Annotated in this window: 57 protein-coding genes (1 of these 57 running past the window's edge); 40 read left to right on the top strand and 17 right to left on the bottom strand. The window is 74.5% G+C overall.

Annotated features, from left to right (window positions below; genetic code table 11):
* Positions 1–713: the 5' portion of an ankyrin repeat domain-containing protein gene (locus QSK00_RS18350; protein WP_285592675.1), read on the bottom strand. Its footprint begins 640 nt before the window's first position; only the first 713 of its 1,353 coding nucleotides appear in the window; its start codon is at positions 711–713; the stop codon falls past the left edge of the window.
* A 131-nt stretch (positions 714–844) separates the two neighbouring features.
* A complete protein-coding gene (locus tag QSK00_RS18345) occupies positions 845–1,336 on the bottom strand; it encodes an inorganic diphosphatase (protein ID WP_285592672.1) in 492 nt (163 codons plus the stop codon).
* A gap of 114 nt (positions 1,337–1,450) precedes the next feature.
* On the opposite strand from QSK00_RS18345, the gene dacB reads away from it, so the two are divergent.
* The 8 genes from dacB to QSK00_RS18305 all read left to right on the top strand — a co-directional run bounded on the left by dacB (position 1,451) and on the right by QSK00_RS18305 (position 10,016).
* The gene (dacB, locus tag QSK00_RS18340) at positions 1,451–2,962 is read left to right on the top strand and encodes a D-alanyl-D-alanine carboxypeptidase/D-alanyl-D-alanine endopeptidase (RefSeq protein WP_285592670.1); all 1,512 of its coding nucleotides are present in this window, start codon (positions 1,451–1,453) and stop codon (positions 2,960–2,962) included.
* A gap of 107 nt (positions 2,963–3,069) precedes the next feature.
* Complete coding sequence (locus QSK00_RS18335) at positions 3,070–4,143, top strand: Rv3626c family coenzyme F420 biosynthesis-associated protein (RefSeq protein WP_285592668.1); 1,074 nt, start codon at positions 3,070–3,072, stop codon at positions 4,141–4,143.
* Positions 4,143–5,105 carry a tRNA lysidine(34) synthetase TilS gene (gene tilS, locus QSK00_RS18330; protein WP_285592666.1) on the top strand — a complete coding sequence of 321 codons (963 nt, stop codon included), beginning with the start codon at positions 4,143–4,145 and terminating at the stop codon, positions 5,103–5,105. Before QSK00_RS18335 ends, tilS begins: the two co-directional genes overlap by 1 nt.
* A gap of 21 nt (positions 5,106–5,126) precedes the next feature.
* Positions 5,127–5,681 (top strand): hypoxanthine phosphoribosyltransferase, encoded by a 555-nt coding sequence (gene hpt / locus QSK00_RS18325; protein ID WP_285592664.1) that lies wholly within the window; start codon positions 5,127–5,129, stop codon positions 5,679–5,681.
* A 126-nt stretch (positions 5,682–5,807) separates the two neighbouring features.
* Entirely contained in the window at positions 5,808–7,490 is a 1,683-nt protein-coding gene (locus QSK00_RS18320; RefSeq protein ID WP_285592662.1) for an efflux RND transporter periplasmic adaptor subunit, read from the top strand.
* A complete protein-coding gene (locus QSK00_RS18315) occupies positions 7,487–8,203 on the top strand; it encodes an ABC transporter ATP-binding protein (protein ID WP_285592660.1) in 717 nt (238 codons plus the stop codon). The genes QSK00_RS18320 and QSK00_RS18315 overlap by 4 nt, the downstream gene beginning before the upstream one ends.
* Positions 8,200–9,423, top strand: a complete 1,224-nt coding sequence (locus QSK00_RS18310; protein WP_285592658.1) for an ABC transporter permease — start codon at positions 8,200–8,202, stop codon at positions 9,421–9,423. Before QSK00_RS18315 ends, QSK00_RS18310 begins: the two co-directional genes overlap by 4 nt.
* Before the next feature lie 11 nt (positions 9,424–9,434).
* A complete protein-coding gene (locus tag QSK00_RS18305; RefSeq protein ID WP_285592656.1) occupies positions 9,435–10,016 on the top strand; it encodes a hypothetical protein in 582 nt (193 codons plus the stop codon).
* 23 nt (positions 10,017–10,039) lie between these two features.
* Here the strand turns inward: QSK00_RS18305 and QSK00_RS30505 are convergent, their stop codons facing one another.
* Positions 10,040–11,047, bottom strand: a complete 1,008-nt coding sequence (locus QSK00_RS30505) for a Clp protease N-terminal domain-containing protein (RefSeq protein ID WP_502872053.1) — start codon at positions 11,045–11,047, stop codon at positions 10,040–10,042.
* On the opposite strand from QSK00_RS30505, the gene QSK00_RS18295 reads away from it, so the two are divergent.
* The 13 genes from QSK00_RS18295 to QSK00_RS18235 all read left to right on the top strand — a co-directional run bounded on the left by QSK00_RS18295 (position 10,929) and on the right by QSK00_RS18235 (position 23,584).
* Complete coding sequence (locus QSK00_RS18295) at positions 10,929–12,497, top strand: helicase HerA-like domain-containing protein (protein WP_285592652.1); 1,569 nt, start codon at positions 10,929–10,931, stop codon at positions 12,495–12,497. The genes QSK00_RS30505 and QSK00_RS18295 overlap by 119 nt on opposite strands.
* A gap of 135 nt (positions 12,498–12,632) precedes the next feature.
* Entirely contained in the window at positions 12,633–15,185 is a 2,553-nt protein-coding gene (gene ftsH / locus QSK00_RS18290; RefSeq protein WP_285592650.1) for an ATP-dependent zinc metalloprotease FtsH, read from the top strand.
* A gap of 73 nt (positions 15,186–15,258) precedes the next feature.
* Positions 15,259–15,918 (top strand): GTP cyclohydrolase I FolE, encoded by a 660-nt coding sequence (gene folE, locus QSK00_RS18285; protein WP_285592648.1) that lies wholly within the window; start codon positions 15,259–15,261, stop codon positions 15,916–15,918.
* Positions 15,919–15,931: 13 nt separating this feature from the next.
* Positions 15,932–16,795, top strand: a complete 864-nt coding sequence (folP, locus tag QSK00_RS18280) for a dihydropteroate synthase (protein ID WP_502872052.1) — start codon at positions 15,932–15,934, stop codon at positions 16,793–16,795.
* Positions 16,792–17,202 (top strand): dihydroneopterin aldolase, encoded by a 411-nt coding sequence (gene folB, locus QSK00_RS18275; protein ID WP_285592646.1) that lies wholly within the window; start codon positions 16,792–16,794, stop codon positions 17,200–17,202. Before folP ends, folB begins: the two co-directional genes overlap by 4 nt.
* Positions 17,199–17,720 (top strand): 2-amino-4-hydroxy-6-hydroxymethyldihydropteridine diphosphokinase, encoded by a 522-nt coding sequence (gene folK, locus QSK00_RS18270; RefSeq protein WP_285592644.1) that lies wholly within the window; start codon positions 17,199–17,201, stop codon positions 17,718–17,720. Before folB ends, folK begins: the two co-directional genes overlap by 4 nt.
* Positions 17,720–18,190: a DUF3180 domain-containing protein gene (locus tag QSK00_RS18265; protein WP_285592642.1), complete on the top strand. Its 471-nt coding sequence runs from the start codon at positions 17,720–17,722 to the stop codon at positions 18,188–18,190. The genes folK and QSK00_RS18265 overlap by 1 nt, the downstream gene beginning before the upstream one ends.
* 58 nt (positions 18,191–18,248) lie before the next feature.
* Positions 18,249–18,908 carry a DUF6779 domain-containing protein gene (locus QSK00_RS18260; RefSeq protein WP_285592640.1) on the top strand — a complete coding sequence of 220 codons (660 nt, stop codon included), beginning with the start codon at positions 18,249–18,251 and terminating at the stop codon, positions 18,906–18,908.
* A gap of 39 nt (positions 18,909–18,947) precedes the next feature.
* Positions 18,948–20,228 carry a PrsW family intramembrane metalloprotease gene (locus tag QSK00_RS18255; protein ID WP_285592638.1) on the top strand — a complete coding sequence of 427 codons (1,281 nt, stop codon included), beginning with the start codon at positions 18,948–18,950 and terminating at the stop codon, positions 20,226–20,228.
* Positions 20,229–20,408: 180 nt separating this feature from the next.
* Positions 20,409–21,353 carry a Rossmann-like and DUF2520 domain-containing protein gene (locus tag QSK00_RS18250; RefSeq protein WP_285592636.1) on the top strand — a complete coding sequence of 315 codons (945 nt, stop codon included), beginning with the start codon at positions 20,409–20,411 and terminating at the stop codon, positions 21,351–21,353.
* Positions 21,350–22,267, top strand: a complete 918-nt coding sequence (panC, locus tag QSK00_RS18245; protein ID WP_502872051.1) for a pantoate--beta-alanine ligase — start codon at positions 21,350–21,352, stop codon at positions 22,265–22,267. Before QSK00_RS18250 ends, panC begins: the two co-directional genes overlap by 4 nt.
* Positions 22,267–22,701 carry an aspartate 1-decarboxylase gene (panD, locus tag QSK00_RS18240; RefSeq protein ID WP_285592634.1) on the top strand — a complete coding sequence of 145 codons (435 nt, stop codon included), beginning with the start codon at positions 22,267–22,269 and terminating at the stop codon, positions 22,699–22,701. The genes panC and panD overlap by 1 nt, the downstream gene beginning before the upstream one ends.
* Before the next feature lie 10 nt (positions 22,702–22,711).
* On the top strand, positions 22,712–23,584 hold the full coding sequence (locus QSK00_RS18235) for a type III pantothenate kinase (RefSeq protein WP_285592632.1): 873 nt from the start codon (positions 22,712–22,714) through the stop codon (positions 23,582–23,584).
* A 118-nt stretch (positions 23,585–23,702) separates the two neighbouring features.
* Here QSK00_RS18235 and QSK00_RS18230 read toward each other — a convergent pair whose 3' ends face one another.
* Positions 23,703–24,671: a GlxA family transcriptional regulator gene (locus QSK00_RS18230; RefSeq protein WP_285592630.1), complete on the bottom strand. Its 969-nt coding sequence runs from the start codon at positions 24,669–24,671 to the stop codon at positions 23,703–23,705.
* 72 nt (positions 24,672–24,743) lie between these two features.
* Here QSK00_RS18230 and QSK00_RS18225 point away from each other — a divergent pair, with 72 nt between their 5' ends.
* Positions 24,744–26,048, top strand: coding sequence for an MFS transporter (locus QSK00_RS18225; protein WP_502872050.1), 1,305 nt, complete (start codon positions 24,744–24,746; stop codon positions 26,046–26,048).
* 175 nt (positions 26,049–26,223) lie between these two features.
* Here the strand turns inward: QSK00_RS18225 and QSK00_RS18220 are convergent, their stop codons facing one another.
* Positions 26,224–27,708 (bottom strand): helix-turn-helix domain-containing protein, encoded by a 1,485-nt coding sequence (locus QSK00_RS18220; RefSeq protein WP_285592628.1) that lies wholly within the window; start codon positions 27,706–27,708, stop codon positions 26,224–26,226.
* Between the two features lie 247 nt (positions 27,709–27,955).
* On the opposite strand from QSK00_RS18220, the gene exaC reads away from it, so the two are divergent.
* The 6 genes from exaC (at position 27,956) to QSK00_RS18190 (ending at position 33,491) form a co-directional block, all read left to right on the top strand.
* Complete coding sequence (gene exaC / locus QSK00_RS18215) at positions 27,956–29,479, top strand: acetaldehyde dehydrogenase ExaC (RefSeq protein ID WP_285592626.1); 1,524 nt, start codon at positions 27,956–27,958, stop codon at positions 29,477–29,479.
* Positions 29,480–29,513: 34 nt separating this feature from the next.
* Positions 29,514–29,954: a DUF779 domain-containing protein gene (locus tag QSK00_RS18210; protein WP_285592625.1), complete on the top strand. Its 441-nt coding sequence runs from the start codon at positions 29,514–29,516 to the stop codon at positions 29,952–29,954.
* Between the two features lie 90 nt (positions 29,955–30,044).
* Positions 30,045–30,644: a cysteine hydrolase family protein gene (locus tag QSK00_RS18205; RefSeq protein WP_285592623.1), complete on the top strand. Its 600-nt coding sequence runs from the start codon at positions 30,045–30,047 to the stop codon at positions 30,642–30,644.
* A gap of 165 nt (positions 30,645–30,809) precedes the next feature.
* The gene (locus QSK00_RS18200; protein ID WP_285592621.1) at positions 30,810–31,181 is read left to right on the top strand and encodes a histone-like nucleoid-structuring protein Lsr2; all 372 of its coding nucleotides are present in this window, start codon (positions 30,810–30,812) and stop codon (positions 31,179–31,181) included.
* A gap of 96 nt (positions 31,182–31,277) precedes the next feature.
* A complete protein-coding gene (locus QSK00_RS18195; protein WP_285592618.1) occupies positions 31,278–31,703 on the top strand; it encodes a MarR family winged helix-turn-helix transcriptional regulator in 426 nt (141 codons plus the stop codon).
* 3 nt (positions 31,704–31,706) lie between these two features.
* Entirely contained in the window at positions 31,707–33,491 is a 1,785-nt protein-coding gene (locus QSK00_RS18190; protein WP_285592617.1) for a glycosyltransferase family 39 protein, read from the top strand.
* Position 33,492: 1 nt separating this feature from the next.
* On the opposite strand, the gene QSK00_RS18185 is transcribed toward QSK00_RS18190, so the two are convergent.
* Positions 33,493–34,095, bottom strand: coding sequence for a type 1 glutamine amidotransferase (locus tag QSK00_RS18185; protein ID WP_285592616.1), 603 nt, complete (start codon positions 34,093–34,095; stop codon positions 33,493–33,495).
* On the bottom strand, positions 34,092–34,553 hold the full coding sequence (locus QSK00_RS18180) for a MarR family winged helix-turn-helix transcriptional regulator (RefSeq protein WP_285592614.1): 462 nt from the start codon (positions 34,551–34,553) through the stop codon (positions 34,092–34,094). Before QSK00_RS18180 ends, QSK00_RS18185 begins: the two co-directional genes overlap by 4 nt.
* 81 nt (positions 34,554–34,634) lie before the next feature.
* On the opposite strand from QSK00_RS18180, the gene QSK00_RS18175 reads away from it, so the two are divergent.
* From QSK00_RS18175 to QSK00_RS18165, 3 genes are all read left to right on the top strand, one after another.
* Entirely contained in the window at positions 34,635–35,309 is a 675-nt protein-coding gene (locus QSK00_RS18175) for a DUF4386 domain-containing protein (protein ID WP_285592612.1), read from the top strand.
* 367 nt (positions 35,310–35,676) lie between these two features.
* Positions 35,677–38,217 carry an ATP-dependent Clp protease ATP-binding subunit gene (locus QSK00_RS18170; RefSeq protein WP_026204656.1) on the top strand — a complete coding sequence of 847 codons (2,541 nt, stop codon included), beginning with the start codon at positions 35,677–35,679 and terminating at the stop codon, positions 38,215–38,217.
* Between the two features lie 83 nt (positions 38,218–38,300).
* The gene (locus QSK00_RS18165) at positions 38,301–38,732 is read left to right on the top strand and encodes a limonene-1,2-epoxide hydrolase family protein (RefSeq protein ID WP_285592610.1); all 432 of its coding nucleotides are present in this window, start codon (positions 38,301–38,303) and stop codon (positions 38,730–38,732) included.
* A 7-nt stretch (positions 38,733–38,739) separates the two neighbouring features.
* Here QSK00_RS18165 and QSK00_RS18160 read toward each other — a convergent pair whose 3' ends face one another.
* The 3 genes from QSK00_RS18160 to QSK00_RS18150 form a co-directional block, all read right to left on the bottom strand.
* On the bottom strand, positions 38,740–39,579 hold the full coding sequence (locus tag QSK00_RS18160; protein WP_285592608.1) for a DedA family protein: 840 nt from the start codon (positions 39,577–39,579) through the stop codon (positions 38,740–38,742).
* Between the two features lie 270 nt (positions 39,580–39,849).
* Positions 39,850–40,827: a helix-turn-helix transcriptional regulator gene (locus QSK00_RS18155; protein WP_285592606.1), complete on the bottom strand. Its 978-nt coding sequence runs from the start codon at positions 40,825–40,827 to the stop codon at positions 39,850–39,852.
* Between the two features lie 34 nt (positions 40,828–40,861).
* Positions 40,862–41,887 (bottom strand): YihY/virulence factor BrkB family protein, encoded by a 1,026-nt coding sequence (locus QSK00_RS18150; RefSeq protein WP_285592604.1) that lies wholly within the window; start codon positions 41,885–41,887, stop codon positions 40,862–40,864.
* Between the two features lie 59 nt (positions 41,888–41,946).
* On the opposite strand from QSK00_RS18150, the gene QSK00_RS18145 reads away from it, so the two are divergent.
* Positions 41,947–43,020, top strand: coding sequence for a DNA glycosylase AlkZ-like family protein (locus QSK00_RS18145; protein WP_285592602.1), 1,074 nt, complete (start codon positions 41,947–41,949; stop codon positions 43,018–43,020).
* A 43-nt stretch (positions 43,021–43,063) separates the two neighbouring features.
* Here QSK00_RS18145 and QSK00_RS18140 read toward each other — a convergent pair whose 3' ends face one another.
* The 3 genes from QSK00_RS18140 to QSK00_RS18130 form a co-directional block, all read right to left on the bottom strand.
* Complete coding sequence (locus QSK00_RS18140; protein WP_285592600.1) at positions 43,064–43,816, bottom strand: SIR2 family NAD-dependent protein deacylase; 753 nt, start codon at positions 43,814–43,816, stop codon at positions 43,064–43,066.
* 74 nt (positions 43,817–43,890) lie between these two features.
* Entirely contained in the window at positions 43,891–44,211 is a 321-nt protein-coding gene (locus tag QSK00_RS18135; RefSeq protein WP_285592598.1) for an antibiotic biosynthesis monooxygenase family protein, read from the bottom strand.
* 9 nt (positions 44,212–44,220) lie between these two features.
* Positions 44,221–45,108, bottom strand: coding sequence for an HhH-GPD family protein (locus tag QSK00_RS18130; protein WP_285592597.1), 888 nt, complete (start codon positions 45,106–45,108; stop codon positions 44,221–44,223).
* 110 nt (positions 45,109–45,218) lie between these two features.
* Between QSK00_RS18130 and QSK00_RS18125 the strand changes: the two genes are divergently transcribed.
* Positions 45,219–46,019, top strand: a complete 801-nt coding sequence (locus tag QSK00_RS18125; RefSeq protein ID WP_285592595.1) for a hypothetical protein — start codon at positions 45,219–45,221, stop codon at positions 46,017–46,019.
* Here QSK00_RS18125 and radA read toward each other — a convergent pair.
* Both radA and QSK00_RS18115 read right to left on the bottom strand, forming a co-directional pair.
* A complete protein-coding gene (gene radA, locus QSK00_RS18120) occupies positions 46,003–47,406 on the bottom strand; it encodes a DNA repair protein RadA (protein WP_285592593.1) in 1,404 nt (467 codons plus the stop codon). The two genes, QSK00_RS18125 and radA, sit on opposite strands and share 17 nt — an antisense overlap.
* Positions 47,407–47,490: 84 nt before the next feature.
* A complete protein-coding gene (locus tag QSK00_RS18115) occupies positions 47,491–48,039 on the bottom strand; it encodes a copper chaperone PCu(A)C domain-containing protein (protein ID WP_285592591.1) in 549 nt (182 codons plus the stop codon).
* Between the two features lie 261 nt (positions 48,040–48,300).
* Between QSK00_RS18115 and QSK00_RS18110 the strand changes: the two genes are divergently transcribed.
* From QSK00_RS18110 to rlmB, 7 genes are all read left to right on the top strand, one after another.
* A complete protein-coding gene (locus QSK00_RS18110; protein WP_116707106.1) occupies positions 48,301–48,783 on the top strand; it encodes a CarD family transcriptional regulator in 483 nt (160 codons plus the stop codon).
* 1 nt (position 48,784) lies between these two features.
* Positions 48,785–49,441, top strand: a complete 657-nt coding sequence (gene ispD / locus QSK00_RS18105) for a 2-C-methyl-D-erythritol 4-phosphate cytidylyltransferase (RefSeq protein WP_285592585.1) — start codon at positions 48,785–48,787, stop codon at positions 49,439–49,441.
* 72 nt (positions 49,442–49,513) lie between these two features.
* Complete coding sequence (ispF, locus tag QSK00_RS18100; protein WP_285592583.1) at positions 49,514–49,978, top strand: 2-C-methyl-D-erythritol 2,4-cyclodiphosphate synthase; 465 nt, start codon at positions 49,514–49,516, stop codon at positions 49,976–49,978.
* Positions 49,979–50,052: 74 nt separating this feature from the next.
* On the top strand, positions 50,053–51,474 hold the full coding sequence (locus QSK00_RS18095; RefSeq protein WP_285592581.1) for a hypothetical protein: 1,422 nt from the start codon (positions 50,053–50,055) through the stop codon (positions 51,472–51,474).
* On the top strand, positions 51,471–52,247 hold the full coding sequence (locus tag QSK00_RS18090) for an ESX secretion-associated protein EspG (RefSeq protein WP_285592579.1): 777 nt from the start codon (positions 51,471–51,473) through the stop codon (positions 52,245–52,247). The genes QSK00_RS18095 and QSK00_RS18090 overlap by 4 nt, the downstream gene beginning before the upstream one ends.
* Before the next feature lie 10 nt (positions 52,248–52,257).
* Positions 52,258–53,676: a cysteine--tRNA ligase gene (cysS, locus tag QSK00_RS18085; protein WP_285592577.1), complete on the top strand. Its 1,419-nt coding sequence runs from the start codon at positions 52,258–52,260 to the stop codon at positions 53,674–53,676.
* Between the two features lie 2 nt (positions 53,677–53,678).
* Complete coding sequence (gene rlmB, locus QSK00_RS18080; protein ID WP_285592575.1) at positions 53,679–54,740, top strand: 23S rRNA (guanosine(2251)-2'-O)-methyltransferase RlmB; 1,062 nt, start codon at positions 53,679–53,681, stop codon at positions 54,738–54,740.
* A gap of 66 nt (positions 54,741–54,806) precedes the next feature.
* On the opposite strand, the gene QSK00_RS18075 is transcribed toward rlmB, so the two are convergent.
* Positions 54,807–55,694 carry an alpha/beta fold hydrolase gene (locus QSK00_RS18075; RefSeq protein WP_285592573.1) on the bottom strand — a complete coding sequence of 296 codons (888 nt, stop codon included), beginning with the start codon at positions 55,692–55,694 and terminating at the stop codon, positions 54,807–54,809.
* Positions 55,695–55,990: 296 nt separating this feature from the next.
* On the bottom strand, positions 55,991–56,660 hold a 670-nt coding region (locus tag QSK00_RS18070), incomplete at its 5' end, for an adenylate/guanylate cyclase domain-containing protein (protein WP_285592571.1).

The raw sequence follows: 56,660 nt of genomic DNA, 5'->3' as shown, positions 1-56,660 counted from the left end.
AGGGGCTCGTCGTCGGGCTCGAACTGCCCGTCGTACAGGCCCTGGGCGTCGTTCGGGTCGGCGCCCCGCTCGAGGAGCACCGTCGCGAGCGGCCGCCACGACGGGTGCCGCGGCTGGTCGACCGGTCCGCGCTCGCCGTGACCGAGCACCCCGGTGAGCACGGTGAACGGCGTCGCGAGCCCGTGCCAGCAGCGGCCGGCAGCCGGATCGGCCCCCGCGTCGAGCAGGAGCCGGGCGCAGGCGAGCACGTCGTCGTCGTGCTGCGGGACGACCGTGCCGAGCCGCCCGTAGGCCAGCGACATCAGCGGCGCCCAGGCGTCCGGGCCGCCGTCGGCGGACGGGTCGGCGCCCTCGGCGAGCAGCCTCGCCACGAGGTCGGGACGGCCGCAGACGACCGCGGTGTGCAGGTCCTGCGCGGCCAGCCCCGGGTCCCGGTCCAGCAGGGCGGCGGCGCGGTCACGCCGCGCCGGGGAGTCGTCGGACGAGTAGCGCAGGCAGGCCAGGCCGACCAACCCGTCGTCGGGACGGGAGGACCACCGGAGATCCTCGAGGACCCCGACGTGTCGGACCAGGGCCGGCCAGCTGGGGAACCCGTGGTCCCGCGCGACGTCGCGGAGGGCGAGCGCATGGGTGGTCCCGCCGGCCCGACGCCGGTCGCGGGCCTGCCGACGGAGCTGGTCGAGGTCGGGGTTCTCGGGCAGGGGGCGGGGCATCACGGTCCTCCTCGTGAGCCCGTGGTCCGCGTGACGGGCAGGAGCGACCGGAGGACGACGTCCGACGCCGGCTCAGGTGGGCTCTGCCCTGCCCGCGGACCCGGGGGCGCCCTGCACGCCCACCGGAGAGGCTAGTGCGCGCCGTGCTCCTCGGCGCGCTTGTAGGAGTCGCGGATCTCCTGCTCGGCGTCCGACCGCCCGACCCACGCGGCGCCCTCGACGCTCTTGCCGGGCTCGAGGTCCTTGTAGACCTCGAAGAAGTGCTGGATCTCGAGGCGGTCGTACTCCGAGAGGTGGTGGATGTCGCGCAGGTGCTCCTGGCGCGGGTCGCCCGCCGGCACGCAGAGCAGCTTGTCGTCGCCGCCCTTCTCGTCGGTCATGCGGAACATGCCGATGGTGCGGGCGAGGATCAGGCAGCCCGGGAAGGTCGGCTCCTGGACGAGGACCAGCGCGTCGAGCGGGTCGCCGTCGAGGCCGAGGGTGTTCTCGACGTACCCGTAGTCGGCCGGGTACTGCGTGGCGGTGAAGAGGGTGCGGTCGAGGCGCAGCCGCCCGGACTCGTGGTCCATCTCGTACTTGTTCCGGTTCCCCTTGGGGATCTCGATCAGAACGTCGAACTCCACTACAGCGTCCTCACTGCGGTCGTCGGGGGGCCGTCACCCGACCGGGGTCGGTGAACCCTTCGTCGGTCCGCTCTAGTGTGTCGTACCGGCAGCGACGCGCGACCACGGACGGACGTGGGGCAGGTCGCACCGGCATCGACGGGGGAGGCGTTCCTGACGGCCAGCGAGGTCGATCACCGCTCCGAGGGACGGGCCGACGAGCGACCCACCAGCCACCGCGCGGAGGTCCCGCGGTCGCGCCGCATCCTCACGCGGGCGCTCGTCGTCCTGGTGGTCCTCGCGCTGCTGGGTGGTCTCGGCACCGCCGCGGTGCTCACCGCACCGGGTCTCGCGCGGACGCTGGGCCTGCCGGTGTCGGCGTCCGTCGATCCCCCGGAGCCGGTCGTCTTCCGCCCGGAGCTCGCCGCGCTGCCCGCCTCCGCCCCGACCCCCACGCCGGAGGGGGTCGCCGCCGCCCTCGGGGGCCGGACCGCCGGCCTGGGCGACCTCACCGGGGTGGTGCTCGACCCGGCGTCGCCGCAGACCCCGCTGTGGAGCCGCAACCCCGCGGAGCCCCAGGTCCCGGCGTCGTCGACGAAGCTGCTGACGATGGCGGCCGCCCTGCTCTCCCTCGACCCCGAGACCCGGCTGCCGACGACCGTGACGGCGGGTCCGACGCCCGACTCGGTGGTGCTCGTCGGCGGCGGCGACGTGTCGCTGTCCTCGCTGCCCGACGGCCGCGAGTCGGTCTATCCCGGTGCCGCCCACCTCGACGACCTGGTCGCCCAGGTCCGCGCCGCTCGCGGCGGGCAGCCGCTGCGCACGGTCTACGTCGACACCTCCCGCTACAGCGGGCCGCTGCTCGCGCCCGGCTGGGACCCGGTCGACATCGCCGGTGGCAACCTCGCCCCGATGGTCCCGACGATGCTCGACGGGGCCCGGCTCGACCCCACGGCCCTCGACGGCGCCCGGTCCGGGACCCCCGCGCAGGACGTCGGGACCGCGCTCGGGAAGCGCCTCGGCGCGGACGTCACGGTGCGCGACGGGACCGCTCCCGCCGGGGCGGCGGTCCTCGGTCGGGTGGAGTCCCCGCCGCTCACCGAGCTCGTGCACACCGCGATGACGAACTCGGACAACCTGCTCGCCGAGGCGCTGGGCCGCGAGGTGGCGATCCGGGAGAACGCCCCCGCGTCCTTCGCCGGTGCCACCGGCGCGATCCGGAAGGTCCTGGGCGAGAACGGCGTCGACACCACCGGCGTGACGACCTCCGACGCCTCGGGGCTCTCCACCGAGAACCGCATCCCCGCCGCCGTGCTCGCGTCCGTCCTCACGCCGGCCGCCGCCCCGACCGGCACCGACCCGCGCACCGCCATCCTGCGCCCGCTGCTCGACGGGCTCCCCGTGGCGGCCGGGACCGGCACCCTGGTCGACCGCTACACCGCGGACTCCACCAACGCCGCCGGCCGGGGCTGGGTCCGCGCCAAGACCGGCACCCTCACCGGCACCAACGCGCTCGCCGGGGTGGTGTCCGACGTCGACGGGCGCCTGCTGGTGTTCGCCTTCATGTCCAACGGGCCCGATCCCGTCGGTGCACGCCCCCGTCTCGACGCGCTCGCGACGGCGCTGCGGGGCTGCGGCTGCCGGTAGGCCGGGTCCCCGGTGGCCCTCGGGTGGCAGGAAAGCGTCGTTGCTGCCACCCGGTGACAGCAACGACGCTTTCCTGCCACCGGCCGGGGATCCGTACGGTGGAGGACGTGACCGCCACCAGCGAACGTCCCGCGACCGGCCTGCCCGTGCGCTGGGACCTCGCCGTCGCCACCGGCTCGCGACTCGTGCCGCCCGGACCCGCCGTGGGCCGCGAGGAGGCGGCCGCGGAGGTCGCCCGGCTCGCGCGCGGCGCCCGGGTCGGCGAGGGACACGTCCGGGAGCTGACCGGCCTCGGGGCCGGGTACGACATCCCCGACGCCGCCGTGGTCGACCGCCCGGGCTGGATCGCCTCGGGCGTCGAGGGCATCCGCACGCTCACCTCCGGGGTCCGTCTGCCCACCGCCGCACGCACCCCCTCGCCGGGGCTGCTCGCCCGGGCCGCCTCGGGCGTCACGGCGGGCGTGGCCGGCGCGCAGATGGGCACGCTGCTGGCGTTCCTGTCGACGAAGGTGCTCGGCCAGTACGACCCGTTCGCCGGCCCGCAGAACGGCGGCCACCTCCTGCTGGTCGCCCCGAACGTCACGGCCGCGCGGCAGGCGCTCGAGGTCGACGCCGAGGACTTCGCGCTCTGGGTGTGCGTGCACGAGGCCACGCACCGGCTGCAGTTCACCGCCGTGCCCTGGCTCCGTGACCACTTCCGCGACGAGGTCACCGCCTTCGCCTCGGGCATGGAGAGCGGCGTCTCGGCGGCGCTCGACCGCCTGCCCGAGATCACCCGGGCGATCCGGTCGCGCAGCGACACCTCGATGCTCGAGCTCCTCCAGGGCCCGGAGCAGGGCGCGATCCTCGACCGCCTGCTCGCCCTGACGACGCTGCTCGAGGGCCACGCCGAGCACGTGATGGACGAGGTCGGGCCCGCCGTCATCCCGTCGGTCGCGACGATCCGCGGCCGCTTCTCGGCCCGTCGGCGCGGCGGCGGCCCGATCGACCGGCTGCTGCGGGTCCTGCTCGGCGTGCAGGCGAAGGTCAAGCAGTACGAGCAGGGCCGCGTGTTCGTCGACGAGGTCGTCGGCACGATCGGCATGGAGGGCTTCAACGCCGTCTGGACCTCGCCCGACACCCTGCCCCGCCGCTCGGAGATCACCGATCCGTCGGCCTGGATGGACCGCGTCCACGGCTGATGGGGGTTCCCGTCGCGGTCGCCGAGGTCCGGCGCGCGCTGCGGTCCTCTCTTCCCGACGCCGGGTCGGGGCCGGTTCTCGTGGCCTGCTCCGGCGGGGCCGACTCGCTGGCGCTTGCCGCGGCGGCCACCGTGGTGTGCGGCGACGTGCACGCCGTGGTGGTCGACCACGGGCTGCAGGCCGGGTCGGACGCGGTCGCCGAGCGCGCCCGGGCGCAGCTGGTCGGTCTGGGGGCGACCGCGACCGTGCGGGCCGTCGTGGTCGGGAACGGACCCGACGGGCCCGAGGGGGAGGCGCGCCGGGCCCGGTACGCGGCGCTGCGGGCGGCGTCCGACGCGCTCGGCGGCGCGCCGGTCCTGCTGGGACACACCCTCGACGACCAGGCCGAGACGGTGCTGCTCGGACTCGGACGGGGCTCGGGGGCGCGCTCGCTCGCCGGGATGCGGACCTGGGACCCGCCGTGGTGCCGGCCGCTGCTCGGGGTCCGGCGCTCGACGACCCGGCAGGCGTGTGCGGAGCTCGGGCTGGAGCCGTGGGAGGACCCGCACAACGACGACCCCCGCTACACCCGGGTGCGGTTGCGCCACGAGGTCCTGCCGCTGCTCGAGGAGGTGCTCGCCGGCGGCGTCGCACCCGCCCTGGCGCGCACGGCCGCCCAGCTCGCCGACGACGACGCGGCCCTCACCGCGCTCGCCGAGGACGTCCGGCGGGCGGCGGAGGACGACGACGGCGGCCTCGCCACGGCCGTCGTCGGGAAGGAGCCGGCAGCGGTGCGACGACGCGTGCTGCGGTCGTGGCTCGCGGCCCGGGGCGCGGTGGGATGGGACGAGGCGCAGCTGCGGGCCGTGGACGCGCTGGTGGCCCGCTGGCGCGGACAGGGGCCGCCGTCACTCCCCGGCGGCTTGGAGGTCATCCGGACGCGTGGCAGGCTGACGGTGCGCTCGGCGCGGCCGGGGACGTAGCGACGAAGGAGTCTGCTCGAGGTGTACGACGGCGACATCGCGTCCGTGCTCATCAGCTCCGAGGAGATTCAGGGAAAGATCGGGGAGCTGGCCGACAGCATCGCCGCCGACTACGGCTCACCCGGCCCGGGAGAGCCGGATCTGCTGCTGGTCGGCGTGCTCAAGGGTGCGGTCATGTTCATGACCGACCTCGCGCGGCGGCTCCCGGTGCCCACCCAGCTCGAGTTCATGGCGGTCAGCTCGTACGGGTCGGCGACCTCGTCGTCGGGCGTCGTGCGGATCCTCAAGGACCTCGACCGGGACATCTCCGGGCGCCACGTGCTCATCGTCGAGGACATCATCGACTCGGGGCTGACCCTGTCGTGGCTGCGCAAGAACCTCGAGTCGCGGGGCCCGGCCTCGCTGCACGTGGTCACGCTGCTGCGCAAGCCCGAGGCGGCGAAGCTCGACGTCGACGTCAGCTACGTGGGCTTCGACATCCCGAACGAGTTCGTGGTCGGGTTCGGGCTGGACTACGCCGAGCGGTACCGCGACCTCCCCTACATCGGCACCCTCGAGCCCTCGGTGTACGCCTGAGCGTCACCCCCGGGTCACACAGCCGGGAGTGTGCTGCCGGATCGTCACCCCCCGGGCGCAACGGGCGATGCGGCTGGTCCTAGTCTCCGGCCCATGCCGGCTGGGAGTTCACGTCGACTCTGGATCGTGAACGGGGCGGTCGTCGTCCTGGTGCTGCTCGCGATCGGCGGGACCGTCGCCGGCCTCACCCTGACCTCGAACAGCTCGAACTCCGCCCTGCGCACGACGCCGGTGGGGCGCGGCACCGTGGCCGAGACCGTGACGGCCGCCGCCACCGTCACGAGCGCGACCAGCGCGACCCTGAACTTCTCCAGCAGCGGGCGCATCGACGAGGTCCGGGTGAAGCTGGGCGACCGGGTCACCAAGGGCCAGACGGTGGCGCGCCTGGACGGCGAGTACGCCCAGGCCAGCCTCGCGTCGGCCGACGCCCAGGTCGCGGCGGCCGAGCAGCAGCTCGACGACGCCCACTACCAGCAGGACCACCCGCAGTCCACGCAGCAGCAGTCCACCACCGGCTCGACGGCCGGGACCGGCGCAGCGGCAGGAGGGCAGCAGCCGAAGACCGGTGCCGCGACGACGGGGACGACGACGGGGACGACGACGGGCACGACGACGGGCACGACGTCGGGCGCGCCGGGTTCCGGGACGACCACGACCTCGTCGCAGCAGCAGCCCGCCCCGCAGCAGGCGGCGCCGCAACAGCAGCAGGGCGGACTCGTCACGATCAACCGGTTCTCCGGCTCCGGCTCCGGCGTCGAGCAGGTCCGGCCGATGGCCGACCAGACCGGCGGCGGCGGCTCGGGCGGGACCACCGGCGGGAGCACCGGAGGGACGACGACGGGCGGCTCCACCGGCTCGACGTCGGGGACGGGGCAGGCCGGCACCACGGCGCAGACGTCGGCGGACCCGGGTGAGGCGGCGGTCCGCAACGCCGAGTCCCAGCTCGCCCAGGCGAAGGCGACCCGCGTGCAGGCGTTCCAGAACACGCAGAACCTCGACCTCGTGGCCCCCGCGGACGGGACCGTGGTGAGCCTCGACGGCGCGGCGGGCCAGCTCGCCGGGCCGCAGGGCATCGTGGTGAGCCAGACCGACACCGGGAACCCCGCCGGCGGCCGCCTGCCGGACGGATCGGCGATCTCCAGCGGCGCGGGGTCGGGCCAGTCCGCCACGACCGGCGCCGGCTCCGCGTCGGGCGCGGCGAGCGGCGCGAGCACCGGCGCCGCCTCCAACGCGACCGCCGCCCAGACCGCGCCCGCGGTGATGACGATCGCCGACCTCGGCGCGATGCAGGTGCTCGCCCAGGTGCCCGAGCTCGACGTCGGGAAGGTGGCGACCGGGCAGAACGTGGCGGTGTCGGTGAACGCCCTGCAGGGACAGAAGCTCCCGGGGTCGGTCGTCTCGATCAACCTGCTGCCCGGGTCGCAGTCGACCGTGCAGTACGGCACGGCGGTGGCCATCACCGCTCCTCCGCCGGGGCTGCGCCCGGGGATGTCCGCGAGCGTGTCGATCACCACCCGGCAGGCGAACGACGTGACGTTCCTGCCCTCGGTCGCCGTCACCCCGGTCGGCGGGGCCGATTCCGGGCAGGCGACGGTGCAGGTCCTGCAGCCCGACGGCACCACGGCCGAGCGGACGATCGGGACCGGCCTCGCCTCCGACACCGTCACCCAGGTGACCTCCGGCCTCTCGCTCGGCGACCTCGTGGTGCTGCCCGACCAGTCGGCCTCGAGCGCCGCGACCCTGCGGGGGCTGCGCGGTGGCGGAGGCGGTGCGAACGGCGGCGGTGCCGGCGGCGGCTCCGGGCGATGACCGTGCGCGACGTCGGGCGGCGCGACGTCCCCGTCCTCGACGTCCGGTCGATGTCGAAGGTGTACGGGGCGGGCGACACGGCCGTGCACGCGCTGCGCGAGGTCGACCTGCTGGTGCGCCGGGGCGAGTACGTCGCGGTGATCGGCCAGTCGGGCTCGGGCAAGTCGACGCTGCTCAACATCCTCGGCTGCCTCGACGCGCCGAGCGCGGGGAACTACTACCTCGAGGGGCTCGACGTCGCCGACCTCGACGAGCGCCAGCTGTCGGTGCTGCGCAACCGGCAGATCGGCTTCGTGTTCCAGTCGTTCAACCTCATCCCGCGCACCACGGCCTTCGCCAACGTGGAGTTGCCGCTCGTCTACGCGGGGGTCTCCCGGCGCGTCCGGCGGGAGCGGACCCTGGCGGCGCTCGACGTGGTCGGGCTGGCGGGCCGGGCGAACCACCGCCCCAACGAGCTCTCCGGCGGTCAGCAGCAGCGGGTCGCCGTCGCCCGTGCCCTGGTCACCGCCCCGGCCCTGCTGCTGGCGGACGAGCCCACCGGCAACCTCGACTCCGCCAGCACGGAGGACGTGCTCGACCTCCTCGACGGCCTGCACGCAGCCGGTCGCACCATCGTGCTGATCACCCACGACGACGAGGTCGCCGCCCGGGCCGACCGGGTGGTCACGGTGACGGACGGACGGCTCACCGAGACCTCCGGGCTCCGTCGATGAGCTTCGTCGAGATCGTCCGGTTCGCCGTCCGGGCGCTGCTCGCCAACCGCCTGCGCTCGCTGCTGACGATGCTCGGGATCGTCATCGGCATCGCTGCCGTGATCCTGCTGACGGCTCTGGGCAACGGTGCCGCGCAGTACATCCAGAGCCAGATCTCCGGGCTGGGCGCCAACAGCATCACCGTGCTGGCCCGGGCGCCGGGCGGGACGGCGGGCGCCGCTGCGGGGGCCTCCTCCCGCCCGCTCACCTCGGGGGACGCGGCGGCACTGGCCGACCCGCAGGGCGCACCCGACGTCGGGTACGTGGCGCCCGTCGTGCAGGCGTCGCTGACCGTGGCGGCCGGGGCGAACTCCGAGACCGACACCGTGATCGGCAGCACCCCCGAGTACTTCCCGGGGTCGAACACCGTCGTGGCCTCCGGTCGCGCCTACGACGACGCCGACGTGAGCGCCGGGCGCCCGGTCGCGGTGATCGGCCGCACCGTCGCCGACGACCTGTTCGGCGCCGGGTCGGTCCCCCTCGGGCAGACCGTCCTCGTGAAGGGCGTCCCGCTGCAGGTGATCGGGGTGCTGCAGGCGAAGGGGCAGGGCGGCGGGTTCGCCAACCCCGACTCGAACGTCCTGGCCCCGATCACGACGGTGCAGAGCTCGTTCACCGGGTTCGGGAACCTCACCCAGATCGTCGTCGGCGCGCGCTCGTCGGCGACCCAGGACGCCGCGGAGTCGGAGATCTACTCGATCCTCGACCGCCGGCACGGGATCACCGACCCGAACGACCGCGACTACCAGCTCATCAGCTCGGCGCAGCTCGCCCAGGTGCTCGACCAGACGCTCTCGACGTTCTCACTGCTCCTGGCCGGCATCGCGGCGATCTCGCTGCTGGTGGGCGGGATCGGGATCACCAACATCATGCTCGTGTCGGTCACCGAGCGGACCCGCGAGATCGGCATCCGCAAGGCCCTCGGGGCTCCGCCGTCGGCGATCCTCGGCCAGTTCCTGGTGGAGTCGACGATCCTGTCGGTGCTCGCCGGTCTGATCGGTGTCGGGCTCGGCGTGGCCGGGACGTTCATCCCGCTGCCCAACGGCTTCCGGGCGATCGTGGTGCCCGCGGCGGTGGTCGTCGCCGTCGTGGTCTCCATCGTCATCGGGGTGTTCTTCGGCGGCTACCCGGCCCGGCGCGCGGCGCGTCTGCGGCCGATCGAGGCCCTGCGTCGGGAGTAGAGGAGACGACCATGTCGGACGAGGAGAAGCCCGCGACGGACGCGGCGGAGACCACGACGGAGACGGGGCCGATCCGTCCGGCCAGCCCGCAGCCGCCCTTCGGGCCCGACACGGTGCGCCGTGACGGCGGCCCGGCGCGCGGCTGGGAGGAGGAGCCGACCGGCAGCACCCGCACCTCGGCGGCCGTGCTCGACGAGCCGATCGACGACGTCGACGTGCGCGAGCGGCTGCGGCGACCCGGCATGGCCCGGTCCACCCGCATCCTGCTGCTCGTCCTCGGCGGGGTGATCCTGCTCGGCGCCGGCCTCCTGATCGGGCGCGCCACCGCACCCGCGACCGGTCCGGGCTCCGTGCCCCAGACCATCGGCACCGTCGAGTCGGTGGACACGCCGCCCGGAGGCTCCCCGGTGATCACCGTGCGGGCGGCCGACGGGACGCTGACGGCCCTCCAGACCACTCCCGGCACGGTCGTCGCCACCCCGGCGGCCGAGGGCAACGCGGCGCTCCGGACGGGGCTGCAGGTGACGGTCACGGGCGAGCGGGACCAGCGTGGGGAGATCGTGGCCACCCGGGTGGACCTGCCCGGCCGCTGAGGTGCCCCGCGGCCGGAGGCCACCTACGCGGTGCGGGACTCCTCGCCGCGCCACGCCGCCGAGAGCAGCGCACCCGGGTCGCGCGGCTGGATCCGGCGCACCGGGGACGGGCGACGGGCCGCGACCTCCGGCGGGACGGGGCCGGTGAGCGCGTCGAGCCCGGCGAGGGCGTCGAGCAGCCGGTCCGCGTCCGCGCCCAGAGTGGTGAGCATGTCCGCGGCCTGCCCCCCGCTCTGCCGGAGCAGCGCGGAGAAGAGGTCGGAGACCGACACGTCGCGGTCGAGCCCGGCCGCGCGCACGTGCGCGGCGGCGAGGACCTCCCGGACGGCGTCGTTCGCCATCGGGGGACCGGGCGGCCCGGACGGGTCGGGCTCGCCGGCGGAGGACCAGACGGCCAGGGTCAGGGCGGTGTCGCTGCCGCGGTCGGTCACACCGGCCGCGGCCAGCAGACCGGCCTCCGGGCCGTCGGCCCGGACGAGGGCCCGCAGCAGGTGTGCGGTGCCGATCCAGTGGTGGCCGCGCTCGGCGGCCTCCTGACGAGCGAGCTCCAGCACTCGGGCGACCTCGGCCGAGACCTGACGACGGGGGCTCGCGCCGGGGCCGGGGACCCGGGGCTGGGCGGTGGGGAGCGCCATGACCGCAGCGTGGCAGGCCGTGGGCCGAGCTCCCAACCCGGATCGGCCGGAGGGGTGAGATCTTCGACCGAGTGTCACCGTGCGACGTCCCCGACCGGGCTGTCGGGGCGGGCGGAGGGAGACGAGTGGGGGACGAGGGCCGTCGCCGGTCGTCCGCAGTCCGTTTCCGGACGGCCGGGGTCCCCCGATCGGCGGGAATCGCGCCGTCGTGCGGCGTGTCGCGACCACCGCCGTCGTCGGGACGGCCGCGACCGTCGGACCGGCTACTCTCCCCGCCGTGACCGGGAACGAGGCCGCGACCCAGATCGCCGCCGGGTACGCCACGGACGGGGCCGCACTCGAGCTCGGGGCGGTGGTGATCGACGGGGCCACCGATCCGGCCGCGCGGGTGCGCATCCCGTTCGCCACGCTGAACCGCCACGGCCTGGTCGCCGGTGCCACCGGGACCGGGAAGACCAAGACGCTGCAGAACCTCGCCGAGCAGTGCTCCGCCGCCGGCGTCCCGGTGATGCTCGCCGACGTCAAGGGCGACCTCTCCGGGCTGGCCCGCGCCGGCGAGACGAGCGACCGGACGACGAAGCGCGCGCAGGAGACCGGCGACGACTGGGCGCCCACCGCCTACCCGGTGCGCTTCCTCTCGCTGGGCGCCTCCGGCGTCGGCGTCCCCGTCCGCGCGACGATCACCGCGTTCGGACCGATCCTGCTCTCGAAGGTCCTCGGCCTCAACGCCACCCAGGAGTCGACCCTCGGCCTGATCTTCCACTGGGCCGACCAGCAGGGCCTGGCCCTGCTGGACACCAAGGACCTGCGCGCGGTCATCCAGCACCTGCTCTCCGACGAGGGCAAGGCCGAGCTCAAGGGCATCGGCGGGGTCTCGACGGCGACGGCGGGCGTCATCCTGCGGGCGCTGGTCAACCTCGAGGCCCGCGGCGGCGACCAGTTCTTCGGGGAGCCGGAGTTCGACCCGGCCGACCTGCTCGCGGTCGAGGACGGCCGGGGCGTGGTGACGCTCCTCGAGCTCGCCGACCAGCAGGCCGACCCGACGCTGTTCTCGACCTTCCTCATGTGGCTGCTCGCCGAGCTGTTCGAGGACCTTCCTGAAGCCGGCGACCTCGACAAGCCGAAGCTCGTGTTCTTCTTCGACGAGGCGCACCTGCTCTTCGCCGACGCGTCGAAGGCCTTCCTCGACCGCATCGAGCAGACGGTCAAGCTGATCCGGTCGAAGGGCGTGGGCGTCTTCTTCTGCACGCAGCTCCCCACGGACATCCCCAACGACGTCCTCTCCCAGCTGGGCGCCCGGGTGCAGCACGCGCTGCGCGCCTTCACCCCGGACGACCAGAAGGCCCTGACGCGGACCGCCCGGACGTACCCGAAGTCGACGGTCTACGACATCGAGACGTCGCTGACCTCGCTCGGTATCGGCGAGGCGATCGTCACCGTGCTCTCCGAGCGGGGCGCCCCGACGCCCGTGGCGTGGACACGGCTGCGGGCCCCCCGCTCGCTGATGGCGGCGATCGGGGAGCCGGCGGTGACGGAGGCGGCGAAGGCCTCGCCGCTGTGGGCCCGCTACGGCGAGACGGTCGACCGGGAGTCGGCCTACGAGCGCCTCTCGGCGCGGACCGGGGCGACGCAGGCGCCGCAGGGGCAGGCCGAGCCGGTCCCCGCCGACCAGCCGCCGCAGCCGGCGCCCCCGCAGGCCCCGCCGCCCGAGGCGGACGAGGGTCCGGGCCTCTTCGAGAAGGCGATGGCGAACCCGATGGTGCGCTCGTTCCTGCGTTCCGCCGCGAGCGCGGCAGGTCGGGAGATCAGCCGCGGGCTGTTCGGCACGGCGCGCCGGCGCCGCTGAGGTCGCGCACGTCACGCCGCGCCCGGGTCGGTGTCGGTGGGCCGGGGTACATTGGCATCCATCAGGGCTTCCCTGGCATGACAGACGGCAGTGAGTCAACCCGGGGAGGGTCGAGGCCGCACCGGCCGCCACCGCATGGACCGCAAGCGCCTGCTCCGCAATCCGCTGATCTGGATCGTGGTGCTCTTCGTCGTCTACCTGGTCGTGTCGTCGTTCTTCAGCGACACGCGTGGTTACACCCAGGCCTCGACGTCCCTGGCCCTCCAGCAGATCGACCAGCGCAACGTCGCCGAGGTCACGCTCGAGGACAAGGAACAGCGTCTGCGCATGACGCTGGTAAACCCCGTCGACGTCCCGCCCGCGGACGGCACGTCCGGGGCACCGACGCGCACCACGCAGATCTACGCGCAGTACCCGGCCGCCGCCGGGAACCAGATCTTCACGGAGCTGCGGGAGAACCCGGCCCGCAACGGCTTCGACACCCAGGTCACGCAGGAGTCCCTGCTCGGCCAGATGTTGATCTACCTGATCCCGCTGGGCCTCGTCCTGGTGCTGCTGTTCTGGATGATGAACGCGCAGGGCGGCGGCAACCGCGTCCTGTCGTTCGGCAAGTCCAAGGCCAAGCAGCTCAACAAGGACATGCCCAAGACGACCTTCGCCGACGTCGCCGGCGCCAACGAGGCCGTCGAGGAGCTCTACGAGATCAAGGACTTCCTGCAGAACCCGACGCGCTACCAGGCGCTCGGCGCGAAGATCCCGAAGGGTGTCCTGCTCTACGGCCCGCCCGGGACCGGCAAGACCCTGCTGGCCCGCGCGGTGGCCGGCGAGGCGGGTGTGCCGTTCTACACGATCTCCGGTTCGGACTTCGTCGAGATGTTCGTCGGTGTCGGTGCCTCCCGCGTGCGTGACCTGTTCGAGCAGGCCAAGCAGAACTCGCCGTGCATCGTGTTCGTCGACGAGATCGACGCCGTCGGCCGCCACCGCGGCGCCGGCATGGGCGGCGGGCACGACGAGCGCGAGCAGACGCTGAACCAGCTGCTCGTCGAGATGGACGGCTTCGACGCCCGCGGCGGGATCATCCTCATCGCGGCCACCAACCGGCCCGACATCCTCGACCCGGCGCTGCTGCGGCCCGGCCGCTTCGACCGGCAGATCCCCGTCGCGGCCCCGGACCTCGCGGGCCGCCGCCAGATCCTCGCCGTGCACGGCAAGGGCAAGCCGCTCGCCCCCGACGCCGACCTCGACGGGCTCGCCAAGCGCACCGTCGGGTTCTCCGGCGCCGACCTCGCGAACGTCCTGAACGAGGCCGCGCTGCTCACCGCGCGCCTCAACCAGCAGCAGATCACCGGCGCCTCGCTGGAGGAGTCGGTCGACCGCGTGATCGGCGGCCCGGCCCGCAAGAGCCGGATCATCTCCGAGCAGGAGAAGAAGGTCGCCGCCTACCACGAGGCCGGGCACGCCCTGGCCGCGTGGGCGATGCCGGACATCGAGCCGGTCTACAAGGTGACGATCCTGCCGCGCGGTCGTACCGGCGGGCACGCCCTCGTCGTCCCGGAGGACGACAAGGAGTTGATGACCCGTTCGGAGATGATCGCCCGCCTCGTGTTCGCGATGGGTGGCCGCTCGGCCGAGGAACTCGTCTTCCACGAGCCGACGACGGGTGCCTCCTCCGACATCGAGCAGGCGACGAAGATCGCCCGCGCGATGGTCACCGAGTACGGCATGAGCGCGAAGCTCGGTGCCGTGAAGTACGGCCAGGAGCAGGGCGAGCCCTTCCTCGGCCGCACCGCGGGCAAGCAGTCGGACTACTCGCTCGAGGTCGCCCACGAGATCGACGAGGAGGTGCGCAAGCTCATCGAGGCCGCGCACACCGAGGCGTGGGAGATCCTCAACACCCACCGCGACGCGCTCGACGCACTGACCGGTGAGCTGATCGAGCACGAGACGCTGCAGCGCAAGGACCTGGAGCGGGTCTTCGCCTCGGTCACCAAGCGTCCGCGCATCACGGCGTTCAACGACTTCGGGGAGCGCACGCCCTCCGACCGTCCGCCGATCAAGACGCGCCGCGAGATCGCCACGGAGCGGGGCGAGCCGTGGCCGCCGGAGGACGAGCGCCGCGAGCCGGCGCGCGTCGGTGCGGGCACCAACGGGCACGGGCCGAACGGCCAGGGCGCCCATGGGCAGAACGGCCAGAACGGTGTCGGCCAGGGCCAGAACGGCCAGGGCCAGAACGGCCAGGGCCAGAACGGCCACGGCGGCTGGGGCGCTCCGAACACCCCGCCGGTGGGCACGCCCGCCGTCGGACCCGGCGGCGAGCGCCAGACCGGCCCGGGCACCTCGGGCTGGGGCATCCCGGACGTCTACCGCACCGGCGGCTCCTCGCAGCAGCAGCCGCCGTCGGCGGTGCCGCCGAACTACGGGGCGCCCCCCGGCTGGACGCCGGGCACCACGCCGCGCGGCACGTCGTGGGACCCGAACACGCGGCCCTACGGGCAGCACGGCTCGGGCTCCTCGCCGTCGGGATGGCAGAGCACCGGGGGCCAGCACGCCGCGCCCGAGGACGGTGGGCGCCGGAGTGCTCCGGACCACGACCAGGCCGGGACCTCGTTCACATCGCCGGGCGAGGGCGGCCCGAACCCGTACGGTGATCCGGACGGCCGTCGTCCCGACGGTCGCACGGAGAGCTGACCAGCGGCGGCCACTCGTCCCCCACACGGAGGCGCGGGCCGACCCGCGCACCCGAGAACCGGGCGAGGGAGACGTGACCACCAGCCAGGAGACGGACCGACCCGTCGACTACGAGTACGAGGACGAGCGGAACGGGACGGCGAAGGGCGTCGACCAGGACCGGCTCGAGGCGTTCGACGCGTCCCGGGTCGAGGCCGCCGTCCGCGAACTACTCATCGGTATCGGGGAGGACCCCGACCGCGAGGGCCTGCGCGACACCCCCGCGCGGGTGGCGCGGTCCTACCGGGAGCTGTTCGCCGGGCTGTGGACCGACCCGGCCGCGGTGCTGGAGCGCACGTTCTCCGAGGACCACGACGAACTGGTCCTGGTGCGCGACATCCCGCTGTTCTCCATGTGCGAGCACCACCTGCTCCCGTTCCACGGCGTCGCCCACGTCGCCTACCTGCCCGGGCCCGACGGCCGTGTGACCGGGCTGTCGAAGCTCGCCCGCCTCGTGGACCTCTACGCCCGGCGCCCGCAGGTGCAGGAGCGGCTCACCACCCAGGTGGCCGACGCGCTGGACAGCACCCTGGGGGCGCGCGGCGTCCTCGTGGTGATCGACGCCGAGCACCAGTGCATGTCCGCGCGCGGGGTCCGCAAGCCCGGCTCGCGCACCACCACCTCGGCCGTGCGGGGCGTCCTCAAGTCGTCCGCGAGCACCCGGGCCGAGGCGCTCGGGCTGATCCGGCACTGAGGGTCCCGACCCCGTGTCGCCCTCCGCGCTGATCCGTCCCAACCACTGCCTGGTGATGGGCGTCCTCAACGTCACCCCCGACTCCTTCTCCGACGGCGGACGGTGGGTGCACCGTGACGACGCCGTTGCGCACGGGGTCGCGATGGCGCAGCGCGGGGCGACCTACGTCGACGTCGGGGGCGAGTCCACCCGTCCGGGCGCGGAGCGCGTCGACGCCGCCACCGAGATCGAGCGGGTCGTGCCCGTCATCGCGGAGCTGGTCGCCCAGGGCGTCCGCGTCAGCGTGGACACCACGCGCGCCGAGGTCGCCGTGAAGGCCCTCGAAGCCGGCGCCGAGCTGGTCAACGACGTCTCCGGCGGGCTCGCCGACCCGACGATGGCCCGGGTGGTCGCCGACGCCGGCTGCGGCTGGGTGCTCATGCACTGGCGCGGCCCGTCCGACCGGATGGCGAGCCTCGCGAGCTACGAGGACGTCGTCGGCGAGGTGCTCGCGGAGCTGATCGAGCAGATCGACCGGGCCGTCCTCGCCGGGGTCGACCCGGCCCGCCTGGTGCTCGACCCGGGCCTGGGCTTCGCGAAGACCGCCGCGCACAACTGGCAGCTCCTGCGCAAGCTCGACGTGTTCACCGCGCTCGACTTCCCGGTGCTCGTCGGCGCCTCCCGCAAGCGGTTCCTCGGAGCCCTGCTCGCCGACGACGACGGCACGCCCCGCCCGCCCGACGGCCGTGAGCACGCGACGGCGGCGGTGTCCGCCCTCGCCGCCAACGCCGGCGCGTGGGGGGTCCGTGTCCACGAGGTCGGAGCCTCCCTGGACGCCGTCGCGGTCGCCGCCGCCTGGCACTGGGGCACCTCCCGCGCCGCGAGGACCGAGCCGTGAGCGCCCAGCCCACCGACACGATCGAGCTGCGGGGCCTCCGCGTCCGCGGTCACCACGGCGTGTTCGACCACGAGCGCCGTGACGGGCAGGACTTCGTCCTCGACCTCGTCCTGCAGGTCGACCTCACCGCCGCCGGACGCAGCGACGACCTCGACGACACCGTCGACTACGGGGCGCTCGCCGAGGCCGCCGCCGTGGTCGTGGAGGGCGCCCCGCGGGCGCTCATCGAAGTGGTGGCGTCCGACGTCGCCGACGTGGTCCTCGACGACCCGCGGGTGGCCGAGGTCGAGGTGACCCTGCACAAGCCGCAGGCGCCGATCGCGCGGCCGTTCGACGACGTGGCGGTCCGGATCCGGCGCAGCCGCCCGCGGTCCACCTCCGGCGGTCGGCGCCCGGAGGGCACGTGACGCGGGCCGTCCTGTCACTGGGCTCGAACCTCGGTGACCGGCGCGCGCACCTGGCGGCCGGTCTCGCGGGGCTCGCGCCGTGGACCCGGGCGGTGTCGTCGGTCTACCGCACCGCCCCGTGGGGCGGAGTCGACCAGGACGACTTCCTCAACCTCGTGGTGGCCGTCGACGACGCCGAGGCCGGCCCGTGGGTGTGGCTCGCCCGCGCCCGGTCGGCCGAGCAGGCCCGCGAGCGTGACCGCACCGACGGCGCCGTCCGGTGGGGGCCGCGCACCCTCGACGTCGACGTGCTCACGGTGACCGACACCGACGGCGTCGGGATGCAGAGCGACGATCCCGAGCTGCTCCTGCCCCACCCGCGGCTGCACGAGCGGGCGTTCGTCCTCGTGCCCTGGGCGGAGATCGCCCCGGACGACGACGTCCCCGGTCGCGGGCGGGTCGCCGACCTGCTCGCCGCGCTGCCCGCCGAGGAGCGCGCGGGCGTCCACCTGGACACCAGGGAGTCGAGGGAGGGCTGATGACCACGCGCACCAGCCCGTCGGTCCTGCTCGTGCTCGCCGTCGCCGCCGGGCTCGCCACCAACCTGGTGCTCGGTCGGCTCTACGGTTCGATCCCGCCGCTGCCCGCGCCCGCCGGGCTGACGTTCCTCGTGCTCGGCCTCGTCGAGGGCGGGATCGCTGTCGTGCTCTACCGGCGCATCCAGCAGCGGCCCGGCGCCCGGCCGGTCGATGCGCTCGCCGCCGCCCGCGCGGTCGCCCTCGCGAAGGCCTCGGCGCTCGCCGGGGCACTGGTCGGCGGGGCGTGGTGCGGGGTGCTCGCCTTCGTGCTGCCACGGCGCGCCGAGGTGGCGGCCGCGGCCTCGGACACCACCGCGGCGGTGATCGGGATCGTCGGCGCCGCCGTCCTCGTCGCGGCGGCCCTCGCGCTCGAGTGGTGCTGTCGCACCCCCGACGATCCGGAGTCCCGCGTCCCCGACGACCGTCGCTGAGCAGACCGGACACCGGACCTCGCCGTGGTCGTCCGGTCGCGATCGGTACGCTTCGGACATGGCCACCCCCCGGGCCGACCGGCGCCGCGGGTCGCGCCCGTCCCCGTCCGCGGGGGGCGGACGGCCCGGAGACCCCGTCGTCCGCGTGCTGCTCGTCGTCACGGCGCTCTGCGCCGCGGTCGCGGCGGCGGCGGTCGTGCTCGCCGACGACGAGCGGCTGCTGCGTCTCGGGGTGATCGCCGGACTCTGGGCGGCCCTGCTCGCGGTCGCCGCCCTCGCCCGCCGCAGCGGGGCCGGCGGCACCGACCCCGAGCACGAGCTCGAGTCGATGCGCCGCACCTACGAGCTGGAGCTCGCGGCCGAGATCGACGCCCGCCGCGAGCACGAGCTGACCGTCGAGCAGACGGTCCGGCGCGAGGTCGCCGCCGAGGCCGGCCAGGAGCTGGCGGGGCTGCGCGCGGAGGTCGAGCGGCTGCGCTCGCACCTGGAGAACGCCGAGACCCGGGCCGCGCCGCTCCCGCCGCAGCTGCACGTCGTCGCCGGGGAGGGGCCGCCGGGTCGACCCGCACACCCCGGCGCCGGGCACGGCCCGCGTCCGGCCCGCCCGCACGTCAACGAGGTCTCGCACCCCTCCGCTCCCGGTCGGGGCACGGGCGGGCGCACGGTGGCCGAGCTGCTGGCCGCGCACGCGCAGGAACGTCGCCGCCCGCCACGCTGATCCCGCCGCGACGGCGCGGAGCCACTACCCTGCGGCAGGGTGATCGCCTCCCCGGTGCGGCTCGCCCCGCAGCAACGCCGCACGCTGGTCTGGCCCGTCCTCGGGCTCATCGTGCTCGGCATCTGCGCGCTGGTCGCCGTGGGGTTCGCCAGCACGGAGATCGGGGCGGGCGGTGTCATCGTCGGCGCGATCTGCGCGCTGCTCCCGGTCGGCCCGGTGCTCCTCGCGTTCGCCTGGATCGACCGCTGGGAGCCCGAACCGCCGCGCCTGCTGCTCACCGCGTTCCTCTGGGGTGCCGGCTTCGCCGCCCTCGTGGCGCTGATCATCAACTCGAGCGCGGTGCTCGCGGCCGAGCTGCTCCTCGGGCAGGGGCAGGGTGACTTCGTCGGCGCCGTGATCTCGGCTCCGCTGGTCGAGGAGTTCGTCAAGGGCGCGTTCGTGGTGGGGCTGCTGCTGTTCCGGCGGCGCGAGTTCGACGGGATCGTCGACGGCGTGGTCTACGCCGGGTTCGTCGGCGCGGGCTTCGCCTTCACCGAGAACATCATCTACTTCGGCCGCGCCTTCACCGACGACGGCACCGCCCCCGTGGCGGGCGTGATCGTCACGTTCATCCTGCGCGGGGTGCTCTCGCCGTTCGCCCACCCGCTGTTCACGGCCATGACGGGCATCGGGGTCGGCATCGCGGCGAGCATCCGGTCGCGGGCCGCCGGGGCCCTCGCGATCGCGGTGGGCTACGTGCTCGCGGTCGTCCTGCACGCGTTGTGGAACTCCGCGACGCAGCTCGGCCCCGGGTTCTTCGGCGTCTACATCCTGATCATGGTGCCGCTGTTCCTCGCGCTCCTCGGCCTCGTCGTGTGGCAGCGACGCCGCGAGCGCGACGTGCTGGCCCGCCAGATGCCGGGCTTCGCGGCGGCGGGCTGGATCGCCGAGAGCGAGGTCCCGCTGCTGGGCAGCATGTCCGGCCGCCGCCGCTGGCTCTCGGCCGTCCGCCGGACCGCGGGGAAGCCCGCCGCGAACGCCGTCGTGCACTACCAGCACGCGGTGTCCGAGCTGGCCTTCCTGCGCGCCCGCGCCGAACGCGGCGCCATCCCGCCCGACCCGCGCTGGCACGCCGAGCTCCTCGACAACGTCGTCCGCACCCGCATGGCCGCGGTGACCGCGCCCGGCGTCCCCCAGGGGCACCAGCCGCCGCCCGGCCCGCCCCCGGGACCGCGGCCGCCGTCGGGACCCTTCCCGACGGCGGGTCCTCCCGGACCCGGACGGGGCGGGCCCGGGCCGCAGTACCCGCCGTCGCAACCCTGGCAGCAACCGCGGGGGTAGCCCCGGGCGTGTCCCGGCCCGGACGTCGGGTGTCAGCCGTGTGCCACCGCTGACATCCGGCCCGACTGTCATCCCGATCACCCGCGACCACCCCGGTGCCGTGGCGCGTCTACCCTCGCGGGCGCATCGTCCGGTACCCGCTCCGCTGAGCGGGACGGGAACGACGAGTGGTGAAGGGGTGTGCTCGTGAGCGCCTCCGGCAACGAAGCCGGGCCGGTCGGTGAACCCAGGCCCGCGCGGCTCGACGTCGGCGTAGTCTCCGCCGGGCGGGTCGGCGCCGTGATGGGTGCCGCGCTGGCGGGAGCCGGCCACACGGTGGTCGCCGCGTCCGCGGTCTCCCGCGCCTCGCGCGCCCGCGCCGAGGCCCTGCTGCCCGGGGCGGAGATCCTGCCGCCCGACGAGGTCGTGCGGAACGCCGACCTGGCCCTGCTCGCCGTGCCCGACGACGTCCTGCCCGGGCTCGTCCGTGGGCTCGCGGCGTCGGGGTGCCTGCGACCGGGCCAGATCCTGGTGCACACCTGCGGTTCGCACGGCGTCGGCGTGCTCTCCCCGGCCGCGGAGCACGACGTGCTGCCGATCGCCCTGCATCCCGCGATGACGATCACCGGGCGCCCCGAGGACGTCACGCGGCTCGCCGGGGCGTGCGTCGGGGTGACGGCGAACAGCGGGCCGTCCGAGGACGCCGAGGCGGCCTGGCTGGTCGGCGAGGCGCTCGTCCTCGAGATCGGGGCGGAGCCGGTCCGCATCCCCGAACAGATGCGCCCGCTCTACCACGCGGCGCTCGCGCACGGCGCGAACCACCTGATCACGCTCGTGCGCGAGGCGGCCGACCTGCTGCGCGACGCCGGGATCGAGCCGGCCGAGCGGGTGCTCGCGCCGCTGCTGTCGGCCGCGCTGGACAACGCCCTGCGCCTCGGCGACCGCGCCCTGACCGGCCCGGTCGTCCGCGGCGACGCGGGCACCGTCGCGACCCACCTGCGCCACCTCGACGCGCGGGCCCCGCAGTCGGCCGAGCTCTACCGCGCCCTCGCCCGCCGCACCGCCGAGCGTGCCCACGACGGCGGGCTCATCGGCGACGACGAGTTCACCGCCGTCATCGACACCTTCGAGAGGCACACGCCGTGACCCGCCCCTCCAGCCTGCGCACGCACGACCTGCTCGGGCGTTCCCGGCCGAAGTACGTCAAGGACGGCCTCACCGTCCACACCGACCCGAACACGCTGCGCCGCGTCACGAAGGCGATGCGCGGCGGCGGGCGCCGGGTCACCCTCGTCCCGACGATGGGCGCCCTGCACGACGGCCACCGCGAACTGATGCGCCGGGCCCGCTCGATCCCCGGCTCCAGCACCGTGGTGTCGATCTTCGTGAACCCGCGCCAGTTCGGGCCGACCGAGGACTTCGACCGCTATCCCCGCGCCTTCGAGGCCGACCTCGAGATGTGCCGCGAGGAGGGCGTCGAGCTGGTGTTCGCGCCGGACGTCGACACCATGTACCCGGCCGGTTTCACCACCTCGATCGACCCCGGCCCGCTCGGCGACCAGCTCGAGGGCGCCGTCCGGCCCGGGCACTTCGCCGGGATGCTGACGGTGGTCAACAAGCTCTTCGCGATCTGCGTCCCCGACGTCGCGTTCTTCGGCGAGAAGGACTGGCAGCAGCTGGCCCTGATCCGCCGGATGGTGCGCGACCTCGACATCGACGTCCACGTGGTCGGCGTCCCCACCGTCCGCGAGACCGACGGGCTCGCCCGGTCCAGCCGCAACGCCTACCTCGACGAGACCCAGCGGCAGCAGGCGGTCACGATCTCCGCCGCGCTGTCGGCCGGTCAGTACGCGGGCGAGCAGGGCCCGGAAGCCGTCGTCGCGGCCGCCCGCGAGGTGCTCGCCGTCGAGCCGGCCCTCGAGGTCGACTACGTCGAGCTGCGCGACCCGGAGCTCGGGCCCGCCCCCTCGATCGGCGACGCCCGCCTGCTGATCGCCGCCCGCCTCGGCACCACCCGCCTGATCGACAACGCCCACGTCTCGGTGACGGAGAGAGTCTGATGCTGCGCACGATGCTCAAGTCCAAGATCCACCGGGCGACGGTCACGGACGCGGACCTGCACTACGTCGGGTCGGTCACCGTCGACACCGACCTGATGGCCGCCGCGGACCTGCTCGAGGGCGAGCAGGTCGCGATCGTCGACGTCACCAACGGCGCTCGCCTGGAGACCTACGTGATCCCGGGCGAGGCCGGCTCCGGCGTCATCGGGATCAACGGCGCCGCCGCGCACCTCGTGCACCCCGGCGACCTCGTCATCCTCATCGCCTACGGGCAGATGGACGACGCCGAGGCACGCGCCTACCGCCCGCGTGTGGTCTTCGTGGACGACCGCAACCGCGTCCTCGACCAGGGCTCCGACCCCGCCTACGTGCCGGCCGACGCCCCGGAGGCATCGCTGCTGGTGCCGGGGACGCGGGCCGCCGCGTTGAACTAGTACCGACCCCGTGCTGCTCTGCATCGACGTCGGCAACACGCAGACGGCCCTCGCGCTCTACCCCCTATCGGCGTGCTCGGTTGCTCCGTCGGGGAAACCCGTTCCCGACGACGGGCCCGAGGTCGCGTCCCGCTGGGACGCGCGGATCCGCACGGAGCGGCGGGCCACCGCCGACGAGCTGGCCCTGACGGTGCGCGGGATGCTCGGCCCGCTGCTCGCGGAGGTCGACGGCGTCGCTGCGCTGTCGACCGTGCCCGCGCTGCTCCGGGAACTGCGCGGGATGCTCGACCGGCACTTCGCGGGGGTCGCCCGGGTCCTCGTCGAGCCCGGGGTGCGCACGGGCGTGCCGCTGCTCGTCGACAACCCGAAGGAGGTCGGCGCCGACCGGGTGGTGCAGGCCCTGGCCGCGCACCAGCGGGTCGGCGGGCCCTGCGTCGTGGTCACCTTCGGGACCTCGACCGTCATCGACGCGGTCTCCGCCGACGGCGAGTTCCTGGGCGGCGCGCTCGCGGCCGGCGTCGCGGTCTCGGCGGACGCCCTCGCCGTGCGGGCCGCCGGGCTGCGCCCCGTGGAGCTCGTCGCGCCGCGCACCGTGCTGGGGCGCTCCACCGTCGAGGGGATGCAGGCCGGTCTCGTGCTCGGCGCCGCCGCGATGGTCGACGGGCTCGTCCGGCGCATCGGCGCGGAGGTCGCCGCCAAGGACACGGCGGGGCGCGGACCGGTCGCGGTCGTCGCGTGCGGGGGGCTCGCGCCCGTCGTCGCCCCGGAGTGCACGACGGTCACCCACCACGTCCCCGACCTGACCCTCCAGGGCCTGCGTCTCGTGTTCGGCCGCGTCCAGGAGGCGGCGCGGGCCCGCGAGGAGCGCCGCGCCCGGCGGTGACGGTCAACCTGCAGCCGCCTTGTCGCGGGCTGGGGCACCGGCTCGGCGGCCTTGTCGCAGTGATTCACAACGACAAGCGTGCGCCCTCCGGTCGGGAGCCCGCGACAGGAGTTCGCGGTCAGGCCCCGGCCCGGGGTGCCCGGTAGGTGCGGCGGTAGGACAGCGGCGACAGCCCCACGTCGGCGGCCAGGTGCGCCCGCAGCGACGACGTGGTGCCCAGGCCCGCGTCGGCCGCGACGCGGTCGACCGGCAGGTCGGTCGACTCGAGCAGGTGCCGGGCCCGGGCGACCCGCTGCGCCAGGATCCACGCGTGCGGGGACGTGCCGGTCTCGGCGCGGAACCGGCGGGCGAAGGTCCGCGTGCTCATCTGGGCGTGCCCCGCGAGGGCCGCGACGTCGAGCGGCTCCGCCAGGTGCTCCCGGGCCCAGGTCCGGGTCGCCGCGGTGGACCCGCCGTCGTCGACGGGAAGCGGCCGCTCGATGAACTGGGCCTGCCCGCCGTCGCGCCAGGGCGCCACCACGAGGTGGCGGGCGACCTCGTTCGCCACCGCCGCCCCGTGGTCGCGCCGCACCACGTGCAGGCACAGGTCGAGGCCCGCGGCGAGGCCGGCGGAGGTGGCGAGGTCGCCCTCGTCGACGAAGAGCACGTCCTCGTCGACCTCCACCCCGGGGTGCAGGGCCCGCAGCGAGCCGGCCCGCGCCCAGTGCGTGGTCGCCCGCCGTCCGTCGAGCCGGCCGGCGGCGGCCAGCACGAACGCGCCGGTGCAGATCGACATCCAGCGTGCACCGTCGGGGACCTGCGCCAGCGCCGCGTGCACCTCGGCCGGGAGGACGCCGTCGCGGCGCGCGGGTAGGTAGTGGGTGCCGGGCACGACGACGGTGTCGGCGGCCGCGAGCGCCTCGACCCCGTGCTCGACGTGCAGGGCGTAGCCCGCCGTCGTCGGGACCGGGCCCGGCTCCAGCCCGCAGACCCGGACGTCGTAGAGCGGCTCCCCGTCGCGCTCGGCGGTCCCGAAGACCTCCGGCGGGATCGCCAGGTCGAAGCCGACGACCGGCGGCAGGGCGAGCACGGCGACGACGTGGGGCATGGCCGGATTCTTGCACTGGATGGCATTCCTGCCACTGGTGTCCGGCTTGCCGGGGCGGCATCGTTCCGGCTCGTGACCACCGAGGCCCCGCGGACGACCCCGCGCACCCGCTCCTCCTGGTGGCCGTGGGCCGTCGCCGCCACGGCCTTCGTCGCGCTCATGGGGGCCGCGGGCTTCCGGTCCGCGCCCGGCGTGCTCATCGCCCCGCTGCACGACGAGTTCGGCTGGTCGACCGCCACCATCTCGACGGCGGTCTCGATCAACCTCGTGCTCTACGGCGTCATCTCGCCCTTCGCCGCGGCCCTGATGGAGCGGTTCGGGATGCGCCGTGTGGTCGGCGGGGCCCTGCTCCTCGTCGCGGCCGGCAGCGGGCTGACCGTGTTCATGACCCAGGTCTGGCAGCTGATGCTGCTCTGGGGCGTGCTGGTCGGGGTCGGCACGGGCTCGATGGCGCTCGCCTTCGTCGCGACGGTGACCGGCCGCTGGTTCGTCCGGCGCCGCGGCCTCGTCAGCGGGGTCCTGACGGCGGCGCAGGCCGCGGGCGGCCTCGTCTTCCTGCCGCTCATGGCCGCGCTCTCCGAGAGCGTCGGCTGGCGGGCGGCGTCGCTGCTCGTCGCCGCGGGAGCGCTCGTCGTCGTGCCGGTGGTGGTGCTGTTCCTGCGGGACTCGCCCGCCGACGTCGGCACGGTCGCCCACGGCGCGGACCCCGGCTCCGTCGCGGCGGCGTTCCCGACGACAGGTGGTGCGGGCGGGGCGGCCCGGCGCGCGCTCTCGGTGCTGCGCGAGGCGGCGCGCACCCGCACCTTCTGGCTGCTCGCGGGTGGGTTCGCGATCTGCGGGGCGACGACCGTCGGACTGCTCGGGACGCACTTCGTGCCCGCCGCGCACGACCACGGGATGCCGGCGACGACCGCCGCGGGCCTGCTCGCCGTGGTCGGGGTGTTCGACGTGGCGGGGACGATCCTCTCCGGCTGGCTCACCGACCGCTGGGACCCGCGGCGGCTGCTCGCCGTCTACTACGTGCTGCGCGGGGCGTCGCTGCTGGTCCTCCCGCTGCTGCTCGCTCCCACCGCGATCCCGCCGATGTGGGCGTTCATCGTCTTCTACGGGCTGGACTGGGTCGCGACCGTCCCGCCGACCGTGGCGCTGTGCCGGGAGCGGTTCGGCGACCGCGGGCCGATCGTGTTCGGCTGGGTCTTCGCCTCGCACCAGATCGGGTCCGCGATCGCGGCGTTCACCGCCGGCATCGTGCGCGACACCACCGGCAGCTACGACGGCGCCTGGTGGGGTGCGGGCGCGCTCTGCGTGGTGGCGGCGGGACTCTCGCTCGCGATCACGCGGACCGTGACCCCGAGGGAGTCGGTCACCCCCGGCTGACCCGGGGGTGACCGACTTCCTCCCCCCCCGTGGAGGGACGGTCAGCTGGTGGTGATGTCGCCGTTGGTCAGCGTCCCGGTCACGGTGCGCCCGCCGAGTCGTACCGTCACCTGGTCCCGACCGACGGCCCCGGCGCCACCCGCCCCTCCGCTCGAACGGCGACGGACCGGGTCGATCACGGCGCGTCGGCGGCCCCATCCGGCAGCTCGGCGTGCCGCGGGTCGCTCACCGGCAGCAGGTGGCGCAGGCGCTCGACGAGTTCCAGGTCCTCCCGACCGGCGGGAGTGCGCGCGAGAGCCCAGAGCGCGGCGGTGTCGCCGCCGCGCAGCACGGCCCGGCGGACGCCGACGTCGAGCTCGTCGCGCAGGGCACGGATGCCCGGGGCGTCGGAGGTCGGCAGCAGCTCCCCGCGCCCCACCAGCGCGGTGTCGGGGACCGCCCCGGAGCGCAGGGCGTCGCGCAAGGTCAGGAAGTCGGCGTCGACGCGGGCCTCGATCCGGTAGGGCTGCGTCTTGACCACGCCCGCGCCGTTGGGAAGCGATTCGAGCAGGTGGCGCAGGCGGTGCATCTCGGCGCGCACGGTGACGGGGTTGCCACGCTCGCCGTAGATCTCCAGGGCGAGCGCGTCGGCGGACAACCCCTCGGGGTGCATCGCGAGCAGGGCGAGCAGCTCGGCGTGCCGGGCGCCGAGGCGGACCGGCCGCCCGTCGAGCCGGGCGACCGGGCGCGGGGCGCCGAGGAAAGGCAGTGCGAGCGTCGGGCGGACCCGCATCCCGGACGACGGTTCCAGTCGGAGCAGCCAGCCTTCGGCGAGGGGTTCGACGACGCCCTCGCCGTGCTCGCCGAGGGAGACCCGGTCGCCGGCACCCGGGAGCGTGATCCGATCGTCGATCCACCCGTGCGGCGTGGCGGCGAGGACCCGACCGGCCGGGCTGAGCAACGCGCCCGGGGCGTCCAGCCCGGAGAGGTGGGGGAGGTTCAGCGTGCGGAGCCGCTCGTCGCGGATCGCCTGGCGGGTGGCGAGGTGGTTCTCGGCGAGCCGGGCGGCGGCGGTGACCAGCGCCAGGGTGCTGGGATGGAACGTGCGGACCGGGCCGGTGAGGTCGACCGCGCCGACGGCCTCGCCGGTGTCGGGGTCGTGGATCGGCGCGGCCGCGCAGGTGAACCGGTGGTACTGCGCGACGAGGTGCTCCGAGGAGTGGATCTGGACGGCGCTGTCCGCGGCGAGGGAGGTGCCCATCGCGTTGGTGCCGGCGGAGTCCTCGCTCCAGCGGAAGCCCTCCGCGAGCTCGAGGTCGTCGGCCAGGTGCAGCATCCCGGCCGCACCCTCCCGCCACAGGATGTGGCCCTGGGCGTCGGTGACGATCATGACGTGCATCGCCTCGTCGGCGATCTCCAGCAGCGTGGTCCGCAGCAGGGGGAGCACGGGGGAGAGCGGGTGCTGCTCCCGGATCCGGGCGAGCTCGCCGTCGTCGAACACGTGGGCCGGCGCGCCGTGGTCGGGGTCGACATGGGCCGCGAGCGAGCGCCGCCAGGAGTCCGACACGACCGACCTCGGGTCGACCTCCGCCCGCGTGCCCCCGAGCACGGCGTCCCGGACGCGCGCGAGGACCGCCGCCCGCTCGACGGGATCCCCCCACGCCTGGTCGCTCGTCGTCATCCACCACCCCGTGGACCTCGTCGGACCGAGCTCTCATCGTGCGCCGCATCCGGCACTGAGGCAACCCTTACTGCCTCGGTCAAGTGCTCCTCAGACGCGGAACGTAGGTCCTTCTCGTGCCGCACGTGCGTGCAACGTCGTTGCAACCCTCGGCTTCCTAGCGTCCTGGGTCACAGGAGCGGGCGCGCTGTACGTCACCGCCTCTCCGTTCGAACAGGCACGGCTGACCACTTTGGGAGGACCAACGATGGCCGTCTATGCAGCCCCGGGGACCGAGGGCTCGGTCGTCAGCTTCAAGCCCCGGTACGACCACTGGATCGGCGGCGAGTACGTCGCACCGGTGAAGGGCCAGTACTTCGAGAACCCGACCCCGGTCACCGGTCAGAACTTCTGCGAGGTCGCCCGCGGCACCGCCGAGGACGTCGAGAAGGCCCTCGACGCCGCGCACGCCGCCGCCCCCGCCTGGGGGAAGACCTCCGTCGGCGAGCGCGCGAACATCCTCAACAAGATGGCCGACCGCATCGAGGCGAACCTCGAGAAGATCGCCATCGCGGAGAGCTGGGAGAACGGCAAGGCCTGCCGGGAGACCCTCGCCGCCGACATCCCGCTCGCGATCGACCACCTGCGCTACTTCGCCGGCGCGATCCGCGCCCAGGAGGGCTCGCTCTCCCAGATCGACGAGGACACGGTCGCCTACCACTTCCACGAGCCGCTCGGCGTGGTCGGCCAGATCATCCCGTGGAACTTCCCGATCCTCATGGCGATCTGGAAGCTGGCCCCCGCGCTCGCCGCCGGCAACGCGGTCGTCCTCAAGCCCGCCGAGCAGACCCCGGCGTCGATCCACGTCCTCATGGACGTCATCGGCGACCTCATCCCGGCCGGCGTGCTGAACATCGTCAACGGCTTCGGCGTCGAGGCGGGCAAGCCCCTCGCCTCCTCCCCGCGCATCCGCAAGATCGCCTTCACCGGTGAGACCACGACGGGTCGGCTCATCTCCCAGTACGCCTCGGAGAACCTGATCCCGGTCACGCTCGAGCTGGGCGGCAAGAGCCCGAACGTCTTCTTCGACGACGTCTCGGCGCAGAACGACGCGTTCTACGACAAGTGCCTCGAGGGCTTCACCATGTTCGCCCTCAACCAGGGCGAGGTCTGCACCTGCCCGTCCCGGGCGCTCATCCAGCAGGGCCACTACGACGAGTTCCTGGCCCAGGCCGTGAAGCGCACCGAGCAGGTCAAGCAGGGCAACCCGCTCGACACCGACACGATGATCGGCGCGCAGGCCTCGAACGACCAGTTCGAGAAGATCCTGTCCTACATCGACATCGGTCGCCAGGAGGGCGCGCGCATCCTGACCGGGGGCGACAAGAACGACCTCGGCGGGGACCTGGCGGGTGGCTACTACATCCAGCCGACCATCTTCGAGGGCAACAACTCGATGCGGATCTTCCAGGAGGAGATCTTCGGTCCGGTGTTGTCGGTGGCCAAGTTCTCGGACTACGACGAGGCCATGTCGATCGCCAACGACACCCTCTACGGCCTCGGCGCCGGCGTGTGGTCGCGCGACGGCGCGACCGCCTACCGTGCCGGCCGCGAGATCCAGGCCGGCCGGGTCTGGGTGAACAACTACCACCAGTACCCGGCGCACGCCGCGTTCGGCGGGTACAAGCAGTCGGGCATCGGCCGCGAGAACCACAAGATGATGCTCGACCACTACCAGCAGACCAAGAACCTGCTGGTGAGCTACTCGCAGAACGCCATGGGCTTCTTCTGATCGGGCCCACGCCGACGACTCCCGGGAGGCCGAGATGAGCGAGATCAGCACGAGCACCGACGTCACCGAGACCGTGCCCGAGGTGCCGGGGTCGGGGACGACCGCGCGCGTCGCGCTGTCCCCGCAGGCCTCCGAGCTCCTCGTGACGCTCACGGACCTCCACGGCCCGCTGATGTTCCACCAGTCCGGCGGGTGCTGCGACGGCAGCGCCCCGATGTGCTACCCGGACGGGGACTTCAAGATCGGCGGGCAGGACGTCCACCTCGGGGACCTCGAGGTGGAGGGCCTGGAGAAGCCCATCGGGTTCTACATGTCGGCCTCGCAGTTCGAGTACTGGAAGCACACGCACCTGACCGTCGACGTCGTCAAGGGTCGCGGCAGCGGGTTCAGCGTCGAGGCGCCCGAGGGCGTCCGGTTCATCATCCGCTCCCGGCTGTTCACCGACGACGAGTGGCGGGCGCTCGACGGGGCCTGACGCTTCCGCGCACCACCGCACGAGGGGCACCCTGGCCGACGGGCCGGGGTGCCCTTCGCCGTTCCGGACCGTCTCGACGAGGAGACCACGTTGACCGAAGCCAGCACGACCCTGCGTGAACTCACCGGCATGCCCGGCGACCCGGCGTCCCTCACCGGCTCCGCCCTGGTGATGATCGACCTGCAGAACACCTACACCCGGGGCGTCATGGCCCTCGAGAACGTCGAGCCCGCCATCGAGGAGGCCGCCCGCCTGCTCGAGCGGGCCCGGGCGGCCGGCTCGACGATCGTGCACGTCCAGCACGAGGCGGGCGCCGGCACGCCGTACGACACGAACGCCGAGATCGGCGCGATCGTCGACGCGGTCGCCCCGCGGTCCGGCGAGCACCGGGTGGTCAAGAACTTCCCGAGCTCGTTCGTGGGCACCGACCTCGAGGAGTACCTGCGTGGCGCGGGGGTCTCGAATCTCGTTCTCGCGGGATTCATGACGCACATGTGCGTGAACTCGACCGCCCGCAGCGCGTTCAACCTCGGGTTCGCCCCGACGGTCGTCGCCGGGGCCACCGCCACGCGCGCACTGCCCGGTCCGGACGGGGTCGTGGAGGCGTCCGCCCTGCAGGCCGCGAGCCTCGCGGCGCTCTCGGACATGTTCGCGGTGGTGGTGCCCGACTCGTCGGCCGTTCCCGACTGAGTCGCGGACGACTTCTGCGCCATTCCTGTGTGCGCCGCCCGTCACGGTGGACCCGCCTCGACACGGCGAGTCACTCGCATTTACGCTTCGCCGCGAACCATTCCGGTTCACGGCGCGCGGTGACGCGTGACCGGCCGTTCGGGGGTCGTGGAAGGAATTCATCGCGTGGCGCAGAAAGTGGTCGTGACTCTCGTCGACGACCTCGACGAGACCGAGGCCGACGAGACCGTCGAGTTCGGCATCGACGGGACGACCTACGAGATCGACCTGTCCGACGCGAATGCGTCGCGACTCCGCGACGAGCTCGCCGACTACGTGGCGCATGCCCGGAAGGTGTCCGGGCGTCGTCGGTCGAACGGTGCCCGGGCGACCGCGGCCCCGGCCGCCCCGGTGCGCAAGGGCGGTGGCCGTGCCTCGGTCGACCGCGAGCAGAACCAGGCCATCCGGGAGTGGGCCCGCAAGAACGACTTCACCGTCTCGGAGCGCGGACGCATCCCGTCCGAGGTCAGCGAGGCCTACCACAAGGCCCACGGCTGACCCTGGCTCTCCCGCGCACGGGCCGTTCGTCACCTCCAGGGGTGACGGGCGGCCCGTTCGTCGTGGAACGGTCGCCCAGGTCGTACGCTACTGCGTATGACCGAGGAGGCGTCCGAACTCCGGCGAGTCGTGCAACGCCTCGCCCGACGGCTCCGCGAGCAGCGACCGAGCGCCGGCCTGACCGACGTCCAGCGCGCCCTGCTCGCGCAGATTCTCGACCACGGTCCCCAGACGACCGGCTCACTGGCCCGACGAGTGCGGACGAGCCCCCAGGCGCTGACCCGCCCCCTCGCAGCTCTCGTCGAGACCGGCATCCTCGAACGCACCCCCGACCCGCAGGACGGTCGTCAATATGTGTTGACGATATCGGCGTCGGGTTGGACGCTGCTCCGGGAGGACGCGGCGCCCCGGGACGCCTGGCTCGCGGCGGGCCTCGCCGACCTGACCGACGCCGAGCGCGACCTGCTCGGCATCGCCGCCCGCCTGCTCGACGGGTTGGCGCGACGACCCGGACCGGAGTGAGCGATGGGCGACGAGCGGAGCACGCGGGCCTGGTGGATCGCCGTCGTCGGGGCGGCGGCGCTCGCCGCGGTGTGCGGGGCGTGGGGGATCGCGCGGGACCCGCTCGAGCCGTACTACGAGGCGTCGGTGCGGTCGATGGCCGGGAGCGGCCACGCGTTCTGGTTCGGGGCCTTCGACCCGGCCGCCACCCTGACCATGGACAAGCTGCCCGGGGCCTACTGGGTGCAGGCCGCCGTCGTCGCCGTGGCGGGACCGTCGCCCGTGGCGATGGTGCTCCCGCAGGTCGTCGAGATGGTGCTGGCCGTGGTCGTCCTCGCGGTCGCGGTCCGGGCGCTGACGGGCGCTCCGGCGGCGGGGGTCGTCGCGGCGTTCGTCCTCGCCGTGAGCCCGGCGGCGGTCGCGGTCGCGCGGGGCAACGTGGCCGACCCGCTGATGATCCTGCTCCTCGTGACCGCGGCCTGGGCCGTGGCCCGGGCCCTGCGCACCGAGCGGCCGATGCCCTGGCTCGCGCTGGCGGGCCTCGCCGTCGGTCTCGCGTTCCAGGCGAAGATGCTCGCCGCGTGGCTGGTGCTGCCGGCCCTGGCGCTCGCGTTCCTGGTGGCGGCCCCGGTGTCGCCGGGTCGCCGGCTCACGGCGACCGCGGTCGGCGGGGTCGTGACCGCCGCCGTGTCCCTCGCCTGGCTCGCGGTCGTCTCGCTGGTCCCGGGCGGGGCCCGCCCCTGGGTGGACGGCAGCAGCGACGACTCCGAGCTCACGCAGGTGTTCGTCTACAACGGGCTGGGGCGGCTCGGGGCGCAGAACCCGCTCCAGGAGCTCGCGGGGCAGGGGCTCGCCCTGACGGCGCCCGGGACCGGTGGCGAGGGCCCGTCGGTGCTGCGCCTGTTCGTCGGTGACCTCGGGCGGGCGACCGGTTGGCTGGCGCCCACGGCGCTCGTCGCGCTGGTCGTCGGGCTGTGGGCGGTCCGTCGCGCGCCCCGGACCGATCCGCTCCGCGCCGCCTACCTGCTGTTCGGACTGTGGCTGCTCGTCTACGGCGTCGCCTTCAGTGCCGGCGCGGTGATCAACGTCTACTACGTCGCCACTCTGGCCCCGGCGATCGCCGGACTCCTCGGCACGGCGTTCGCGCACCTGGTCGAGGCCCGGGAGCGACCGGGTGCCCGGCTCGCCGCCGCGGCGGCCGTCGTCGGGACGATCGCCTACGGCGCGGCCCTCGTCCTGCGCTCCGAGCACCCGCTCGTGACCCCGGTGGTCGCCGCCGCGGTGGTGGGCCTGGTCGCGGTCGGCCTCCTCGTCACCGCCCGCCGGGGCGCGCTCGTGACCGCGTCGGTGGCGCTCCTCGTCCTCCCGGTCGCGGCGACCGGCTGGCTGCTCGCCCTCGGCGGCGGCGCCTTCGACACGCCCTACGAACCGGCCCGCGAGGTCCGCGCCGTGCGGGTGCTCCTGGTCGCGGCGCCGCGGCTGGCGGCGGGCACGCTGCCCGGGATCGAGCGCTCGCGGGCGGGTGCGCCGGACCTCATGGCGGTGCAGTCGGCCGCGGTGGCCTCGGTGTTCGCCTACCCCACCGGCGAGGAGGTCCTGCCGATCGGCGGGTTCACCGGCACCGGCCCGACGCCCACCCTCGACCAGCTGCGCGACGACGTGGCCGCGGGTCGTTTCCACGTCGTGCTCTCCTTCCCGAGCACCGATCCGCGCCTGGTCTGGATCGCGCAGCACTGCCGGGCGCAGCGGTCGGTGGACCCGACCTTCCAGGTGCACGTCTGCCTCCCCGCCGACGCGACCCGTCCCTGAGTCACGCGAGCAGCGCGTCCAGCAGGCCCGGAGCGGCGGCGACGGCGGCAGGAGCGTGCCGCGCGGTCGCGGCCCGCAGCCCGTCGTCGGGAACGGTCCAGCGCTCCAGCAGCGCCGGGGTCATCTCGGGATGGAACTGCACGCCGCTCCAGCGGCCGTGGCGGAAGGCGGCGACGCCGGCGTCGTCGGTCGCGAGGACGGTGCTTCCCGACGGCGGGTCGAGCTGGTCGGCGTGCCAGGAGAACCACGGGCCGGGGGCGATGCGCTCGTCGTGCGGGACGACCGGGAACCAGCCGACCCGCGGTTCGTCCAGCCGGCGCACGCGCCCTCCGAGCACCTCCGCGACGAGCTGGGCGCCGAAGCAGATCCCGAGCACCCGGGCCCCGGCGTCGTGGGCCGTCGTCAGGAAGGCCCGCTCCCGGTCGAGCCAGTCCATCGCCGACCGCGGCCACGGCGCGCCGAGGACGACGACCAGGTCGTCGGGTGTCGGGTCGGGGAAGACCACGTCGGTGCCGGGGTGGGCGGTGCACCAGGTGACGTCGCCGAGTTCCAGCCCGCCGAGGCCCGCCGTCCGCTCGTGGCCGACCACGAGGGTGCGGGTCACGACGACAGGTCCCGGTAGCCCGGGTGCACGCCCGGGGTGAGGCCCTCGGCGGCCGCGACCCGGCCGAGCAGGTCGGCCAGGGTGCGGCGTTCGTCGACGTCGAGCGTCGCGAGCAGCGCGTCCTCGTGCTCGGTGGCGAGGCGGCCGAGGTCGCGGACCAGGTCCTCGCCCGCCTCGGTGAGGTGCACGGCGTACAGGCGGCGGTCGTCGGGGTTGCGGCGCCGTTCGAGCGCGCCCCGCTGCTCCAGCGCGTCGACCAGGGCGACCAGCCGGGTGGCCGGCGTGCCGAGCCGGTCGGCGAGCACCTGCTGGCTGCGGCCCGGCTCGCGGGCCACCGCCCGGAGGAGCCCGGCCTGCGGGGGAGTCAGGTCGACGGCGGCCACCCGCTCGCCGAAGCGTCGGGCGGCGTGGGTGCCGAGCTGGGTGAGCAGGAAGGCGGCTCCGGAGGGGCGGTCCACCCGGCGAACGATAGCCCTTGACAAACCATGACGAGCAGAGACGATGACAACTTGTAACGATGACTCGTCGGAAGGCTCGCCATGTCCTCGCCCCACGCCCGCCGCGGCGGGCCGCCCCTGCTCGCGCCCGCCCTCGCCTGGGCCGCCCTCACCGTCGCGGCCGGCGTGCTGCACCCGGGGACCCGACCGGGCGCCGACCCGACGACGACCCTCGCGGTATTGCGCGACCACCCCGTCGCGCTCCAGCTCTCCGCGCTCGCCCTCCTCGGCTCCGCCGCGCCCTTCGCGGTGTGGGTCGCCGCGGTCCACCACCGGCTGCACCGGCTCGGGCTCCGGGTCGCCGGCCCGACCCTGGGGCTGGCCGGCGGTCTCCTCGGCGCGGCCGTCCTGGCCGTGTCCGGGGCCGCGCAGTGGGCGGCCGGGGCGGCGGCCGTGCCGGGTGGGGAGGCTGCCGTCACCGGGTTGGACGCCCTCTCCCTCGCGCTCGGCGGACCGGCCTTCGTGGTGATGTTCGGGCTGCTCATGGCCGGGTGCTCGGTGCCGACGCTGCTCGTGGGTCTCGTCCCGCGCGGCCTCGCGTGGGCCGGGCTCGTCCTGGCCGCAGTGTCCGTGCTCGCGGTCCTCGGGCTGGTGGTGGGGCCGTTGCAGTACCTGCTGCCGGTCGTGCGTTTCGGCGGGCTGGTCTGGCTGGTGTGGTTCTCCGCGGTCCTGCCGGTGAGCCGCCGCCGGGTGACCGAGCCGGAGGTCGTCGCGTGACCCGACGTCGGGAAACCGTGCGCCGCGTGCAGCATCTGCGCGCGGGAGGCCGGAATTCGGCGACCGTCGCACGATCCGGTGTTTCTCCGGTAGCGAACGCCTTCCCGGAACAGCGGTGGAACGGGCATCGTTGGACCGAGCACGGTCACGAGTGGTGGCCGTGCGAGCAGAACCGGTCATCCCGGTTCGACGTGGCTGGCGTCACGGTGCGGCAACCGCCGACACCGGTGGGTGTCGGTCCCGGCGACTAGGATGGTCCTACGGTGCTCGGTCACGGTGTGAGCATCAGCCAGGGTCCGCGGGCCCGTCGTCGGTGACGACGGGGGAGTGCGCGGGTGTCCGCCGGCGCAGCAGTCAGGAGTGACGAATGTTCGAGAGGTTCACCGACCGCGCGAGGCGGGTGGTCGTCCTGGCCCAAGAAGAGGCCCGGATGCTCAACCACAACTACATCGGGACCGAGCACATCCTGCTCGGACTGATCCACGAGGGCGAGGGCGTTGCCGCCAAGGCCCTCGAGTCGCTGGGCATCGCCCTCGAGGGCGTGCGCCAGCAGGTCGAGGAGATCATCGGCCAGGGTCAGCAGGCCCCCTCGGGGCACATCCCGTTCACCCCGCGCGCCAAGAAGGTGCTGGAGCTGTCGCTGCGCGAGGCGCTGCAGCTCGGCCACAACTACATCGGCACCGAGCACATCCTGCTCGGGCTGATCCGTGAGGGCGAGGGCGTCGCCGCCCAGGTCCTCGTCAAGCTCGGCGCGGACCTCAACCGCGTGCGCCAGCAGGTGCTGCAGCTGCTCTCGGGCTACCAGGGCAAGGAGCCCGCGGAGTCCGGCGGCCAGCGCGGCGAGGGCACGCCGTCGTCGTCGCTCGTGCTCGACCAGTTCGGTCGCAACCTCACCCAGTCCGCCCGCGAGGGCAAGCTGGACCCGGTCATCGGCCGGGAGAAGGAGATCGAGCGGGTCATGCAGGTCCTCTCCCGGAGGACCAAGAACAACCCGGTCCTCATCGGCGAGCCCGGCGTCGGCAAGACCGCCGTCGTCGAGGGCCTCGGGCAGGCCATCGTCAAGGGCGAGGTCCCCGAGACGCTGAAGGACAAGCAGCTCTACACGCTCGACCTCGGGTCGCTCGTGGCGGGCTCGCGCTACCGCGGTGACTTCGAGGAGCGCCTGAAGAAGGTCCTCAAGGAGATCCGCACCCGCGGCGACATCATCCTGTTCATCGACGAGCTCCACACCCTCGTGGGTGCCGGTGCCGCCGAGGGCGCGATCGACGCCGCCTCGATCCTCAAGCCGATGCTGGCCCGCGGCGAGCTGCAGACCATCGGCGCGACGACGCTCGACGAGTACCGCAAGCACGTCGAGAAGGACGCCGCGCTCGAGCGCCGCTTCCAGCCGATCCAGGTGGGGGAGCCCTCGGTGGCGCACTCCATCGAGATCCTCAAGGGCCTGCGCGACCGGTACGAGGCGCACCACCGCGTCTCCATCACCGACCCGGCGCTGGTCGCGGCGGCCACCCTGGCCGACCGCTACATCAACGACCGGTTCCTCCCGGACAAGGCGATCGACCTGATCGACGAGGCCGGCGCCCGCATGCGCATCCGTCGCATGACCGCGCCGCCGGACCTGCGCGAGTTCGACGAGAAGATCTCCGACGTGCGTCGTGAGAAGGAGTCGGCGATCGATGCGCAGGACTTCGAGAAGGCCGCGCGCCTGCGCGACGAGGAGAAGCAGCTCCTCGGCCAGAAGTCCGAGCGCGAGAAGCAGTGGAAGTCCGGTGACCTCGACGTCGTCGCCGAGGTGGACGACGAGCTGATCGCCGAGGTGCTGGCCAACTGGACCGGCATCCCCGTCTTCAAGCTCACCGAGGAGGAGACGACCCGTCTGCTCCGCATGGAGGACGAGCTCCACAAGCGGATCATCGGACAGGAGGAGGCCGTCCGGTCGGTCTCCCAGTCGATGCGCCGCACGCGGGCCGGCCTCAAGGACCCGAAGCGTCCGTCGGGGTCGTTCATCTTCGCGGGGCCCTCGGGCGTCGGGAAGACCGAGCTGACCAAGGCGCTCGCCGAGTTCCTGTTCGGTGACGACGACGCGCTCGTCCAGATCGACATGGGCGAGTTCCACGACCGCTACACCGCCTCGCGGCTCTTCGGTGCCCCTCCCGGGTACGTCGGCTACGAGGAGGGCGGCCAGCTCACCGAGAAGGTGCGCCGCAAGCCGTTCTCGGTGGTCCTCTTCGACGAGATCGAGAAGGCCCACTCGGAGGTCTACAACACCCTCCTGCAGGTGCTCGAGGACGGCCGCCTGACCGACGGTCAGGGTCGCGTCGTCGACTTCAAGAACACGGTCATCGTGTTCACGTCGAACCTCGGTACCCAGGACATCTCGAAGGCCGTCGGCCTGGGCTTCCAGTCCGGTGCCGACACGTCGTCGAACTACGAGCGCATGAAGAACAAGGTCACGGACGAGCTGAAGAAGCACTTCCGTCCCGAGTTCCTCAACCGCATCGACGACATCGTCGTGTTCCACCAGCTGCGCGAGAACGAGATCGTGCAGATGGTCGACCTGATGATCGGCCGCACCGAGAAGCAGCTGCAGAACAAGGACATGTCCATCGAGCTCACCGACGCCGCGAAGAAGCTGCTCGCGCAGCGCGGTTTCGACCCCGTGCTCGGTGCCCGTCCGCTGCGCCGCACCATCCAGCGGGAGATCGAGGACCAGCTCTCGGAGAAGATCCTGTTCGGGGAGATCGAGCCCGGCCAGATCGTGCTCGTCGACGTCGAGGGCTGGACCCCCGAGCTCGACGACAAGGGCGTCACCAAGCCCGCTCCGGAGTCGGCCAAGTTCACGTTCCGGGGCGAGGCCAAGCCCACCCCGGTGCCGGACACCCCTGAGGTCGCGACGGCCTCGGAGTAGTCCGCTCCGCACACGACACGCCCCGGTCACCCTCGTGGTGGCCGGGGCGTTCGTGTGTCCGGCGTGGTGGGCACAGGATCCGTATGACCGCACCCACGAGTCCCACGACCGCCGAGGCGCAGGTCGTCGAGACCTTCCTCGCCGCCCTTGCCCGCCTCGACGTCGACGCGGTGGGAGAGCTCCTCGACCCCGACGTCGTCTACCAGAACGTCTCCCTGCCGGCCGCCCACGGCCGCGAGGCGACGCTGCGCGTGCTCGGGTCGATGGCACGCCCGCTCACGGGCTTCGAGATCCACACCCACCGGCTGGCGGCCACCGGGTCCACCGTGCTGACCGAGCGCACCGACGTGGCGATCGCGGGGCGCGTCCGGATCGCGTTCTGGGTCTGCGGCACCTTCGAGGTGCGCGACGGGCGCATCGTGCTGTGGCGCGACTACTTCGACTGGGCCGACGTCACCCGCGCTGCCGTCTCCGGCGTGGTCCGGGGCGTCTGGTCGGCCCTGCGCGGTCGGTGACCGGTGGTCACCCCTTCGCCGCGGCCCGCTGCTTGTTCTGCGCCCGCCCGGCCTGGACCGCGATGACCACGGCGACGCCGAGCGTGATCCACAGCGCGTACCGGTCGACGACCAGCACCACGTCGACCGCCGACTGCCCCAACGCGTAGCCGAGGCCCGCGACCAGGCCCGTCATGAGGCCCGCGCCGACGATGCTCGCCACGAGGAACCCGACGAGGGACAGGCCGGCGAGGCCGGCGAGCAGGTAGGCCAGCACCGACGGGACCCCGGGCAGGGACGCGGCGACGACGACCAGGAACAGGGCCCACATCGGCCACGACCGCACCCGTTCGACGAACCGCTGCGCCCGGTCGGTCGGCACGAAGAACTTGACGCCCTTCGCGCCCCACCGGCGGCCCGCCCACCAGTAGAGCCAGTCGAACTTCATCTTCCCGACGATGCCCGCGACGATCACCAGCCACAGGTCCGCCTGACCGATCCGGGCGAACGCCGCCCCGGCCCCGATCGCCGAGGAACTGCCGGTGACCGCGGCCAGCGCCGTCGGGTGCGACGCGAGCAGGAACGGGCGCAGCGGGAGGGTGGCCATCGCGAGGACGAACGCGCCGACCAGGCAGCCGATCAGCACCTTGTCGGCCCGCGCCATCGGGCTCTCCCACGGGCGCATGTCGCGCCACTGCGCCTTCGCGGCCTCGATCTCCTCGGGGGAGTACTGCCGACGCCACCGTGAGCGGCGGGGTGCGGGGTCCGCCTCGGGGGCGTCGGTGGTCGCCGTCGGGCGCGCGAGGACCGATGCGTCCCGCCCGTCCGCCCGCTCGGGTCCGGTCGGCGTCTCGTCGCGTTCGGGCACGTCGCCCCCCGTTCCCGCGGCGGCCCGTCCACCGTCCCCGTCGACGGTAGCGGAGGGAGGTTGATTCCCGTGTGTCGTGATCGTCGGGTGTGCGTGGCGCGCACTCCGTGATCCGAGGCAGCGAGGACTGCGGGGAATGCTGCGCGTCACGCACACGAACGTGTGCGTCCCGCGTCGGGGTCACCCGTGTCGAACAGTCGGATGGCCGGAGTGTGCGCGTCCCGCGCAGGGGTCAGCCGGGTCGGATGCTCGGGCGGCGCATGGGAGTCATCACGCCTCGTAGAGCGCCGCCAGCCCCTTCGCCGCGTCGACCATCTGCTCGCGCAGCGTCGAAGGAGACACCACCTCGACCTCCGGGCCCAGCGCCAGGAGCTCCGACCGGGTGGCGGCGATCGACTCCATGGGGATGACCGCGCAGGTCCAGCCCTCGTCGTCGACCGGCCAGGACCGCTCCGCGAGGGCCAGCGCGGTGTGGGGTCGCAGCACCACCGGCGCCAGCTCCATCGCGCCCGGCGAGAGCCGGACCGCGGCCTCGGCCTGGTAGAGCACGGCGGTCACCGACTCGGTGGACGAGGTCCAGTGACGGAACAGGTCGAAGTCGTCGGGCCGCTCGAAGTAGGTGTCGAGGGTCTCGAAGGCGAGCACCCGCGCCACCCGGTACGTCCGCGCCGCCCCGCCGCCGGAGGGCTGGGCCACCAGGTACCAGACCCCCGCCTTGAGCACGACGCCCAGCGGCTCGAGCTCCCGTTCGACCTCCTCGTCGCCCCAGCGCCGGTAGCGGACGCGGACCACGCGCTGGTTCCACACGGCGTCGGCGATCCCGGTCAGGGTCGGCACGTGGTCGGCCTCGCGGAACCAGCCGGGGGCGTCGAGGTGGAAACGCTCGGCGATCCGCCGCGAACGCTCCGCGAGCTCGTCCGGCAGCGCCGCGTGGACCTTGAGCTGGGCGGCCGCGAGCACCCGCCCGAGCCCGAGCTCGGCCGCGGCGGAGGGCATGCCGGCCAGCGCGAGCGAGTCCGCCTCCTCCGGCGACATCCCCGTCAGCCGGGTGCTCCAGCCCTCGAGCAACGAGTACCCGCCGTCGGGACCCCGGTCCGCGTAGACCGGCACCCCGGACTCCGCGAGCGCGTCCATGTCGCGGTAGATCGTGCGGATGGAGACCTCGAGCTCGTCGGCGAGCTCACGCGCCGTCATACGCCCGCGTGTCTGCAGGAGCAGCAGCACGGAGAGCAACCGACTGGCGCGCACGTCTCAGTCCTACCCCATGAGCTGACAGCGCATGTCAGCTACCCGTCACCGCCCGCTCGTCGGGCACACCGTCGTCGTCGGCGTCGAGGAGCAGCGGGTCGGTGACGCCGGCCCGGACCGCCTCCAGCTGGGCCGACACGGCGATCCCGGCGAGCAGCGCGACGCCGGTGACGAACGCCCACAGCAGCAGCACCATGATCCCCGCCAGCGGGCCGTAGGTCGCCGAGAACTCCCCGGAGACCGACACGTAGAGCGCGATCGCGCCCGACGCGACCAGCCACGCGGCGACCGTCGACCCCGCCCCGAGGGCCAGCCACGACAGCCCGGGCTGGTGGCGGCGCGGCGCGAAGCGGAAGAGGGTCGTGACCGCCAGGACCAGGGCCGCGAGCCCCACCGGCCAGCGCACGACGTCCCAGACCGTCTCCGCCGTGTCGCCCCAGTGGTAGACCTCCTCGATGGCCTCACCGGCGGGGCCGCCCGCCACGATGAGGACGAGCCCCACCCCCAGCGCGGTACCCGCCGTCGCCGTCAGGAGGGCCGCGCGGGAGTACTTGCGCAGGGCCGGTCGGTCGCGCTCCACGCCGTAGACCCGGTTGGCGCCGCGCTCCAGCTGGGCGAAGGCACTGGTCATCGCCACGAACGCCGTCACGAGCCCGAAGGCGACGGCCAGCTCGCCGAGGTCCTCGCCCGGTCCGTCCTCCTCGTCGTCGTTCCCGACGGCAGGTCCTTCCGCCCCACGGGCGACGACGTCCGCCAGCAGCTGGTCGCCGGTCCCGGGGGAGACCGCGACGACCGTGCGGGCGACCACCTGGGCCACCGACTCGGCGCCGATCGCCGTGGCGAGCCCGCTGCCGGCGATGATCAGCGGCACCGTCGCGAGCGCCAGCTGCAGGGCGAACGCGCGTGCGTGACTGAACCCGTCCCCGTAGCGGAAGCGGAGGAACGACGTCCGCAGCAGCGTCCCGAGTCCCACGCGGCGGGTGGTGTGCCAGGCGTCGTCGGCCGAGAGGTCCTCGCCGTGCATGTCCGTGGTCTCGGGGACGGCACGCACGGAGCTCACGGCGCCATCATGGCCCGGCCTGACAGCAGGTGTCAGGTGCGACGCGGGAGGGTGGGCCGATGGACGTCACGCGTGAACGGGCCCTCGCGTTCCGGGTGGCCGCGCAGGGTCTCGGACGGCAGACGGCGACGGTGGCCGCAGCGGTGCTCGACCTCGGCGTGCAGCACCACCAGTCGTCCGTCGCGGTGGCCCTCGCGGCCCGGCTGCCCGAGGGACCTCCCGCAGGCGGGGGGTTGGCCTGGACCCACCGGGGCGCCCCGCACCGGCACCACGACGGTGCGCTCGCGCGCTGGTCCCGCGCGCTGCGGCCGCTCGCCGACGCCGACGCGGCGTCCCGCCTCAACCGCACCGCCGACGAGGGCCCTGGCTCCCTCGACGCGATCGACCGGACGGCCGCGGTGCTCGGGGAGGTCGTGACGGCGCCGATGACCAAGGGCGAGGTCTCGACGGCGGTGAGCCGACGGCTGCCCCGGGACCTGCAGCGCGACTGCCCGTCGTGCGGGGTCGTCCACGTCTACGAGCAGCTGCTGCGCCTCGCGGCCCTCCCCGCCGGCGTCACCCTCGAGGCGGGCCGGACCCTGCGCCTGCTGCCGCCGGCCCCGGACTGGGAGCGTCCGTCCGGCCCGGGCACCGCATCGGAGGTGGCCGATCTCGTCCGGGCGGCCGTCCGCGTGCACGGGCCGGTCACGGCCGCGGACCTCGCCGGGTGGATCGGGACCTCCGTCGGGGCCCTGCGTCCGGCGGTCGACGCCGCCGACCTGCTGCCGGTGCTGCTCGAGGGCCGCGACGCCTGGGTGGCGCGGGACCAGGAGGCCCTGCTGCGCGACCCGCCGTCGGGACCCGGCCTGCGGCTGCTGCCCCCGTTCGACCCGCTGCTCTCCGCCCGTGACCGCGCGCTGCTCGTGCCCGACGCCGGCCTCCGGCGCGCGCTCTGGCCCGCGCTGGGGCATCCGGGCGCGGTGCTCGTCGGGACGGAGATCGTCGGCACCTGGCGCCCGCGGGCGTCGGGGCGGGCGCTGACGCTGGAGGTCATGGCGTCCGGGGAGCTCCCGCGGGCGCTGCTCGACGACGAGGCGGCGTGGGTGGCGAACGCGCGCGGGCTGCGGTTGCGTGCGGTGAGCGTGGCGGCCTGACGTCGGGTGTCAGCCGTCTGCCACCGCTGACACCGGGGCGTCGTCAGGCCCAGGCGTCGGTGAGGAGCTCGTCCAGGGCGAGCAGCGTGTCCCGGGCGCCCGCGGCGAGGCCGACCCCACGGCCGTGCCGGACCCCGGGCTCCCGGACGTTCACCCGTACCAGGCGCCCGGAGGCGGCCGACGCCAGCTCGGCGTGCCGGCGGACGGTGGGCACGGCAGTGCCCGCCCCGAGCTCGATCACGGCCACGTCGGAGTGCTCACGCAGCCAGGTCCGGTGCGCCGCCATCCGCTCGGCGTGCGCGCCGGGCACCCACGAGCCGTCGCCGAACATGAGGATGTTCGGCCGCGCCACGGCCCCGCAGCGCGGGCAGGTCGGCAACGGGTCGCGTGCCCGCATCGTGTCCTCGTCGATCGCCACCTCGACGTCGTCGGCCGGCCACGTCGCGTCGGTGCACGGGCGGGTGCACTGCAGCGTGCCGATGGCGCCGTGGCACTCGACCACGGCGTCGTCGGGAAAGCCCGCGGCCTGGAAGGCGCCGTCGACGTTGGAGGTGAAGACCTGTGTCGGCACCCGCCGTGACCAGCCCAGGAGGACGCCGAAGCCCGCGTGCGGGACGGTCGCCCGGTAGAGCGCCAGGCGGTGCCCGTAGAAGCCCCAGGCGAGCGGCGGGTCGTCGTCGAAGTGCTCCGGATCGGCGAGCTCCTCGAACCGCAGTCCGAGCCGCCGGTAGGGCGGGTAGGCCCGCCAGAAGCCCTCCGGGCCGCGGAAGTCCGGCAGCCCGGAGTCGACGCCCATGCCGGCGCCGGCGGCGACGACCAGGGCCGAGGCGCCGCGGAGCAGGTCCGCGGCGCGCTCGACGTCGGGGTCGCTCAGGACTCCCCGCCGGGCTTGCCGACCGAGAGCACGACCTCGAACTCCATCAGGTCGGCGCCGGACGACACCGGCTGCTTGCGCTCGCCGGCGTGCGCCGCGGCGGCCGCGCCGCCGTCGCGCCACGCGACGAACGCCTCCTCGGTCTCCCAGCGGGTGTAGACGAAGTAGCGGTCGTCCCCGGCGCTGGGGCGCAGCAGCTCGTAGCCGAGGAACCCCGGCGTGTCCTTGATCGCCTCGCCACGGGCGGCGAACCGGCGCTCGAGCTCCGGGCCGTTGCCCTCGGGGACCTTGATGGCATTGATCTTCACGACGGCCATGACCCGAGCCTACGTCTCCCCGCCGGACTCGCCCGGCAGCGCGAAGCGGCCGTCGGCGCGCTGCTCGACGAGACCGTCGACGAGCAGGGAGTCGAGGCAGCGGGCGCGCTGGGCGGGGTCGGCGAGCCAGGCGGCCTCGAGCGCCGCCGCGTCGACGGGCCCGGTGGCCCCGCGCAGCACGTCGAGCAGGCGGCCCCGCACCTGGCGGTCCGTCCCCGCCCACCGCTGCCCCTTCCGCACCGGGCCGTCCCACGCGGGGCGGCCCGCGCGCTGCCAGGCACAGAGGTCGAGGACCGGGCAGTCGGCGCAGCGGGGTCCGCGTGCCACGCAGATGCAGGCGCCGAGCTCCATGAGGGCGGCCGAGGTGCGGGCGGCGTCGGCCTCGTCGGCGGGCAGGAGGGCCTCGGTGTCGGAGAGGTCGCGCTTCGCGGCGTCCCCCGCCTGGGCCCGACCGTGCACGGCGCGGGCCACCACCCGCCGGACGTTGGTGTCGACCACGGGACAGCGTCGGCCGTAGGCGAACGCCGCGACCGCGCGGGCGGTGTAGGTGCCGATGCCGGGGAGGGCGAGCAGGACGTCGACGTCCTCCGGGACCACGTCGTCGTGCTCGGCCGCGATCGCGGCCGCCGCGGCCTGCAGGCGGAGCGCCCGGCGCGGGTAGCCGAGCTTGCCCCACGCGCGCAGGACGTCCGCGGTGGACGCCGCGGCCAGGTCGGACGGACACGGCCAGCAGGCCATCCACTCCCGCCAGATCGGGTCGACCCGGACCACCGGGGTCTGCTGGAGCATGATCTCGCTGACCAGCACGCCCCAGCCGGTCACGTCGGGCCCGCGCCACGGCAGGTCGCGGGCGTTCGCGGCGAACCAGGGCAGGAGACGGTCGGCCAGGGCGGGCATCGCCGACGATCCTGCCGCGCGCCCCTCGACGTGCCTCGACGGGGTGAGTTCGCCCGGTGTCCCGGCGCGGGGAGATCGCGGCGCGCGACCCCGCTCCTACCGTGCGTCACATGATGGAGCCGGTGGGACCGCTCCCGCCGTCGGTCTACTGGCGGCGGCGGGCCGTCGCCGTGATCGGGGTCGTGCTCGTCCTCGCCTTCCTGATCTGGGCGATCAGCGCGGCCGCGAGCGCCGACGGCGGGGAGCCGATCGCCGCCCCGGCGCCCTCACCGAGCGTGCCGCCGTCGCCGGTCGCCTCCCAGAGCGCCCTGGCGGTGCCCCCGGGTGGCGCCACCGCGCTCGGGGCTGCCCCGACCGGCCTGGTCCCCTCCGCTCCCGCCTCGATCCTCCCGACGGTCCCGGGCGGGGCGACCCCGCCGCTGCTCGGCGCCGGGTCGACCGGCCCGCAGCAGCCGCCCGCTCCCGCTCCCGCTCCGACGACGGCGCCGCCGAGCCAGGCCCCGGCGCGGGCCGCGGTGTCGCCGTGCGCCGACTCCGCCCTGAAGGTCGCCGCGCGCACCGACCAGCCGCGCTACGGCCTCTCCGAGCGGCCGCAGTTCAGCCTCGTCGTCACCAACACCGGCAAGGAGCCCTGCACCCGCGACCTCGGCCCCGCCCGGACCGCCATGGCCGTGGTCGTCAAGCCGGGCGACGGCCTGTGGGGCAGCGACGACTGCGCTCCCGGCGGCGACCCGGACGTCCGCACCCTCGTCCCGGGCCAGGAGCAGGTGTTCTCGGTCCGGTGGGCGGGCCGGACCTCGGCGCCCGGTTGCCCCTCGGGCCGCGAGGCGGTGCCGGCCGGCACCTACCAGTTGCTCACCCGCCTCGACGGCATCGTCAGCGACCCGGCGCCGTTCACCCTCGTTCCCTAGGCCCTCCCGCCAGCCCGACGGCGGCCAGCGCGCCCTTGATGTCGTCCACCTCGGTGAGGGTCATCCCGGCAGGGGCGACGGTGCCCGGCCCGAACGGCACGATCGCCTGCCGGATGCCCAGCCGGGCCGCCTCCGCCAGGCGGCGGTCGGTGGCGGTGACCCGCCGGATCTCCCCGGTCAGCCCCACCTCGCCCAGCACGACGACGCCGTAGGGCAGCGGCGAGTTCCGGGCGGCCGAGGCGACGGCCAGGGCGATCGCGAGGTCGGCCGCGGGCTCGCGCAGCTTCATCCCGCCGACGGTCGCAGCGAAGACGTCCATCTGGGACAGCGTGAGCCGGCCGTGCTGCTGCAGCACGGCGAGGATCTTGAGGACGCGCGCGGACTCCAGGTCGGACACCGTGCGCCGGGCCGGGGCGTCCTTCCCGACCGGGGTGACCAGACCCTGCACCTCGGCCATGAGGGGCCGCTTGCCCTCCATCGTGACCGTGACGGCCTGCCCGGCCACGCCGCCGCTCATCGTGCCGACGAACAGCCCCGTCGGGTCGGTGACCTCGGTGATCCCGCCGTCGAACATCTCGAAGCAGCCGACCTCGTCGGACGGCCCGAAGCGGTTCTTGAGCCCGCGGACCATCCGCAGCGTGGAGTGCCGCTCGCCCTCGAAGCTCAGGACGACGTCCACCAGGTGCTCGAGCGTGCGGGGGCCGGCCACGGCGCCGTCCTTCGTCACGTGCCCGATGAGCACCACCGGGAGGTCGCGCTGCTTGGCCAGTGCGACCAGCGCCGAGGTGACCGCCCGGACCTGGGACACCCCGCCGGCCGTGCCCTCCACGGTGGCCGAGCCGACCGTCTGCACCGAGTCGACCACGAGGAGCCCCGGATCGACCGCCTCGACGTGGGCGGCCACCTCCTCGAGGTCGGCGGTGGCGGACAGGAACAGGTGCGGCACGACGGCGTTCGTCCGCTCCGCGCGGAGCCGCACCTGGCCCGCCGACTCCTCGCCCGTGACGTAGAGGACCGTGCCGCCCGAGCGGGCGCGCCGCGCGGCGACCTCGAGCAGCAGCGTCGACTTCCCGACGCCGGGCTCCCCGGCCAGGAGGATGACGGCGCCCGGCACGAGTCCGCCGCCCAGCACCCGGTCCAGCTCGCCGACCCCGGTGGGCCGCGACGTCACCGTCTCGAGGCCCACCTCGCCGATGGACCGGACCGGGCTCGACGGCCGGGCGGCCGCTTTCGGGGCACCACCGGGCGCCCCCACGGCGGCGGCCGGCGGGAGGCCCTCCTCGATCGTCCCCCACCCACCGCAGCCGGGGCAGCGGCCGAGCCACTTCGCCGCGGTGTAGCCGCAGGCGGTGCACTCGAACGGGCGGGGACGGGACTTCGTGCTCACGGTGCCGGAGGGTAGGACGACCCCCCGACAGTCACGCCGCAGGCCGCGTGCCCGTGCCGGGGAGGACCCGGCGTCGGGACCCGGTCAGCTGGCGGGGACCTCGCCGGAGGTCGTGAGGAACACGGGCACGGTGACGGTGCCGGCGCGGGCGAAGGTGAAGGTGACCGGGTACGTCGGGCCCGCGTGGAGCACCTGCGACACCCCGGCGAGGGTGATCCGCATCGACCCGTTCGGCTGGGTCGGCGACGGCGGCCCGACCGGACCGGGCTGCGCGCCGACGATGTCGGTGGCCGAGTTGCCGAGGACGGTGGTGAAGCCCTCGGCGCGGACCTGCGAGGCGTAGGGGGTGGACACCGAGACGAGCTGGTCGTCCTGCAGGGCCTGGTTGATGATCGTGCCGCGGAGCGTCACCGACGCCCCCGCGGGCACCACGACCTGGCTGCCCGAGTCGAGCGTGACGTTGCGGAGCAGGACCTGGCCGACGGAGGCCTCGGTGCCCTGGACCGACGAGATGGTGGTGTCGGTCTGGGTCACGGCGCCGGCGCTGCAGCCCGAGAGGACGAGTGCGGCCGCGCCCAGCAGCGTGGCGACGAACAACGCGGTCCGCGGACGTCCCGTCGGTCGGCGGGTCATGGCGCGAGGTCCTCCTGGGTCAGCGGCTCGGCTCCGCCGCGCGTCGGGCGCCCGTCGGATCGGCGACACCCTAGCCCCCGCGCGGCACCCGAGGCGCGCCAGACGTGCTCCCGTGTGGCCCCCACGCGACCCTCCCGACCTCGGGAAGCACGCCCCCGCGCCTCTTGTCAACCCCCTGACCTGCGAAGACGGCCCAATCCCCCTCCGACGTCGTGTCGCGGGCGTGTTAACCTGGAGGCAGCGAAAGGGGCTAGAGGACACATGGTTTTCAAGGTCGGCGAGACCGTCGTCTACCCGCACCACGGTGCCGCTCTCATCGAGGCGATCGAGACCCGGACGATCAAGGGCGAGGAGAAGAAGTACCTCGTCCTCAAGGTTGCCCAGGGCGACCTCACGGTCCGGGTCCCCGCGGACAACGCCGAGATCGTCGGCGTCCGCGACGTCGTCGGTCAAGAGGGTCTGGACCGGGTGTTCGAGGTGTTGCGGGCTCCGCACACCGAGGAGCCGACCAACTGGTCGCGCCGGTACAAGGCGAACCTCGAGAAGCTCGCATCGGGTGACGTCAACAAGGTGGCCGAGGTCGTCCGCGACCTGTGGCGCCGGGAGAAGGACCGTGGACTGTCCGCCGGCGAGAAGCGCATGCTCGCGAAGGCGCGGCAGATCCTCGTGAGCGAGCTCGCGCTCGCCGAGGGCACCGACGAGGTGGCCGCCGAGTCCCTGCTGGACCAGGTACTCGCCTCCTGACGTGAGGGTCGCGGCCGTCGTCCCGGCGGCCGGCTCCGGGGAACGCCTCGGGGCCGGGCTGCCGAAGGCGCTCGTCGAGGTCGCCGGGATCGCGATGGTCACGCGTGCCGTCGACGGACTGCTCGCCACGGGCGTCGTCGACGAGGTGATCGTCGTCGCACCGCCGGAGCATCTCGAGGAGATGGCTGCGGTCACCACGGCGGGTCGGGTCGTCCCGGGTGGACACGACCGCGTCGCGTCCGTGTCCCTCGGGCTGGCCGAGGTGCCCGACGCGGACGTCGTGCTCGTGCACGACGCCGCCCGGTGCCTGTGCCCGTCGGCGGTCGTCGCGGCGGTGGTCGAGGCGGTGCGCGCCGGACATCCGGCCGTCGTGCCGGCGATCCCGGTGGCGGACACCGTGCGCCGGGCGCTGGCCGGCGGGCGGGTCGAGCCGGTCGACCGCACCGGGCTGCTCGCCGTGCAGACCCCGCAGGGCTTCGACGCGGACCTGCTGCGCCGGGCGCACGCCGCAGCCGGCGAACTCCGGGCGACCGACGACGCCGGGCTGGTCGAGGCGCTGGGTGGGTCGATCGTCACCGTGCCGGGGGATCCCCGTGCGTTCAAGATCACGACCCCGTTGGATCTGGCGATGGCGGAGGCCCTGGTGCGCGAGCTGTGAGGGACGCGAGACGGAGCGCAGCGGAGCTCGAGCCGTGAGGGACGCGAGACGGAGCGCAGCGGAGCTCGAGTCGTGAGGGTCGGCATCGGCACCGACGTGCACCCGTTGTCGGCCGACGCGCCGTGCTGGGTGGCCGGGCTCCTCTGGGAGGGCGAGGCGGGTTGCGCGGGCCACTCCGACGGCGACGTCGCCGCCCACGCGTTGTGTGACGCCGTCCTCTCGGCGGCCGGACTCGGCGACGTCGGGGCGGTGTTCGGCACCGGGCGTCCCGAGTGGGCCGGCGCCGCCGGGGTCCGTCTGCTCGGCGAGGTGCGTCGCCTGGTCCACGACGACGGGTGGGTGCTCGGCAACGCCGCGGTGCAGGTGATCGGGAACCGCCCGAAGATCGGGACCCGTCGTCGGGAGGCCGAGCAGGTCCTCTCCGAGGCGGTCGGCGGGCCGGTGTCGGTGTCCGGCACCACGTCCGACGGGCTGGGCCTCACCGGACGTGGCGAGGGCCTCGCCGCCGTTGCGACGGCGTTGCTGCTGCCGCGCTGAGCCGGCTCTTTCCCGGAACCGCCCCCACGGCGCAGGGGCGCGTGCTTGCCTGACCCGGACGAGGGGAGGCGGGCGTGTTCGACGTCAACTGGGAGACGCGGTCGCACGCGGACATCCACGCCCAGCTGCAGGGCCGTGGTGGCGGGTTCACCGACGCGGGTGGGGCGTGGAACTCGCTGGCGACGCGGCTGCGTGACGTCGCCGGGTCGGTCGAGCGGGCGACCTCCGGGATCGCCGCGACCCGTTCCGGGGCGGCCGCGCAGGCGGCGGGCGGGGCGGTCGGGCCGATGGGTCCGTGGGCGGCCGAGGCGCGGGCGTTCAGTGACGCGGTGGGCTCCGCCTCCCACGAGCAGAACCGGGCGCTCGCGGCGACCCGTGGTGCGGTCGGTCCGCCGGTGCCACGCCCTCCGGTGACGTTGCAGACGTGGGAGGGCGTCGGCGCGCTCGCCGCGCTCGACGTCGACTCCGCCGAGCACGCTTCCCTGGACGCCGAACGCCGGGCCCGCGCCGCGATGGGCCGCTACCAGGAGTTCAGTTCGCTGCGGGCGTCCGGCCTGCCGCAGTTCTCGTCGCCGGGGCAGGGGCCGCCGCAGGTCCAGGTGGTCGCCGGGTCGTCGTCGTCCGGCTCCGCGGTGCCGGGCGTGGCTGCGCCCGCGGGTGCGCCGGGCACCGCCGGCACGGTGTCGGGAGGTGTGCCGACCGGATCGGCGGCGACGGCGCCCGGTCCCGGACCGGGCGCCGGTGGACCGGCCGCCCCGCCGGGTCCCGTGGCCCCCGGCGCCGGTCCGACAGCCGGTGGGGCGACCGCGTCGCCGCGACCCGGTTCCCCGGGGGCGCTTCCGCCCGGTCCCGCTCCGGGTCTCCCCGCGGCCGGGGGAGCGGGCGGGGCGTCGACCGGACCGGGACGTCCCGGGGCGTCCGGCGCCGGTCCGTCGGCCGCGGCTCCGGGTGCCGAGGCCTCGGTCGCGCCGCGCCCCGGTGCGGCGCGCCCGTCGCCGGTCTTCGGGCCGGGCGGCGGAAGCGGGACCGTCGGCACCGGTTCCGCGAGCGGCACCGTGGGCAGCGGCTCCGTGGGCAGCAGCACACCGGGCAGCGTCTCCCTCGGGAGCGGCAGCCTCGGGAACAGCGCTGGCGGGAGCGGCAGCGTCGTCAACAGCGGCGGCATCAGCAACAACGGCGGCGTCGGGAACAGCGGCGGCGTCGGGAACAACGGCGGTGTCGGGAACAGCGGCGGCGTCGGGAACAGCTCCCTCGGAGCCCCGACCCGCGCGACCGTCGACCCCACCCGTCTCGGCGGGGCCTCCGTGCTGGAGCCGGCGCTCCCGCCGCGGAACACGTCCGCGACCACCGGCGTCCCGTTCGCGCCCGTCGGGGGCGTCGGCGCGGCAGGCCCGGGCGACCAGCGCCTGTCCCGGGCGGCCTACCTGGTCGAGGACGATCCCGACGCTCTCGCGGGGCCGCTCCCGCCCGTCGCCCCGCCGGTGATCGGCGCATGATGCCCGCGCGCCGGATCCACCTGGACCGCGACGCGGTCGTCGCCACGTGGCGGCACCTGCGGCTGGGCGACCGGCCACCCCTGCTCGACGTGCCCGACCACGGCCCGACCCTCTCCGCGCGCGACGCCGCCGACCACACGGCGCTCTGCGGCCTGCGCGGTCGTGGCCTGGCCCGCACGGGACCCGCGGGCCTGCCGGTCCCGTGCGCCGACCTCGCCGACGCCCTCCGGGTGCTCGACGACCCGGAGGTCGACGTCGACCTGCGCTGCTGGGACCCCGACCAGCGGGGGTGGTTCGCCGCGGTGTCCGGCGAGCTGACGGTGGTCGTCGAGCCCGACCGCGACCACGGCTGGACCCTCGACCTCGTTTCCCGCGCGCCCGGCAGCAGTCCGGGCGAGCTGGTCGAGGCCCTCGCCCGCCTGGTCCTGGCCCGCGCGCCGGACGAACGCCCGACGGGCACGACGCTGACCGTGCCGGCCGACGTGCTGTTCGCCGGGGCACCCACGCACCGCCTGCCACCCGCCGTCGGGAAGCGGATCGCGGCGCTGCGGGCCGAGCCGCCCCGGCGTCGGATGCAGCTGGGGGCCCGGGTGTCCCGACGACGGGTCGGGCCGCTGACCGTCGTCGACGCCGCGGAGGGCCGCACGCTGGTCGAGCGGGACGGCGACACGGTGCGGGTACGCCCCGCCGACCGGCTCGCGATCGCCGGCGAACTGGCCCGGCGGGCGGGGCCGGCGCAGGGGCCCGCACGGGTCGTGACCTGCGGTCCGTAGGATCCGCGTGGTGAGCCTGCACCTGTACGACACCGCTGCACGCGCGCTGCGGGAGTTCCACCCGCAGCACGAGGGCCGGGCGTCGATCTACGTGTGTGGGGCGACCGTGCAGGGAGTACCGCACGTCGGGCACGTCCGGTCCAGTGTGAACTTCGACGTGTTGCGCCGGTGGTTGATCCACCAGGGGCTCGACGTCAGCCTGGTCCGCAACGTCACCGACATCGACGACAAGATCCTCACGAAGGCGGCCGAGGCGGGTCGTCCCTGGTGGGAGTGGGCGGCGACGCACGAGCGGGCGTTCACCGCCGCGTTCGACGCGCTGGGCTGCCTGCCGCCGTCGGTCGAGCCGCGGGCGACCGGGCACGTGACGGAGATGATCGAGCTGATCTCCCGGCTGATCGACGCCGGGCACGCCTACCCGTGCGACAACGGCTCCGGCGACGTGTACTTCGACGTCGGGAGCTGGCCGACCTACGGCTCGCTCTCGGGACAGAAGCCCGACGAGATGGAGCAGGGCGAGGCGGCCTCGCGGGGCAAGCACGACCCGCGGGACTTCACGCTGTGGAAGGCCGCGAAGCCGGGCGAGCCGTCGTGGCCGACGCCGTGGGGACGGGGCCGTCCGGGCTGGCACCTGGAGTGCTCGGCGATGGCGACCCGCTACCTCGGGCCGTCGTTCGACATCCACGGTGGTGGTCTGGACCTGGTGTTCCCGCACCACGAGAACGAGCGGGCCCAGTCCAACGCCGCCGGTGACGGCTTCGCGAACTTCTGGCTGCACAACGCCTGGGTGACGATGGCCGGGGCGAAGATGTCGAAGTCGCTGGGGAACACCCTGACGATCCCCGCGGTGCTCGAGCGGGTCCGCGCGGTGGAGCTGCGCTACTACCTGGTGGCGCCGCACTACCGCTCGACGGTCGAGTACTCCGAGGCCGCGCTCGCCGAGGCGGCGTCGGCCTACCGCCGCATCGAGACGTTCGTGCAGCGGGTCGCCGAGCGCGTCGGCCCGGTCCCGGCGACCGGTGCGGACATCTCCTCGTTCGCGACGGCGCTCGACGACGACCTCGGCACGCCCTCCGCGCTCGCCGCCGTCCACGAGCAGGTGCGGGCGGGCAACACGGCCCTCGCCGAGGGCGACCACGCGCGGGCCCGCACGGCCGCGACGGCCGTCCGCGAGATGACCGGCGTGCTCGGGCTGGACCCGCTCGACCCGCACTGGACCGGCGGGAACGGGGCCGGCGCGGCCGGCACCACCACCCGCTCGGCGCTCGGCGCGCTCGTGGAGGACCTCCTCGCGCAGCGCACCGCGGCCCGCACGAACCGCGACTTCGCGCGCGCCGACGCGATCCGCGACCAACTGACCGCCGCCGGCGTCGGGATCGAGGACACCCCCGACGGACCGGTCTGGACCCTGAAGGACGACGAGCAGTAGCGATGGCAGGAAACTCGCGCCGCCCCGGTGCGCGGCGCAACCCCGGCTCGAAGAAGGGCCCCACGAAGGGCTCCGGTGGCAAACGCGCCCAGGGGCTCGAGGGCAAGGGCCCGACCCCGAAGGCGGAGAACCGCCCCAACCACAAGTCCTACGAGGGCGGCGGCAAGACCGGCAAGTCCGGGCAGGGGGCAGCCGCCCGCCCGACCGGGTCGTCACCGCGCGCCGGAGCCTCCCGTGGCCCGGCCTCGTCGGGTGGCCCGACCCGCCGTCGGGAACGGGAGGCGCCGGACGGGCCGCAGGTGGTCGTCGGGCGCAACCCGGTGATCGAGAGCCTGCGCGCGCACATCCCGGCGACGGCGCTGCACGTGGCGCAGGGCATCGACATCGACGACCGCGTCCGCGAGGCGCTGCGCACCGCGGGCGACCGCGGGATCAGCGTGCTCGAGGTGCCGCGCGCCGACGTCGAGCGCCTGGCCGACGGGTCGGTGCACCAGGGCCTCGCGCTCTCGGTGCCGGCCTTCGAGTACCTGCACCCCGACGACCTGCTCGAGGAGGCCCGGCAGGCGGCCCACCTCGCGAAGGTCGAGCCGCTGCTGGTCGCCCTCGACGGGGTCACCGACCCCCGCAACCTCGGCGCCGTCATCCGGTCCGCCGCCGCCTTCGGGGCGCACGGCGTGCTGCTGCCGCTGCGGCGGTCGGTCGGCGTCACGCCGGTCGCGTGGCGGACCTCCGCGGGCGCCGCTGCGCGCATGCCGGTCGGGCGCGCGACCAACCTGTCGCGGACGCTCGGAGCCTGGAACGACGACGGGTTCGTGACGGTCGGGCTCGACGGGGAGGTGTCGGCGACGATCGACGACCTCGACGCCGTCGCCGGCCCGGACGCCGCCCGCGGGCCGCTGGTGCTCGTCGTCGGGTCGGAGGGCAAGGGGCTCTCGCGGCTCGTGCGCGAGACCTGCACGGGCACCGTGGCGATCCCGATGGCCGGCGACGTGGAGTCGCTCAACGCCTCGGTCGCCGCCGGCGTGGCGCTGGCCGAGGTGGCCCGCCGGCGCCGTTCGGCCTAGCCCCGATCGGAGCGAACGGCACTCTCGCGCACAGAGATGCTGCGTGAGTGCCGCTCGTTCAGCAGGTCAGCCGGCCAGCCACCGCTGGAGCTCCGCCAGCGTCTCCTGCGGGGCCTCCTCCGGGATGAAGTGCCCGCTCGGCATGGCGCGCCCGGTGACGTCGTGGGCGTACTCGCCCCACACGGCGAGTGGGTCGTAGTTCTTCCCGACGAAGCCGTGCTCGCCCCACAGCACGAGCGTGGGGCACTCGAGCCGCTGCCCGGCGTCCCAGGTCTCCTCGTCGTCGGTGAGGTCGATCCCGGCGCCCGCCTTGTAGTCGGCGGTGGTCGCGGCGATCGTGGCCGGGTCGGAGAACGCGGCGATGTAGTGGTCCATGACCTCCGGCTCCATGGTGACGCCGGGCGCCAGGAGCCGCTCCACCATCGTGCGGATCCAGAACTCCGGGGCGCCGCGCAGGAGGGTCTCGGGGACGTCGCCGCCGGTGGCCAGGAAGAACCAGTGGAAGTACCCGAACGCCAGGTCCCGCGTGACGTTCGCGAACACGTGGCGGGTCGGGACGATGTCCAGCAGGGCCAGCCGCGCCACCGCGTCCGGGTGGTCGAGGGTGAGGCGGTGCGACACCCGGGCGCCGCGGTCGTGGCCCACCAGGTCGAAGCGGTCGAAGCCCAGCGACCGCATCACCGCGACCTGGTCGGCCGCCATGGCGCGCTTGCCGTAGTTGCGGGCGTCGTCGTCGGGGGTGGGCTTGTCGGAGGCGCCGTAGCCGCGCAGGTCGGGGACCACGACGGTGTGGTCGCGCGCGAGGTCCGGCGCGATGTCCCGCCACATCAGGTGGGTCTGCGGGTAGCCGTGGAGCAGCAGCACCGGGTCGCCCGTCCCGCCGACGGCGACGTTGATCGACACCCCGTCCGCATCCACTCGCCGGTACGTGAACGGCTCCGGCAGCTGGGTCATGGCGCTCCTTCGCGACGACGGGTGCGGTGCCCCTGGCAGTGGGCGCCCACGGGCGAATCTATTGAGCGAAGGGCCCCTTCGCTCACGAGGGACGGCGGGCGCGCCACGGCGGGCAAGATCCCACCGCGCGGAGCGAAGTGCTCGCTGAGCGACCACTTCGCTCCGCGCAATGAGATCTTGGGGGAGTCGGAGCGGCCCGGCCCACGAGTCGCCGCCACGAGGGTGACGTCAGGCAGACGTGCGGGGCCAGGACGCTGCCTGGTGTGACTCTCGCGGCGGAGTCGCCGCAGCGAGGGTCACGCAGGTTCGTGGGCCTCGGAGGCTGCCTGGTGTCGGGCGTCGTCGGTCGAGGCATCGGACGACGACCGCCGCCCCGTCAGCCGGGTCGGCGTGAACAGTTCGGTCTCGGCGGTGCGTCCGCGCAGGGTGCGGTGTCCGATGGAGGTCCACCGCGTCGCCTCGTCCCCGGCCCGCTCGATCGCGGCGCCGGAACCCACCACTCCGCCTTCGACGTCCTTGGCGAGGTCGCAGAGTCGGGCGGCCTCGTTCACGGGGTCGCCGATGACGGTGTACTCGTAGCGGCGTCGGTCGCCGATGTTGCCCGCGACCGCCTCCCCGGCGGAGACCCCGATGCCGGCGCCGAGGTCGGTGGAGCCGGGGAAGACCTCCTCGGCGAGCCGGGCCGCCATCACCCGCCCCGCCGCCAAGGCACACCCCGCGGCGTCGTCCATGTCGGTGGGGGCGCCGAACACCGCGAGCGCGGCGTCGCCCTCGAACTTGTTGATCCACCCGCTGTGGTGCTCGACGACGTCGATGACCACGGCGAAGAACTCGTTCAACAGTTCGACGACCTCGTGCGGGGGTCGGGTCGCGGCCAGGGTGGTGGAGCCGACGAGGTCGACGAACAGGACGGCGACCTCGCGGACCTCGCCGCCGAGTTCGACGTCGTTGTCCATGGCGTGGCGG

Source organism: Actinomycetospora sp. NBRC 106378 (assembly GCF_030269685.1).
Lineage (GTDB): Bacteria > Actinomycetota > Actinomycetes > Mycobacteriales > Pseudonocardiaceae > Actinomycetospora.
The sequence above is the reverse complement of the archived record's forward strand: the minus strand, read 5'-3'. Positions and strand labels throughout refer to the sequence as shown.

Bases quoted from the DNA above. Each gene is read 5' to 3' on its own strand.
- QSK00_RS18075 (WP_285592573.1), bottom strand. From the start codon at position 55,694: ATGACCCAGCTGCCGGAGCCGTTCACGTACCGGCGAGTGGATGCGGAC.
- rlmB (WP_285592575.1), top strand. From the start codon at position 53,679: ATGGCAGGAAACTCGCGCCGCCCCGGTGCGCGGCGCAACCCCGGCTCG.
- QSK00_RS30505 (WP_502872053.1), bottom strand. From the start codon at position 11,047: ATGCGCACCCGCGCGGCCGGATCGGTGGCCCCGTCGATCACCACCGCC.
- QSK00_RS18260 (WP_285592640.1), top strand. From the start codon at position 18,249: ATGGCCACCCCCCGGGCCGACCGGCGCCGCGGGTCGCGCCCGTCCCCG.
- QSK00_RS18230 (WP_285592630.1), bottom strand. From the start codon at position 24,671: ATGCCCCACGTCGTCGCCGTGCTCGCCCTGCCGCCGGTCGTCGGCTTC.
- QSK00_RS18190 (WP_285592617.1), top strand. From the start codon at position 31,707: ATGGGCGACGAGCGGAGCACGCGGGCCTGGTGGATCGCCGTCGTCGGG.
- QSK00_RS18170 (WP_026204656.1), top strand. From the start codon at position 35,677: ATGTTCGAGAGGTTCACCGACCGCGCGAGGCGGGTGGTCGTCCTGGCC.
- panD (WP_285592634.1), top strand. From the start codon at position 22,267: ATGCTGCGCACGATGCTCAAGTCCAAGATCCACCGGGCGACGGTCACG.
- ftsH (WP_285592650.1), top strand. From the start codon at position 12,633: ATGGACCGCAAGCGCCTGCTCCGCAATCCGCTGATCTGGATCGTGGTG.
- QSK00_RS18175 (WP_285592612.1), top strand. From the start codon at position 34,635: ATGTCCTCGCCCCACGCCCGCCGCGGCGGGCCGCCCCTGCTCGCGCCC.
- QSK00_RS18305 (WP_285592656.1), top strand. From the start codon at position 9,435: ATGTCGGACGAGGAGAAGCCCGCGACGGACGCGGCGGAGACCACGACG.
- QSK00_RS18210 (WP_285592625.1), top strand. From the start codon at position 29,514: ATGAGCGAGATCAGCACGAGCACCGACGTCACCGAGACCGTGCCCGAG.
- tilS (WP_285592666.1), top strand. From the start codon at position 4,143: ATGGGGGTTCCCGTCGCGGTCGCCGAGGTCCGGCGCGCGCTGCGGTCC.
- QSK00_RS18220 (WP_285592628.1), bottom strand. From the start codon at position 27,708: ATGACGACGAGCGACCAGGCGTGGGGGGATCCCGTCGAGCGGGCGGCG.
- QSK00_RS18110 (WP_116707106.1), top strand. From the start codon at position 48,301: ATGGTTTTCAAGGTCGGCGAGACCGTCGTCTACCCGCACCACGGTGCC.
- QSK00_RS18145 (WP_285592602.1), top strand. From the start codon at position 41,947: ATGGACGTCACGCGTGAACGGGCCCTCGCGTTCCGGGTGGCCGCGCAG.
- QSK00_RS18310 (WP_285592658.1), top strand. From the start codon at position 8,200: ATGAGCTTCGTCGAGATCGTCCGGTTCGCCGTCCGGGCGCTGCTCGCC.
- QSK00_RS18135 (WP_285592598.1), bottom strand. From the start codon at position 44,211: ATGGCCGTCGTGAAGATCAATGCCATCAAGGTCCCCGAGGGCAACGGC.
- QSK00_RS18315 (WP_285592660.1), top strand. From the start codon at position 7,487: ATGACCGTGCGCGACGTCGGGCGGCGCGACGTCCCCGTCCTCGACGTC.
- QSK00_RS18090 (WP_285592579.1), top strand. From the start codon at position 51,471: ATGATGCCCGCGCGCCGGATCCACCTGGACCGCGACGCGGTCGTCGCC.
- QSK00_RS18125 (WP_285592595.1), top strand. From the start codon at position 45,219: ATGATGGAGCCGGTGGGACCGCTCCCGCCGTCGGTCTACTGGCGGCGG.
- QSK00_RS18165 (WP_285592610.1), top strand. From the start codon at position 38,301: ATGACCGCACCCACGAGTCCCACGACCGCCGAGGCGCAGGTCGTCGAG.
- QSK00_RS18265 (WP_285592642.1), top strand. From the start codon at position 17,720: ATGACCACGCGCACCAGCCCGTCGGTCCTGCTCGTGCTCGCCGTCGCC.
- QSK00_RS18195 (WP_285592618.1), top strand. From the start codon at position 31,278: ATGACCGAGGAGGCGTCCGAACTCCGGCGAGTCGTGCAACGCCTCGCC.
- QSK00_RS18140 (WP_285592600.1), bottom strand. From the start codon at position 43,816: ATGGGCGTCGACTCCGGGCTGCCGGACTTCCGCGGCCCGGAGGGCTTC.
- QSK00_RS18130 (WP_285592597.1), bottom strand. From the start codon at position 45,108: ATGCCCGCCCTGGCCGACCGTCTCCTGCCCTGGTTCGCCGCGAACGCC.
- QSK00_RS18115 (WP_285592591.1), bottom strand. From the start codon at position 48,039: ATGACCCGCCGACCGACGGGACGTCCGCGGACCGCGTTGTTCGTCGCC.
- exaC (WP_285592626.1), top strand. From the start codon at position 27,956: ATGGCCGTCTATGCAGCCCCGGGGACCGAGGGCTCGGTCGTCAGCTTC.